This is a genomic window from Nocardiopsis algeriensis (assembly GCF_014203695.1).
GTDB lineage: Bacteria > Actinomycetota > Actinomycetes > Streptosporangiales > Streptosporangiaceae > Nocardiopsis > Nocardiopsis algeriensis.
This window is the reverse complement of sequence record NZ_JACHJO010000008.1, coordinates 225,471-280,704: the sequence shown is the minus strand read 5'-3', so window position 1 is coordinate 280,704 and position 55,234 is coordinate 225,471. Positions and strand designations below refer to the sequence as shown.

Here is a 55,234-nt window from a genome sequence, read left to right as displayed (position 1 = left end):
CTCCCCGGTTCCAACGTCCGCGGGCCCAGTGCCGTGTCCGTGTACGGATCCCCCGCACCAGCGAAGAACAGGGTGTGTCTTGACCCAAGCTCCACCTTCCCGGGAACCGGCCGTCCTCGCCCATGCCGACGGACGGGTCTCCCTGGCCGAGGGCACCGCGATGCCCGAGAGCCCCTTTGTCAACACCGACCTCCAGCCGGTACCGCTCTCCCGGCGCACCTGGGGCACCGGCAGCTTCTCGGCCCTGTGGGTCAGCATGTCGGTGAGCATCCCGGCCTGGACCCTGGCCAGCGGTCTGATCGCCGCCGGGATGGACTGGCGCCAGGCGATGCTCGCCGTCGTCCTGGGCAACCTGATCGTGCTCGTGCCGATGGTGCTCACCGGCCATGCCGGCGCCAAGTACGGCATCCCGTTCCCCGTGTTCGCACGCGCCTCGTTCGGTCTGCGCGGCGCCAACCTGCCTGCCCTGCTGCGCGGCGCGGTCGCCTGCGGCTGGTTCGGCATCCAGACCTGGGTCGGCGGACAGGGCGTGTACGTCCTCCTCGGCCGCCTGGCCGGGGAGAGGTGGCTGGACGCCGCCGAGGTGGGCGGCAACCCGTGGACGCTGTGGCTGTCCTTCGGCCTGTTCTGGGCGGCGCAGGTCCTCCTCATCCTGTGGGGCATGGAGGGTGTGCGCAAGCTCCAGGTGTGGTCGGCCCCGCTGATGGTCGCGGGCGGCCTGGCCCTGCTCGTGTGGATGGCCGCCGAGGCGGGGGGTCTGGGCGTCATGCTCGCCGGGAACCCCGAGGGTATGGACTGGGGGCCGTCCTTCTGGGCCCTGTTCTTCCCGTCGCTGATGGGCGTCATCGGCTACTGGGCCACGCTGACCCTCAACATCAGCGACTTCACGCGGTTCGCCTCCTCCCAGCGCGCACAGATGGTCGGCCAGACCTTGGGCCTGCCCACGACGATGACCCTCTTCTCACTGCTGGCGGTCATGGTCACGGCCGGCACCGCGGCCGTCTACGGCGAGCCGCTGTGGAACCCGGTCGACGTCGTCGCGCAGATGGGCAGCGGTCTCGGCCTGCTGTTCGCGGTCTTCGTCGTGCTGCTGGCCGCGGTCTCCACCAACATCGCCGCGAACCTGGTCGGCCCCGCCTACGACCTGGCGAACCTCAAGCCGAGGTGGATCAGCTTCCGCACCGGGGCGCTCATCACCTGCGTCCTCAGCCTGCTCATCTTCCCGTGGAAGCTGCTGGAGAACGAGAACGTCTACATCTTCACCTGGCTGGGCACCGTGGGCGGTCTTCTCGGCACCGTGGCGGGCATCCTGCTCGCCGACTACTGGCTGGTGCGTCGCACCCGCCTCGACCTGCCCGGCCTGTACCGGCGCGGCGGCGCGTACTGGTACGCGGGCGGCTGGAACTGGCGCGCCCTGACCGCTTTCGCCGTCGGCTCGCTGCTGGCCGTGGGCGGTTCGCACTCCCCCGAGGGCTCGGGGCCGTTCCCGTCCGAGGGCCTCGTCCCGTTCCTGGCCCCGCTGGCCGACTACGGGTGGGTCGTGGGCCTGGTCAGCGCCCTGGTCCTGCACTGGGGCCTGAGCATGCTCTTCCCCGCTCCCGTCCCCGGCGGTGACGCCGAGGACAGCCGGCGGAACGAGAAGGAGACCGCGGCGGCCTGATCCGCGCCCCCGCCCGAGGACCCCGCGCCGTGCCGGTGCGGGGTCTTCGTCCGTGTCCGAGGACCGGGGTTGTCCCGCAGCCTCTTCAGCAGATCGCACGCAGAAACCGAGGAGCGGGGAGTGACGGGCGCCACTGACGTATGGAGGTTGTCAAGAGTTGGTGTTCAGAACTGCATAGCTTGTACACCAGAAGGGCAACAAGATGTCGATCCAGGGCAAAGTACCTGCTCTCTGGGCCCAGAATAGGGAAAGCTCGGGCAGACGACCCGATCTTCCCTTCTCAGTCGCTCTGACCAGGTGTCCCTCTGTGCCCATCTCTGTGTCCGCGCCGCATGTCCCAGGGCGCTCCTCAAATTCTCCTGCCGCAGCACAGCCCTCGGCGAAGAACACCTACCGACCGGAGATCGAGGGCCTGCGCGGAGTCGCTGTCCTCCTCGTGGCCGTGTACCACATCTGGTTCGGCACCGTCTCGGGTGGCGTGGACGTGTTCCTCGTCCTGACCGGCTTCTTCATCACCGGTTCGCTCGTACGGACCGTCGAGCGCCAAGGGAAGATCAACCCCCTCAGCTTCCTGACCCGCCTGGCCAAGCGCCTCTTCCCCTCCGCCGCTGTCGTCATGGCGGGCATCCTGGTGGCGGCTCTCCTCTTCTTCCCGAGGTCCCGCTGGCCGGACATCATCGCGGACACCTTCGCCTCAGCCCTGTACGTCCAGAACTGGAACCTGGCACTCAACTCGGTCGACTACCTCGCCCAGAACAACGCGGCCAGCCCTCTCCAGCACTTCTGGTCCTTGGCGATCCAGGGGCAGTTCTACCTTCTGTGGCTCGTGCTGGCCATGGCAGCGGCCGCCTTGGCACGGCGCTTCGGGCTGCGGCTGCACAGCGCGGTACTGGGCTACTGCACCACCGTGCTCGTGCTGTCCTTCTCGTATTCGCTGTACATGACCCACCACAACCCCGAGTGGGCCTACTTCGACACCTGGACCCGCCTGTGGGAACTGGCCCTGGGCGGTCTTCTGGCCATCCTCCTTCCTCGCATGCGGGACCTCCCCCGGCGGCTGCGGATCCTCATGGGCTGGTTGGGACTGGCCGCCCTGTCTCTGTGCGGGCTTCTGGTACCCGTCGACATCCATTTCCCCGGCTTCATCGCCCTGTGGCCCGTCCTGGCTGCCCTCATGGTCATCCTTGCGGGAAACACCGGTAGCCGTGTGGGCGCGGACCGCCTGCTCACCTGGGCCCCGCTGACCCGCCTCGGCGGTATGGGTTACTCGCTGTACCTGTGGCACTGGCCGATCCTCGTGACCTACCTGGAGATGACCGACCGGGTGAGGCCGAGTCTGACCGGAGGCGCCTACATCCTGGCGCTCTCCCTGCTGCTGTCGTGGCTCACCACCCGCTTCGTCGAGGGCGGGGTCACCCGCGTCACCCAGCGCTTCCCCAAGCGGCGGGTCTCCCTCTCTCTGGCTGCCGCATTCCTGGTACCGGTCCTGGCAGCCTCCCTGGGATGGCAGCAGCACATGGAGCGCCAGACCGAACTGATCAGCGTCCACAGCCAGGACACGACCCTCTACCCCGGTGCGGAGATCATCGCCAACCCCGCCCTCGCAGAGGATCTGCCTCAGCTCCCGCTCTTCCCGCAGCCCGAGGACGCTCGTGAGTCCACGGTCGTGGAGACCGACGACTGCAACGTGGGTATCCAGGGAAGTGAGCCGATCGTCTGCGAGTTCGGACCCGACGACGCCGACCACACCATCGCCCTGGTGGGAAGTTCCCATGCCCGGCACTGGTTCCAGGCCCTGGAGCAGATCTCCGAGAAACACGGATGGCGCCTGGTCACCATCCTCAAGAGCGGCTGCCAGTTCAGCACCGACGAGCAGGTGCACAGGGGCGAGCCCTTCACGGACTGCACCGAGTGGAACAACGCCACCTACGAGCGAATCGCAGCCGAGCAGCCAGACACCGTGTTCACCTTGGCCTCCCTTAGTGATGCAGGAGGCGACGGAGCCGAAGAACTGCCCGAGGGCTACCGCGAGCGGTGGCGGCAGATGGAGGAGCTCGGCATCCGTGTGGTCGCGCTGAGGGACACCCCCCGCCTGGCGTTCGATGCGATCGAGTGCGTGGACAGGAACCAGCGCAACGAATGTGCCACCGAGGTCAGCCACTCCCTGGCGGATGTGCCGCCCTACGAAGGCCTCGAAGCCGAGCATCCGAACGTGCGCTTCCTCGACATGACCGAGGCCCTCTGCCCTTCGGGAAGCTGCCCTGCGGTATTCGGCAACGTCCTCGCCTACCACGACGACAACCATCTGACAGCGGCCTTCTCCCGTTCGCTGGCCCCTGTCCTCGAGCCTCTTCTCCTGGAAGCCGTTGAATAGTCGACTCCCGGCGCCCAGGAGGCGGCGAGAGCGCAGGTCGCAGGCCTTTGTGCCGCGCTTGACACGGAGTGCCCGTTAACACACGTTTTTTACATTGCGTCTAACGTAAGGTGTCTTTGCGCCTCCGAGCAAGCACTGGGCGCCCTCGCTCCCGCCCGAACACGGCTCCTCCCCCAGCGGAGCCGTGCGAGTCGATGCCGTAGCGCCCTCTCGCGTCCAGAAAGCCAAGAAAGAGCAGCCAATGGCAGGTCTGAACAGATTTTCCCGGCGAGTCAAGGCTTACACCAAACGACGTCTGCCCACCCCGGTCAAGACGGGGCTCCTGCGTGCCACGGCCGAGAAACACCTGCGGAACCGGGACGGCCTCGAGATCTCGACCTTCCAGCTGAGTTCCGTCATCGCTCGCAGGTGGGAGGGCGCCTTCTCCATCGACGCCGTACCCGCCACCCAGATCGAGGAGTTCACCTCCCTGCTGAAGGCTCAGGGCGTGGACTACTTCATCTCCCGCTCGAACCAGGCCTACCACCGCTCGGTCGGAGTGCACGAGCGTCATCGCGCCACGGTACTGGGCATCCTCCGCGCGTCCTACTGTGACCGCGGTTACTACATCAGGCAGGACACGGGCTACACCCTCTTCACCGAGAACCTCCTGCTGAAGCGCCGCGAGGACGACGTCTTCCGGCTGGGAGAGTACGTGATCGGTGAGACGGGACCGGCAGTCACAGGCCCGGCCCACGGCTTCAGCATCGAGTTCTGGTGTGAGGGCAAGACCCTCCTGGACGGCTCGGAGCGCAGCAGGAAAAAGCTCGAGAACCTTCGGGTGGTCGTTCCTGAGGACATTCTGCGCGAGTCCTTGGTCGGCCCCCAGCTCAATCCGGTGTGCGAGGTCCTGCCCCCTGAGGCCTGCAAGCCGGCGAGCATCACTCTGGGCAACACGGTTCACCCCACGTTGGAAGCCTTCACCTGGGACCTGGCCACGGACATCAGCTTCCCGATCGACGCCGTCTACACCTGGGTCGACGGTGACGACGAGGAATGGGCCGCCAAACGGAACGCGTACCTGGGCGACAGCGGACGTCTGAACCCTGATTCGGCGTCGAAGGCGCGCTACACCAGCCGAGACGAGCTCCGCTACTCGCTGCGTTCCTTGGAGATGTTCGCTCCCTTCATCCGCAACGTCTACATCGTCACAGACGGACAGCGCCCCTCTTGGTTGCGTTCGGACCACCCCCGCGTACGGGTTGTGGACCACAAGGAGATCTTCCGTGACCCCTCAGTGCTGCCCGTTTTCAACTCCCATGCCATCGAGTCCCAGCTGCATCACATCGACGGGCTGGCGGAACACTACCTCTACCTCAACGACGACGTCTTTTTCGGCCGCCCTGTCGCGCCCACGAAGTTCTTCCATCCCAACGGACTCGCCAAGCTCAACCCCTCGACCTACCGCTTCGGTCTGGGAGCCGCCGGGGTGGAGGACCAGCCCGTGGACGCCGCCGCCAAACAGAACAGCGTGCTGATCAAGGAGCGCTTCGGCAAGGTGCCCACCACCAAGTTCAAACACACCCCCATCTCCCAACGCCGCTCGGTCCTGGAGGAAATGGAGAAGGAGTACCCGGACGTCTTCCGCCGGACGGCCGCATCCCGGTTCCGACACCCTGAGGACCACTCGATCCCGTCGTCCCTGCACAACTACTACGCGATGCTGAGCGGGCGAGCCGTGTTCGGGAGCCTGAGGTACACCTACCTCAACCTGGCCAACCTCGAGGCGGTACAGGAGCGCATCCATGAGCTCCTGACCCACCGCAACTACGATTCCTTCTGCGTCAACGACACCACACCGGCGGAGGACGACACCAGCGCCCGCCACATCGACCGTTTCTTGAAGGATTACTTCCCTTTCAAGAGCAGCTTCGAGAAGTAGGACACCGGTTCACCGGCATACTCCGGTATCCGTTCCTGTGACAGCCCGGGGCAGAGGATCGTGCAGAGCGCGCCTCCATCCCCCACCCCGTGGGCAGAGCAGAGATCGCCGGGCCGATCTGCTCCTCTCCGCGTCGATGGCGCTCCTGCCGCCCGGGAACAGCGGCGGCCCCTCCCCGAGGACACCGGCGATGACCCCTGCCTCCCCACCATCGGCTCCGGGGCCGGGACGGTTCCCGAGGAGGCCTCTCCCCGTGGTACGAGCCCGCACACGCTCTCCAGAGCCTGTCTCTGCGGCCTGTACGGGAGCCGGGGTCGGAAACCCGGGAAGAACCGCGGCGCCGAGCAAGCCGTCGGGGAAAGTCCCTGCACCGTCTGCGGGCAGGAGAAGGGCGTCGAGGGGCAGAGTCCGGCCAGCGGCCTTGACGCCCTTCTGACAGCGCCCTCGGCCCGCCCGGACGACGAAGAGGGTTCCCTCGTCCGCAAAATGGACGTCCCCGGCTCACCACGAGGCCCCTGCCCGGGTCGCTGTCGGCGCACGGCTCCGAATCCTCACACAGGCCTCAGAAGAAGCCCTCTTCCGGCTCGTCCGGCGGCTGCTGGGGGACACCGACACCGAACTCGCCGTCCTCGTCGTAGAAGTGCTCTTCGCCTTCTGTGTAGAGATCCTCGCCGTCGCTCTGCACCTGCGCACCTGCCGACCGCTCGTGCGCGCCGTGACGGAAGGCGTCGGCCTTCGCCGTACGCGCGACCGATGAACTCCAAGAAGAGTACGAAACCACACACAAAACAGACAGCACCGAGCAAAGGCAACGGCGGCCGCCCCTCACCTCGGGGAACGGCCGCCGCAGACGGTCGAGGCTACTCGCCCTTCCAGACGGGGGCGCGCTTCTCGGCGAAGGCCGCGGCGCCCTCCATGGCATCCTGGCTGACGAAGACGGGACCCGCCAGCTCGTTCTGCCTGTCCCACATCTCGGCCGTGGACCAGTCGTCCGAGGACGTGATGATCTCCTTGGAGACCCGCACGGCCAGCGGACCGTTGGCCGTGATCCGGGCGGCCAGTTCCCGGGCGCCCTCCAGGGCCCCGCCCGGGGCCGTGACCCGGTTGACCAGCCCCAGGTCGGCCATGCGCGGGGCGTCCACGAAGTCGCCGGTGAGGGCGAACTCCATGGCCAGGTTGCGCGGGATGCGGTGCTGCAGGCGCAGCAGACCGCCCGCGCCGGCCACCAGTCCCCGCTTGACCTCGGGGATGCCGAACCTGGCGTTCTCGGCCGCCACGACCAGGTCGCAGGCCAGCACCGCCTCGAAACCGCCGGCGAGGGCATAGCCCTCGACCGCGGCGATCAGCGGCTTCTTCGGCGGGGCCTCGGCGAAGCCGCCGAAACCGCGGCCCTCCACCATCGGGACCTCGCCCTTCATGAAGGCCTTCAGGTCCATCCCGGCGCAGAAGGTGCCGCCCGCGCCGGTGAGGATGCCCACCGTCAGGTCCTTGCGCGAGTCCAGGTCGTCGAGCGCCTCGGCGATCTTCGCGGCGACCGCGGCGTTGACCGCGTTCTTGGCCTCGGGCCGGTTGATGGTGATGACGGCGACGCCGTCCTCGGCCGTGTAGAGAACCTCGTCGGACACTGTGCCTCCTACTTCGGCGGCATGCGCAGGCCACCGTCGATGCGGACGACCTCGCCGTTGACGTAGCTGATCTCCAGCAGGGCGCGGGCCAGCTTGCCGAACTCGGCAGCGGTGCCCAGGCGCTTGGGGAAGGGCACCGGGGCGGCCAGGCGCTTCTTGAACTCCTCGGAGGCCTCGCCCTCGCCGTAGATCGGCGTCTCGAGGATGCCGGGGGCGATGGTGTTGACCGTGATGCCGACGGCGGCGAGGTCGCGGGCCGCGGGCAGGGTCATCCCGATGACGCCGCCCTTGGAGGAGGCGTAGGCGATCTGGCCGACCTGGCCCTCGATGCCGGCGAGCGACGCGGTGTTGACGATGGAGCCGCGCTCGCCGTCCTCGTTGACCGGCTCGGTCCTGGCGATCTCGGCCGCGGCCAGGCGCAGGACGTTGAAGGTGCCGATGAGGTTGACCTGGATGACCTTCTGGTAGCTGTCCAGGTCGTGCGGGTTGCCGTTGCGGTCGACGGTACGCGTCACCCAGGCGATGCCGGCGCAGGAGACCGCCGCGCGCAGCGGCTTGCCGGTGTCGACAGCGGCCTGGACGGCAGCCTTGACCTGGTCCTCCTGGGAGACGTCGGTGGCGACGAAGACACCGCCGATCTCCTTGGCGACGGCCTCGCCGCGCTCGGCGTTGAGGTCGGCGATGACAACGGTCGCACCGGCGGAGGCGAGTTCCCTGGCGGTGGCCTCACCGAGGCCACTCGCACCGCCCGTCACAAGGGCGGAGATTCCGTTCAGATCCATGGCCCGCACTCTACAGAGGATGTGACCTCCACCCTAGAACCGGGTTCGGTGAAGTTACGGGTCCTTGGTCCCGACCGCTCACGCCTCGGACGGGGGGAAGGCGTGACGGGCCAGATCGGCGGCACCGACGAGCCCGGCCTCGTTGCCCAGGGCCGCGGCGACCACCCGGGCCTCGGGTCGGTAGCCGCGTCCGGTGAGGCTGCGGGCGAAGGCCGCGCGGGCGGGCTCCAGCAGCAGCTCCCCCACCTCCGACACGCCGCCGCCCACGACGAACAGCTCGGGGTCGAACGCGGCCGCCAGATTGGCCAGGCCCAGGCCCAGCCACTCCCCCATGTCGCGGATCAGCTCGGTGCAGGCCCGGTCGCCCTTACCGGCCAGTTCGCTCACCAGCGGGCCCGTGATACGCCGGACGTCGCCGCCCACGGCCTGGTGCAGCGCCTCCGCCACCGGAGACTCCGCCAGCACCAGTTCCCGGGCCTCCCGGGTGAGGGCGTTGCCGCTGGCGTACTGCTCCCAGCACCCGCGGTTTCCGCACTCGCAGCGGTGCCCGCCCGGTACCACGGTCATGTGGCCGAACTCGCCGGCCAGCCCGTGGCGTCCCCGGTACAGACAGCCGCCGAGGACCACCGCCCCGCCGATGCCCGTCCCCAGGTTCACCACCACGACGTCGTCCACGCCCTGCGCTGCACCCGTGCGCACCTCCGCCCAGGCGGCGGCGTTGGCGTCGTTCTCCACCACCACCGGCAGCCCGAGCCGCCGCGACAGCGCCTCGCGCAGCGGCTCCTCCCGCCACGACAGGTGGGGGGCGAACAGCACCGTCGCGCGCCGCTCGTCGACGAACCCCGCGGCGCCCACCCCCACGGCCCGCACCTGGGCCTCCGCCCGCAGCTCCTCCACCACCGAGACGATGGTGTCCTCCACGACCCTCGGGCTCTTGCTCCGCCCGGGCGTCTCCGTGCGCAGGCGGGCCAGCACCCGGCCGTCCGGCGCCACCACTCCCGCGGCCACCTTCGTTCCCCCGATGTCCACGCCGACCGTCGGCGCGTCCCCGTACCGCGTCCCGGCCATGGCTCCCCCGCTCCCCGACAACACCCCACACGACAACGCGCGCCCGACCACAGGAAGTGCCCGGACGCGCGCGGAAAGGAAGATCACCCCAGTGCGGAGCGCACCACACCCGCCAGCCGCTCGGCCACCGCCGCGGCCTGTTCCTGCTCGGGCGCCTCGACCATGACGCGCACCTTGGGCTCGGTGCCGCTGGGACGGAGGAGCACCCGGCCGCTGTCGCCCAGCTCGGCCTCGGCCTCGCGCACCGCCGCCGCGAGTTCCTCGGACTCGGAGACGCGGGACTTGTCCACGTCCGGAACGTTGACGAGTACCTGCGGCAGCCGCGTCATCACCTTGGCCAGCTCCGCCAGGCCCTGGCCGCGGCGGGCCATCGCGGCCAGCAGGTGCAGGCCGGTGAGCACACCGTCCCCCGTGGTGGCGTGGTCCAGCAGGATGACGTGCCCGGACTGCTCGCCGCCCAGGGTGAACCCGCCGCGCCGCATCTCCTCCAGCACGTAGCGGTCGCCCACCGCGGTCTCCACCACGGCGATGCCCTCGCGCTCCATGGCCAGCTTGAGGCCCAGGTTGGACATGACCGTCACCACGAGGGTGTCCTCGGCCAGCCGTCCCTCCTCCTTGGCCTCGGCGGCCAGGATGGCGAGGATCTGGTCGCCGTCCACCACGTTGCCCTCGGCGTCCACAGCCAGGCAGCGGTCGGCGTCGCCGTCGTTGGCGATACCGGCGTCGGCGCCGTGCAGGCGCACCGCCTCCTGGAGTGCCTCCAGGTGGGTGGAACCGCAGCCGTCGTTGATGTTGTAGCCGTCCGGGCCGTCACCGATCGCGACGACCTCGGCGCCCGCCCGGCGCAGCGCCTCGGGGGCGACGCCGCAGGAGGCGCCGTGGGCGCAGTCCACCACGACCTTCAGTCCGTCGAGGCGGTGCGGAACCGACGCCAGCACGTGCGCGATGTAGCGCTCGGCGCCGTCGGACGCGTCGGTGACCCGTCCCACGCCGTTCCCCACGGCAGGGGTGGAGGGCACACCCAGGAGGCCCTCGATCTCGTCCTCCAGGGCGTCCTCGAGCTTGTGTCCGCCCCGGGCGAAGAACTTGATGCCGTTGTCCGGCGCCGGGTTGTGGCTGGCCGAGAGCATCACGCCGAAGTCGGCGTCCAGCTCACCGGTGAGATGGGCCACGGCCGGGGTCGGCAGGACACCCACCCGGACCACGTCCACGCCGGTGCTGGCGAGGCCGGCGACGACGGCGGCCTCCAGGAACTCCCCGGAGGCGCGCGGGTCCCGGCCGACGACGGCCCTGGGGCGGCGGCCTCCGATGCCCGCGGCGAGCACCCGCGCCGCGGCGATGGACAGTTCCAGGGCGAGCGACGCGGTCAGGTCTTTGCCGGCGACGCCGCGTACCCCATCAGTTCCGAACAGCCGTGCCACAGGCGACAGCCCCTTTCGACATGGGCGCCCTACGTGGCGCCGGTGAAGTGCAGAAGCAGCGGTTGGGTCCGCATGAAGAAAAGGCCCGTACGCCGCCCCGAGGGGCGACGTACGGGCCGGGGCTCAGCCGAACAGGGGTCGGCGCATGAGCGTCAGCGCTTGGAGAACTGCGGCGCCTTGCGGGCCTTCTTGAGACCGGCCTTCTTCCGCTCCACCTCACGGGCGTCGCGGGTCAGGAAACCGGCCTTCTTGAGGGTCGGGCGGTTGTTCTCGGGGTCCAGGAACGCCAGCGCACGGGCGATGCCGTGGCGCAGTGCACCGGCCTGGCCGCTGGTGCCGCCGCCGTTGAGGCGGGCGAACACGTCGTAGGCGCCCTCGAAACCGAGGGAGACCAGCGGCTCCTTGATGGTCTGCTGGTGGACCTTGTCCGGGAAGTAGACCTCGAGCGGCTTGCCGTTGATCTTCCACTCGCCCGCACCCGGGGTGATGCGGACCCGGGCGACGGCCTGCTTGCGGCGGCCGGTGCCGGCGCTGGGGCCGGACGCGGTGGGAACGTAGGCGGCGACCGTCTCCTCGGACTCGCTCGTGTACTCGGAGGGGAACTCCTCCGGGTTCTCGGCGTACTCCTGCTCGACGTCTTCGATGCCGGTGGGCTCGACCACGGTTATCCTCGTGCTTCCTCTAAAGTCTCGCGAACGCCTAGGCGGGCTGCTCGATCTTGCTGATTTCGAACGGAACCGGCTGCTGGGCCTGGTGCGGGTGCTCCGGACCTGCGTACACCTTGAGCTTCTTGCCCATCTGGCGGCCGAGGGAGCCCTTGGGGAGCATGCCCTTGACGGCCTTCTCGATGGCCCGCTCGGGGTTCTTCTCCAGCAGTTCGGCGTAGCCGACGGAACGCAGACCGCCGGGGTAGCCGGAGTGCCGGTAGGCGCGCTTCTGCTCCAGCTTCTTGCCGGTCAGGGCGACCTTGTCGGCGTTCACGACGATCACGAAGTCGCCGGTGTCGATGTGGGGGGCGTAGTACGGCTTGTGCTTGCCCCGAAGGAGCGAGGCAACCTGGCTCGCCATACGCCCGAGCACGAGATCGGTAGCGTCGACAACGTGCCACTGACGCTGGACATCGTTTGGTTTGGGGCTGTATGTGCGCACGATCGTTTGCCTTCGCTCTTCAGTCGACTGCCCCACCCCGCTTCTTCGGGATGGCGGACTCGTGTTACGAAACACACCCGCGGGTGCGGGGCGTTTGGCCGGACATCCCGTGCCACTGTGTCAGGAACGTCCGGGGTGAGTGCGCAGACGATGGTGCGTGGATCGGCACCCGACCTCACAGGTTCGGGGCCCACGGCAACTCAACGCACAACAACGGAGTATCCTACCGTCTCACCACAGCGCAGGTCAAAGCCAGCGGCGGGGTAGAACCGGCAGGACCACGCTCGGCGGAGACAGCGCCGGCACGGGGTCACGTCCGTGACCTCTCCGCCTTTTATTATGCCCGTTGCGGAGAGTGCTTCGTCCCCCTCCGGCCCCGGCTTTGGCTACGCTTGCACGGAAAGGCCGGTCTCCGCCCGGAATGTCGGGTGCCGACGAGATGCCCGTCACCCCGGCGAGCCGGCGGCACGCATCACGGCACGGGCTGGTCCAGTCCCATCCCCACAGCCTTCGGAGACTCCCATCAGTACCCATCCGAATCCGCCCCAGTACGGTCCCGACGGGCCGGAGGCCGGTGACGGCCAGGACCTGCTCGGGCCGGCATCCCGCACCGCTCCCCCGGCGGGACCGCAGCCGGGCCGCCCCCTTCCTCCGCAGAGCTTCCCCACCGGGGGACACGCCGCTCCCACGGGGGGGTACCCCACCTCGGGTGTCCCCGGCAGCGGACCCCAGCAGCCCTACGGTGTCCCCGGTGGACCTCAGCAGCCGCCCCAGGCCCCCGGCGCGCCGCCCTACGCCGCCCCCACCGGCGGACACCCCGCCCCCGCAGGGGGGTATTCCGCCCCCGGTGTCCCCGGCAGCGGACCCCAGCAGCCGCCGCTGCCCGGCGGCCCCCACCAGCCCCCCGGCACACCGCCCTACGCCGTCCCGAGTGGACCCCAGCAGCCGCCCCAGGCCAGTGGCGCACCGCCCTACGGTGTCCCCGGTGGACCTCAGCAGCCGCCCCAGGCCCCCGGCGCGCCGCCCTACGGCACCCCCACCGGCGGACACCCCGCCCCCACAGGGGGGTATCCCGCCCCCGGCATCCCGAGTGGACCCCAGCAACCGCCGCTGCCCGGCGGCCCCCACCAGCCCCCCGGCACACCGCCCTACGCCACCCCCACCGGCGGGCACCCCGCCCCCGGCGCCCCCCAGCAGGGCGCTCCCCTCGGGTCGGCCCCGGGCGTCCCGCCCGGCGCGCTCCCCCCGGCATCCCCCGGCCTGCAGGGCCACCAGGCTCCGTCGGCGCCGCAGCCCGCCTTCCCACCGGAGGCCATGGGTTCCACCCAGCGCATCGACGCCGTTCCCTCGGACACGGAGGGCCCCACCCAGTACATCGCCCCCGTCACCACCTACGGCGCGAAGGCGGAACGCCCGCTGTTCCGGGACGAGGTCCCCGAGGACGCGGGTGAGGACACCGCCCAGTTCGACGTCCGGTCGGTGCAGGACTACGACGACTACGACGGCCGCGGGAACCGGGGCCGCTACAACGACGGATCCGCCGAGGGCCGCCGCAAGGCCCTCATGGTCGGCGGCTTCGCCCTGCTGCTCGTCCTCGTGGGCGGCGGCACCTTCTTCGCCGCCACCCAGAGCGGCGGCGGTGCCACCGCGGCCACGGTCGCCGACGAGAAGGAGGACCCCGGCGCCCTGGCCGCCGCGGTCCTGTTCCCCGAGACCCTGGAGATCGAGGGGGCCTCCTACACCCGCGTCGCGGTCGAGGAGACCGAGGACTGCACTGCCGGCGCCCACGGCGACTACGGCCAGGTCCTCGCCGACAACAACTGCCGCCAGCTGGTGCGGGCCTCCTACCTCAGCGAGGACGAGTCCCTCGCCGTCACCGTCGGTGTGGCCGCCATGTCCACCGACACCGACGCCGCCGCGGCGCTGGAGGCCCAGGACCTCGGCGGGTCGCAGTGGTTCGCGGGCCTGGCCGGCGAGGAGGGCAGCCCGGCAGAGCGCCTCGGCCACGCGGGCGGCCACGGCAGCAGCGGCCAGTGGGGCCGCTACCTCGTCTTCTCCCTGGCCACCAACAGCGACGGCAGCCAGGAGGACTCCGGAGACTCGGCCGAGGAGCTGAGCGCCGTCGGCGAGGGCTTCCTCGGTGAGGCCCACACCCGCCTGAGCGAGGACCGCGCCTAGGCCCTCTCGGCCAGGCACCGGGAGCCCCGCACCCGCGGCCCCACGCGATCCCGCGTACCGGGGCCGCGGGTGCGGGGCCCCGGCGCCCGCGGCCGCCCCGTCAGGCGCCGTGTCCGGGGCAGGGCAGTTCACGGACGCGCCGGGTGGCCCGGGCCCGCTCCGCCAGCTCCTCGTCGGCCGGGTAGCGGACCTCCTCCAGGCTCAGCCCCTGGGGGCCCACCACGTGGACCGACGAGTCCCGCACAGCCGCGTTGAGAACACGCGCGGGCCACTCCGTCCCGCGGCGGCCGTCCCCGACCGCCAGAAGCGCCCCCACGAGCGCGCGGACCATGTTGTGGCAGAAGGCGTCCGCCTGGATCGTCCCGTGCAGCAGGTGTTCGTCCACCCGCTCCCACTCCAGGCGCAGCACCTCCCGGATCGTCGTGGCCCCCTCCCGCTTCTTGCAGAAGGCCGCGAAGTCGTGCTCTCCGACCAGGTGGGCGGCGGCCGCGTTCATCCGGTCCGCGTCGAGCGGACTGCGGTGCCACAGCACGTCCCTGCGCAGCAGCGGGTCCACACCGTAGGGGGCATCGCTGACCCGGTACAGGTAGCGGCGGAACAGCGGGGAGAAGCGCGCGTCGAAGCCGGGCGGCGCGAGCCGCGCGTCCGTCACCCGCACGTCCCTGGGCAGCACCCCCGCCAGCCGCCGGAGCACCCGCTCCCCCTCGTTCTCCCACGTGGCCGCGGGGATGTCGGCCTGCACCACCTGGCCCCGCGCGTGCACCCCGGCGTCCGTGCGCCCCGCACAGGTCAGCGACACCGCGGGCAGCCGCAGTACCCGCGCGAGCGCGGCCTCCAGCTCTCCCTGCACGGTGCGCCGCCCCGGCTGGGCGGCCCATCCGGAGAAGTCCGTCCCGTCGTAGGCGACGTCCATCCGGATCCGGACCTGCTCCGCTGTCGTCTCGTCGTTCATCGCGTCCGTCCCAGTCTCAGCCACCGGTGCCTCCGCCTCGGAAAACACGAGTGCCCGACCCCCTCGGGGATCGGGCACTCGCCGGGCGGACGGGCGCGCCGGGCCGTACCCGTGCGCGCCGCGCACCGTCCTACTTGTCGTCGGCCTTGGGCTCGCCCTCGGCCTGGGAGGTCTCCTCCGCCTGAGCGGTCTGCTCGGAGGTGGTGCCCTCCGCCGGCTGCTCGCCGGCCTCGGCGGCCGGGGTCTCCTCGGCCTTGGCCTCCTGCGGCGCGGCGGGGGCGGCCGGGGCGGCCTCGGTGCGGGACGCCGGCAGCGCCTCGACCAGCTCGATGACCGCCATGGGGGCGTTGTCGCCCTTGCGCGGACCCAGCTTGGTGATACGGGTGTAGCCACCGGGGCGGTTCTCGTAGCGCGGGCCGATCTCGGTGAACAGCTCGTGCACGACGGCCTTGTCCGTGATCTTGGTCAGGACCTGGCGGCGAGCGTGCAGGTCACCGCGCTTGCCGAGGGTGATCAGCTTCTCCGCGTAGGGGCGCAGGCGCTTGGCCTTGGCCTCCGTGGTGCGGATGCGGCCGTGCTGGAACAGCGAGGTCGCCAGGTTCGCCAGCATGAGCCGCTCGTGAGCGGGCCCGGAACCCAGACGGGCGCCCTTGGTAGGCGTGGGCATGGTGTCGTTCTCCTAGTGGTGCGGTCCACGGCCGCACTCGGCCGGGGACCATGGGGCGACGAAGGTCAGTACTGCTCCGTCTCGACGAAGGACTCACCCTCGTCGTCATCGGAGCCGAAGGAGTCGGCCGCGGTGCCGGGGTCGAATCCGGGCGGGGAGTCCTTCAGGGACAGGCCCATGTCGACGAGCTTCTGCTTGACCTCGTCGATGGACTTGGCACCGAAGTTGCGGATGTCCAGCAGGTCCTGCTCCGAGCGGGCAACCAGCTCACCGACGCTGTGGATGCCCTCGCGCTTGAGGCAGTTGTAGGACCGGACCGTGAGGTTGAGGTCCTCGATCGGCAGCGCCAGATCGGCCGCCAGGGCGGCGTCCGTCGGCGACGGGCCCATGTCGATGCCCTCGGCGTCGACGTTGAGCTCGCGGGCCAGACCGAACAGCTCCACCAGCGTCTTGCCCGCGCTGGCCACGGCGTCACGGGGACGGATGGCCGGCTTGGTCTCGATGTCGACGATCAGGCGGTCGAAGTCGGTGCGCTGCTCGACACGGGTCGCCTCGACCTTGTAGGTCACCCGCAGGACCGGCGAGTAGATGGAGTCGATCGGGATCCGGCCGATCTCCTGGCCCGCCTGCTTGTTCTGCGTCGCGGAGACGTAGCCCCGGCCGCGCTCGACCGTCAGCTCCATCTCCAGCTTGCCCTTGCCGTTGAGCGTGGCGATGTGCAGGTCGGGGTTGTGCACCTCGACACCGGCCGGCGGAGCGATGTCCGCGGCGGTCACCACACCCGGGCCCTGCTTGCGCAGGTACATCAGCACCGGCTCGTCGTGCTCGGAGCTGACGACCAGGCCCTTGAGGTTGAGGATCATCTCGGTGACGTCCTCCTTCACCCCGGGCACGGTGGTGAACTCGTGCTCGACGCCCTCGATGCGGATGCTGGTGACAGCCGCACCGGGGATGGAGGACAGCAGGGTCCGCCGCAGCGAGTTGCCGATGGTGTAGCCGAAGCCCGGCTCCAGCGGCTCGATGACGAACTTCGAGCGCAGGTCCGAGATGGCTTCCTCGGTCAGCGTGGGACGCTGTGCGATCAGCATGGTCCTGTTTTTCCCTTCCACATGGCCGCCCGCTATTTGACGGCCACCGGACGGGCACCGGCTCGGTCGCGCGGTACCCGTTGAACTCGGATTCCTACCCGGCCCGCGCGGTCCCGACGACGCGGGACCGGCGCGGATTCAAGCGCGGCGGGCGTCCGCGGGGCAGGAGCCGCGGACGCCTCGGCCGGGATCAGACCCGGCGGCGCTTGGGCGGACGGCAGCCGTTGTGCGGCACCGGGGTGACGTCCTGGATGGAGCCGACCTCCAGCCCGGTCGCCTGCAGCGAGCGGATGGCGGTCTCGCGGCCCGAACCCGGACCCTTCACGAAGACGTCCACCTTGCGGACGCCGTGCTCCTGGGCGCGGCGGGCAGCGGCCTCGGCGGCCATCTGCGCGGCGTAGGGGGTCGACTTGCGCGAACCCTTGAAGCCCACCTGACCGGAGCTGGCCCACGAGATCACCGCACCGGTGGGGTCGGTGATGCTCACGATCGTGTTGTTGAACGTGCTCTTGATGTGAGCATGTCCGTGGACAATGTTCTTCTTTTCCTTGCGGCGCACCTTGCGCGCGGCACCCTGACGGCCCTTAGGCGGCATGAGCGAAACTCCCAGAGATCATCGGTCCGTTGTGTTCTCGGACGCGGTCGACAAGTCCGAGCGGACTACTTCTTACCGGCCTTCTTCTTACCGGCCACGGTCTTCTTCTTGCCCTTGCGGGTGCGCGCGTTGGTCTGGGTGCGCTGACCGCGGACCGGGAGGCCCCGGCGGTGGCGGATGCCCTGGTAGCTGCCGATCTCCATCTTGCGACGGATGTCGGCCGCGACCTCGCGGCGCAGGTCGCCCTCGACCTGGTAGTTCGCGCTGATCCACTCGCGCAGCTTGACCAGGTCCTCCTCGGACAGCTGGTACACGCGGGTGTTGCCGTCGACACCGGTGTTCTTCAGGGTCTCGAGCGCACGGGTGCGCCCGACCCCGAAGATGTAGGTCAGAGCGATCTCCACCCGCTTGTCGCGGGGAAGGTCGACGCCTTCGATACGTGCCATGTGGGCGAAACTCCATCCATGCCTGCGGAGGTCTGACCCGTTCCACCCTCCCGTCGCCCCATCAGACGAGGCCCCGGCCTCCGACCGGGGGTTCTCCCCGGGGCGCGCCGCTGTGCGGCGTGCTCTCCGGAGATCGGAACAGGTTTGTCGTTGTGTTGTGCTTCCCGGGCGGCGGGGACATCCCCGGCCGGGCGCTGTGCGGCAGAAGCCGCGGCCGGCGTACCGGGGCTGTCAGCCCTGGCGCTGCTTGTGCCGCGGGTCCGAGCAAATGACCATGATCCGGCCGTTGCGGCGGATCACCTTGCACTTCGCGCAGATCTTCTTGACGCTCGGCTGGACCTTCATGGTTACTCCGAACTCGGATCCGATCCGGACGCTGGGGTCCGGACGGGCTACTTGTAGCGGTAAACGATGCGCCCGCGCGTGAGGTCGTACGGGCTCAGCTCCACGACGACGCGGTCGTCGGGGAGAATGCGGATGTAGTTCATCCGCATCTTGCCGCTGATGTGGGCAAGGACCTGGTGCCCGTTGTCGAGCTCTACCTTGAACATAGCGTTGGGTAGGGACTCGACAACGGAGCCCTCGATCTCGATGGCGCCGTCTTTCTTGGCCATGTCCTCCACGCCTCGCTCATCGATTGGTTGATCAGGACAACCCGACGCGACCCCAGTGCCTCCGCATGGCGCGAGGACCCCGGCGACCCGGGGAGACCCGGTCGCCACGGCCGAGGACACTGGTAGTTCAGGCCAACTGCAGGAGCGTACGTCACTGAAAGGACGTGGCAGAGAAGGCAGACTGACCCAACAGCCCGCGTATGGGCAATGACATTCTATCCCCTTGGCACAACTGGTACTCACCGCGGACCTCGCGTCCTGCGGAAAGAGCCCGGGAACGCTCAGTTCCCCCTGCCGTCCTCGTCGGAGGAACCGCGCTGGGCCGCCATGACCCCGAAGGTCACGACCCCCATCACGATCCCCCAGGGCCCCATGACCCAGAGGAACCACGGGTAGTCGTAGCTGGTGGTGAGGAAGAGGATCAGCCAGATGACGAAGCAGAGGACGTTGACCCCCGCGTAGAGCATCCACGGAACCATCAGCGCGGGGTCGCGCATCGTGAGCGGGGGCGCCCCCGCGTGCTCGTCCCGCCTCTGCGCGGCCCCGCCGACCTCGGCGAGGTCCCGCGCGGGAAGGTCGCGCGTGACCTCCGCCAGGTCACCGACGGTCTTGGCCTTGTAGGCACGGCCGAGGCGCTCGGAGAACTCCTCCTGGTCCAGGCGGCCCTGGGCGAAGTGCTCCTGCAGCAGCTGGGCGACGCGGTCCCGGTCCGCGTCGGAGGTCCGGGTGGACGGTACCGGCTCGGACACTGCACGCACCTCGCATCCCGTGGATGAACGCGGCCCCGGACGGAGCCGGGGCCCGACCGCTACCAGGCCGGCTGGACGAAACCCATCTGTGCAATTCTATCCCGGTCGGACTCCCGTGCGGTGAGCACGAGAGGCCCGTCCGCGGTGATCGCCACGGAGTGCTCGAAGTGCGCGGCCTTCTTGCCGTCCCGTGTGACGACGGTCCAGCCGTCGTCGAGCTGCGCGACGTCGTGGCGGCCCAGCGTGGTCATCGGCTCGATGGCCAGGCACATGCCCTCCACGAGCCTCATGCCCTTGCCCTTGCGGCCGTAGTTGAGCACGTGCGGCTCCATGTGCATCTGGGTGCCGATGCCGTGCCCGCCGTACTCGCGGACGTTGCCGTAACCGCCGTTCCTGGAGATGTGGCCGCCGATCGCGTGACCGACGTCACCCAGGCGTCTGCCCGGGCGGAGCTCCGCGATGCCCTGCCACATGGACTCCTCGCAGACCTCCATCATGCGCAGGTCCTCGGGGCGGGCCTCACCGACGGCGACGGTGATCGCCGAGTCGCCGTGCCAGCCCTCCAGGATCGCGCCGCAGTCGATGGAGATGATGTCGCCCTCGGCCAGCACGCGCTCCGCGCTGGGGATCCCGTGGACGACCTCCTCGTTGACGGAGGCGCAGATGGAACCGGGAAAGCCGTGGTAGCCCTTGAACGAGGGCACCGCGCCCGCGTCCCGGATGACCTTCTCCGCCAACGCGTCGAGCTCGAGGGTGGACACCCCGGGCCGCACCGCGGCCCGGAGGGTGTCCAGGGCGCGGGCCACGACCTGGCCCGCCGCCCTCATCCTGGCGATCTGCTCCGGCGTCTTGATCTCCACACCGGAATCCGACCTGGTCACCATCAGCTGCCCGACCGCTTCCCCGCGATGGCGGCCTCGGCGCGGGCCGTCACCTCGGCGACGGGACCCGTGGCCGAGATGGTGGCCAGCAGACCCTCGCGCTCGTAGAACTCCACCAGCGGAGCGGTCTGCTCCCGGTAGACGTCCAGGCGGTGGCGGACGGTCTCCTCGCGGTCGTCCTCGCGCTGGTACAGCCGGGTGCCGTCCTCGTCGCAGACGCCCTCGGTCTTCGGGGCGTCGTAGTCGACGTGGTAGACCCGACCGCACTCGGGGCACGAGCGGCGGCCCGAGAGCCGCTTGACGACCTCCTCCTCGTCGACCCTCAGCTCGAGGACGACGTCGAGGCCCGTGTCGAGCTCGTCGAGCATCCCTTTGAGGGTCTCGGCCTGGGCGACGTTGCGGGGGAACCCGTCCAGCAGGAAGCCTTTGGCCGCATCGCCCTGGGCGAGGCGGTCCTTGACCATGGCGTTGGTGACCTCGTCGGGGACGAGGTCGCCGCGGTCCATGTACTCCTTTGCCTTCTTGCCGAGTTCCGTACCGCCGCTGACGTTCGCCCGGAAGATGTCACCGGTGGACACCTTGGGGATCGACAGCTCGGACGCGAGGATCTGGGCCTGGGTGCCTTTGCCGGCCCCAGGCGGCCCCACCAATACAGCGCGCATTTATCGCAGAAAACCTTCGTAGTTCCTCTGCTGGAGGTGACTCTCGATCTGCTTCACCGTGTCCAGCCCGACACCGACCATGATCAGGATGCTCGTTCCACCGAACGGGAAGTTCGCGTTGGCGCCGGTGGCACCGAGAGCGACCATCGGCAGGAGAGCGATCACACCCAGGTACAGGGAACCGGGGGTCGTCAGCCGGGTGAGCACGTGGTCCAGGTACTCGGCGGTCGGACGCCCCGGTCGGATACCCGGGATGAAACCACCGTACTTCTTCATGTTGTCGGCGACCTCAGTGGGGTTGAAGGTAATCGCCACGTAGAAGAAGGTGAAACCGACGATCATCACGAAGAAGGTCGCCATGTACACGGGGTGGGTGCCCGTGAGGAAGTACCTGGTGATGAATTCCACCACGGCGTTGTCGGAGTCCTGCCCGAGGAGGCCCACCACGAGGGTGGGGAGGTAGAGCAGGGAGGAGGCGAAGATCACGGGGATGATACCCGCCTGGTTCACCTTGAGGGGGATGTAGGTCGAGCTCCCCCCGTACATCCTCCGGCCCACCATCCGCTTGGCGTACTGCACCGGGATGCGGCGCTGAGCCTGCTCCATGAACACCACGGCGGTGATCAGGGCCAGGCCGGCGATGACGATGATGGTGAAGATCCAGACGGAGCGCTCCTCGTAGAGGCCCATGATCGAGGCGGGGAACATCGCGACGACCTGGGTGAAGATCAGCAGCGACATGCCGTTGCCGACCCCGCGCTCGGTGATGAGCTCACCGAACCACATGATGATGCAGGTGCCGGCGGTCATGACGAAGACCATCGTCACCAGGGTGAGGATGTCCTGGTTGGGCATGTAGGTGCTGACCGGGACGGCCCCTTGGAACAGGGCACCGGTCCGGGCCATGGCGACGATGCTGGTGGCCTGGAGGACCGCGAGCATCAGCGTCAGGTAGCGGGTGTACTGGGTGATCTTGGTCTGCCCGGCCTGGCCCTCCTTCTTGAGGGCCTCCAGACGGGGGATCACCACTGTCAGCAGGTTGATGATGATGCTCGCGGTGATGTAGGGCATCACACCGAGCGCGAACACCGCCAGTTGAAGCAGTGCACCGCCGCTGAACAGGTTGACGAGTGCGTACACACCGGACTGGTCGCTCGCGGTGATGTACTCCATCTGCTCCCGGATGGCAGCGGAGTTGATACCCGGAGCGGGGATCACCGAGCCCAGACGGAACAGCGTCAGGATGAACAGTGTGAACAGCAGCTTGTTACGCAGGTCGGGCGTGCGGAATGCACGAACGAACGCACCTAGCACGTCTCCTCCTGCGCGGCTTCGGCGGCGGAACGGATTCCAGACATCGCGGCCGATCCTGAATCGTCGTAAACGGTCAGCCCCGGGTGGTGGCCCGGTGCTCTGAAGTACTCACATTACGTCAAGTGGCGTACTCAAACAGATGGCACTGTAACAGCCATCACGTTCGTATTGAGTTCGTGAGTCATAACGATCATCACTCACAACGCAGAGGGGCGCCCGCCGACGGGTCCGTTGAGGACCGGCCGGGCGGACGCCCCTGTGCGCACATGCGGGGGAAATCCCCTACAGCTCGGTGACGGTGCCACCGGCGGCGGCGATCTTCTCCTTGGCCGAGGAGGAGAACGCGTTCGCGCTCACCTGCACGGCGACGGAGATCTCACCGGTGCCCAGGACCTTGACGAGCTCGTTCTTGCGAACGGCTCCCTTGGCCACCAGGCTCTCGACGGTGACCTCGCCACCCTCGGGGTAGAGCTCGCTCAGCTTGTCCAGGTTGACGACCTGGTAGGTCTTCTTGAACCTGGCGTTGCTGAAGCCCTTGAGCTTGGGCACCCGGCGGATGAGCGGCATCTGGCCGCCCTCGAAGCCGGGGCGGACGGTGTTACGAGCCTTCGTGCCCTTGGTGCCGCGACCAGCGGTCTTGCCCTTGGACGCCTCGCCGCGGCCCTTGCGGGTCTTGGCCTTGTTGGAGCCCGGGGCGGGACGCAGGTGGTGCAGCTTGAGCAGCTCGTCGGGGTTGTAGTCGCTCATTCTGCGACCTCCTCGACAGTGACGAGGTGCGAGACGACGGTGATCTGCCCGCGCACCTCGGGGCGGTCCTCACGGACGGTGGACTTGCCGATGCGGCCCAGGCCCAGCGACTGCAGAGCAGCGCGCTGCTTGGCCTTGCCACCGATCTTGGATCCGGTCTGCGTGATCTTGAGCTTGGCCATGGTCAGGCTCCTGCCTTCGCCTCGGCGCGGGCGCGGAGCATGGCGGCCGGGGCGACGTCCTCGATCGGCAGGCCACGGCGGGCAGCGATCTCCTCGGGCTGGTTGAGGCCCTTGAGCGCGGCGACGGTGGCGTGCACGATGTTCAGCGGGTTGGACGAGCCGAGCGACTTGCTCAGCACGTCGGCGATGCCGGCGCACTCCAGCACGGCGCGCACGGGACCGCCGGCGATGACACCGGTACCCGGGGCGGCCGGACGGAGCAGGACGACACCGGCAGCGGCCTCGCCCTGGACCCGGTGCGTGATCGTGCCCTGGACGCGGGGAACGCGGAAGAAGTTCTTCTTCGCCTCCTCGACACCCTTGGCGATCGCGGCCGGGACCTCCTTGGCCTTGCCGTAACCGACACCGACCATGCCGTTGCCGTCACCGACGACGACCAGGGCGGTGAAGGAGAAGCGACGGCCGCCCTTGACGACCTTCGCGACCCGGTTGATGGTCACGACCTTCTCGATGTAGGAGACACCCTTGTCTGCGGCGCCGCCGCGGCGATCGTCACGGCGATCACGCCGCTCGCCACCGGCGCCGCGCCGCGGAGCTGCAGCCATCAGTGGTTCCTCTTCTCGTGGTTGATCTTGGCCGTTACAGAGGTCATTGCGCTAGAACTCCAGCCCGCCCTCGCGCGCCGCGTCGGCGAGCTTGGCGATACGGCCGGCGTACTGGTTGCCGCCGCGGTCGAAGACGACAGCGGTGACACCGGCGGCCTTGGCGCGCTCAGCGATGAGCTGGCCCACCTTGACGGACTTGTCGGACTTGGTGCCCTCGAGGGCACGCAGGTCCGCCTCGACGCTGGAGGCGGCAGCCAGGGTGTGGCCCCTGGTGTCGTCGATGACCTGGGCGACGATGTGCTTGGAGGAGCGGAACACGGCCAGGCGCGGACGCTCGGCGGTGCCGACGACCTTCCTGCGGACGCGGAAGTGGCGGCGCGCACGCGCGGTGGCGCTCTTGGCGGTCCGCTTGCGGCTCACGGTGATGCCCATGCCTACTTACCAGCCTTTCCGGCCTTGCGGCGGATGTGCTCTCCCTGGTAGCGCACGCCCTTGGCCTTGTAGGGGTCGGGCTTGCGCAGGCTGCGGATGTTCGCGGCGACCTGGCCCACCAGCTGCTTGTCGATGCCCTCGACGTGGAGCAGCGTCGGCTTCTCCACACGGAAGGTGATGCCCTCCGGGGGCTCCACCACGACGGGGTGGCTGTAGCCCAGCGAGAACTCCAGGTTGGAGCCGCGGGCCTGGACCCGGTAACCCACGCCGTGGATCTCCAGGGTCCTGGTGTAGCCCTTGGCAACGCCCTCGATGAGGTTGGCGATCAGTGCACGGGTCAGGCCGTGCAGCGACCGGTTCTCCGGCTTGTCGTCCGGACGCGCCACCGTGATGACGCCCTCATCGTCCCGAGAGACGGTGATGGGCTCGGCGACGGTGTGCTTGAGCTCGCCCTTCGGCCCCTTGACAGTGACGTCTTGCCCGTTAATCGTGACTTCGACGCCCTTGGGGGCCGAGATCGGCAGTCGACCGATACGCGACATGCTTCAATCTCTCCCTGTTACCAGACGTAGGCGAGGACTTCGCCGCCAACGCCGTGCTTCTTGGCCTGCTTGTCGGTCATCAGGCCGCCGGACGTCGAAATGATGGCCACGCCGAGGCCGCCCAGCACCCGCGGCAGGTTCTCCTTCTTGGCGTACACCCGCAGACCGGGCTTGGAGACCCGGCGGATGCCCGCGATCGAACGCTCCCGGGTGGGGCCGTACTTCAGGTCCAGGACGAGGTTCTTGCCCACGGGGGCGTCCTCGCTGCGCCAGGCCTGAATGAAGCCCTCCTGCTGGAGGACCTCGGCGATGTGCGCCTTGATCTTGGAATACGGCATCGACACACTGTCGTGGTACGCCGAATTCGCGTTGCGCAGACGCGTCAGCATGTCTGCGATCGGGTCGGTCATTGTCATGGCCGACTGGCCCTTCCTCACCGCGGTTTCCGAGTGCAGGCCTTCCCAAAGCCTGTTCCCTGCGGGGCTCCTGCCCTGGGACGCACAACGGACCTTCGGCGTGGTCGTGGGCACCGCGGTCCCTCTCGGGACTGCCGTGCCCTGATGGTTGGATGTAGCGGACCGCGGACCGCTTCCGCGGTCGCGCGGGCACTGCTGTGAGGATGCGAGCGGTCGCACCTCGGTGGGGCCGGCTTCTCGTGCCCCCTGGGGGGAGCGGTCGCGGGCCGGCCCCGCCGCAAGCTACCAGCTCGACTTGGTGATACCGGGCAGCTCGCCCCGGTGGGCCATCTCGCGGAAGCAGATGCGGCACAGGCCGAACTTCCGGAAGACGGCGCGGGGGCGGCCGCACCGCGAGCATCGAGTATACGCGCGAACAGCGAACTTCTGCTTCCGCTGCTGCTTGGCGATCAGCGCCTTCTTAGCCATGTGTGCTTACCCCTCAGGCTTCCTTGAACGGGAAACCGAGCCGCTTGAGCAGGCTGCGGCCCTGGTCGTCGGTGGTCGCGGTGGTGACGACGGTGATGTCCATCCCACGCACACGGTCGACCTTGTCCGGGTCCACCTCGTGGAACATGACCTGCTCGGTCAGCCCGAAGGTGTAGTTGCCGTTCCCGTCGAACTGCTTCGGGGAAAGTCCTCGGAAGTCCCGGATACGGGGCAGGGCCAGCGAGAGCAGGCGGTCGAGGAACTCCCACATCCGGTCGCCGCGCAGCGTGACGCTGGCACCGATCGGCTGTCCCTCGCGCAGCTTGAACTGCGCGATGGAGTTCTTCGCCCGGTTGATCCGCGGCTTCTGGCCGGTGATCGCCGACAGGTCGGCGACCGCGCCCTGGATCAGCTTCGCGTCCCGGGCAGCCTCGCCCACGCCCATGTTGACCACGATCTTGGTCAGGCCGGGGACCTGCATGATGTTGGCGATGCCGAACTCGTCCCGGAGGCCCGAAACGATCTCGTTGCGGTACTTCTCCTTGAGCCGCGGCATCGGAGGGGCGGTGATGTCGTTGGTAACCGTCATCAGATGTCCTTACCGGTGCGGCGGGAGACCCGAACCTTGGTTCCGTCTTCCTCGAAGCGGTAGCCGACCCGGGTGGCCTTGCCGTCTTCCACGAGCGCAACGTTGCTCACGTGGATCGGGGCCTCCTTGGTGACGACCTCGCCCTGCTGGCCGCCCGCCGGGTTGGCCTTCCTGTGCTTCTTGACCAGGTTGACGCCCTCGACGACGACACGGTCTTCCTTCGGCATGGCCTTGACGACCTTGCCGGTGGCTCCCTTGTCCTTGCCGGCGATGACGATGACCTCGTCGCCAGATTTGATCTTCATCGCCTACAGCACCTCCGGCGCAAGCGAAATGATGCGCATGAACTTCTTGTCCCGCAGCTCACGGCCGACCGGGCCGAAGATACGGGTGCCTCGCGGGTCCCCACCGTCCTTGATGAGCACGGCAGCGTTCTCATCGAAGCGGATGTAGGAGCCGTCGGGCCGGCGGCGCTCCTTGACGGTGCGCACGACAACGGCCTTGACGACGTCGCCCTTCTTGACTCCCGCGCCAGGCAGGGCGTCCTTCACCGTGGCGACGATGGTGTCACCGATCCCGGCGTAGCGCCGACCCGAGCCACCGAGAACACGGATGGTAAGGATCTCCTTGGCACCCGTGTTGTCGGCGACCTTGAGTCGCGACTCCTGCTGAATCACGTCTGCTCCTGATATGGATGCGTGCGGTCCACTGCCGCACGGCTAGGTGGTCTGCACCCCTCGCGCCGGTGGCCGACAACGGGTGCCGGCCACCGACAGGCTGGGGTTACTTAGCCTTCTCCAGGATCTCCACGACGCGCCAACGCTTCGTCGCGGAGAGCGGCCGCGTCTCCATCACACGGACGCGGTCACCGACGCCGCAGGAGTTCGCCTCGTCGTGCGCCTTGTACTTGGTCGTCCGACGGATGACCTTGCCGTACAGCGCGTGCTTGACCCGGTCCTCGACCTCGACGACGACGGTCTTGTCCATCTTGTCGCTGACGACGTAGCCCTCACGGGTCTTGCGGTAGTTACGTGTCTGGTTGTCACTCATTCGGCAGCCTCCTTGGACTCCTGCGCCGACTCACCAGACAGCGGGGCGATCCCCAGCTCGTGCTCACGCAGGATCGTGTAGATCCGGGCGATCTCGCGCTTCACGGTGCGCAGACGGCTGTGGTTGTCGAGCTGGCCGGTGGCAGCCTGGAAGCGGAGGTTGAAGAGCTCACTCTTGGCTTCCTTGAGCTGGGCGACCAGGTCCTCGACGGACTTGTCGCGGAGCTCCTGGGCAGTCACGGACTTGGCCATCACTCCCCCTCCCGCTTAACGAACTTGCACTTCATCGGGAGCTTGTGCATCGCACGGCGCATGGCTTCCTTGGCCACGTCCTCGGGCACGCCCGACAGCTCGAACATCACGCGCCCCGGCTTGACCGGAGCGACCCACCACTCGGGCGAGCCCTTGCCGGAGCCCATGCGGACCTCGGCGGGCTTCTTGGTCAGCGGGCGGTCGGGGAAGATGTTGATCCACACCTTTCCGCCGCGCTTGATGTGACGCGTCATGGCGATACGAGCGGACTCGATCTGCCGGTTGGTGACGTACGCCGGCTCCAGGGCCTGGATGCCGTACTCACCGAAGCTGACGGTCGTGCCGCCCTTGGCCTTGCCACGCAGGTCCGGGTGGTGCTGCTTGCGGTACTTGACCTTACGAGGAATAAGCACTGGTCAGTTCCCCTCGGGCTGAGCGGACTCGGCCGGGGCCTTCGCCTCGGCGCTCTGCTGCGGGCCGCCGCCGGCGCCACCGCCACGGCGGCGGCGCTGCGGGCGCTCGCGGCGCTGGCCGCCACCGGCGGTGCGCTGCGCGGCCTGGGCGGCCTCGCGCTCGGCGCGGGTCACCGGGGCGTCGCCCTTGTAGATCCACACCTTGACGCCGATCCGGCCGAACGTCGTACGGGCCTCGAAGAAGCCGTAGTCGATGTCGGCGCGCAGCGTGTGCAGCGGAACCCGGCCCTCGCGGTAGAACTCCGAGCGGGACATCTCGGCCCCGCCCAGACGGCCACCGCACTGGATGCGGATGCCCTTGGCACCGCTCTTCATCGCGCTCTGCATCGCCTTGCGCATCGCGCGGCGGAAGGCCACGCGGCTGCTCAGCTGCTCGGCGACACCCTGGGCGACCAGCTGCGCGTCGATCTCCGGGTTCTTGACCTCGAAGACGTTGAGCTGGACCTGCTTGCCGGTCAGCTTCTCGAGGTCGGTCCGGATGCGGTCGGCCTCCACGCCGCGGCGGCCGATGACGATGCCCGGCCGGGCGGTGTAGACGTCGACGCGGACGCGGTCGCGGGTGCGCTCGATCTCGACCTTGGAGATGCCCGCGCGCTCCATGCCGCGGGTCAGCATCCGGCGGATCGCGACGTCTTCCTTGACGTAGTCCTTGTAGGACTTGTCGGCGTACCAGCGGCTCTTGAAGTCGGTGGTGATGCCGAGACGGAACCCGTGCGGGTTAACCTTCTGTCCCACTATCGGGTCCTTTCCTTCGTCTTGGACGAGGCGTCCGAGCGCTCAGCGACGACCACGGTGATGTGACTCGTGCGCTTCGTGACACGGAAGGCGCGACCGAAGCCCCGGGGACGGATGCGCTTGAGGGTCGGACCCTCGTCCACCCACGCGCCCTCGACGACCAGAGTCTCGCGGTCCAGCTTGTCGTTGTGCTCAGCGTTGGCGATGGCACTGGCCAGCACCTTGCCAACAGGCTCGCTCGCCGCCTGGGGCGCGAACCGGAGCACCGCCTGTGCCTCGTCAGCGGGCAACCCGCGAATAAGGTCCACCACCCGGCGGGCCTTCCGGGGCGTAACACGGACGAACCGTGCCTGTGCCCTCGTTCCCATCGCTTTTCCCTCGCTCACGGAAATTCATCTCCACTCACCGTGGAGAAATGGTTCTTATTCCTGCTGCAACCGCTAACGGCGGCTACGGCGGTCTTCCTTGACGTGGCTACGGAAAGTACGCGTGGGAGCGAACTCGCCGAGCTTGTGGCCGACCATCGACTCGGACACGAACACGGGAACGTGCTTGCGACCGTCGTGGACGGCGATCGTGTGGCCGATCATCTCCGGGACGATCATGGACCGCCGGGACCACGTCTTGATGACGTTCTTGGTGTTCGCCTCGTTCTGCGCTTCCACCTTCTTGAGAAGGTGGTCGTCGACGAACGGGCCCTTCTTAAGGCTACGTGGCATCAGACGTGCTCCTTACCGCTTCTTCTTACCGCTACGCCGACGCCGCACGATCAGCTTGTCGCTGGCCTTGTTCTTGGCCCGGGTCCGGCCTTCCTTCTTGCCCCAGGGGCTGACCGGGTGGCGGCCGCCCGAGGTCTTGCCCTCGCCACCACCGTGCGGGTGGTCGACCGGGTTCATCACGACACCGCGGACGGTCGGGCGCTTGCCCTTCCAGCGGGACCGGCCGGCCTTGCCCCAGTTGATGTTGGACTGCTCGGCGTTGCCGACCTGGCCCACGGTGGCGCGGCAGGTGACCTCGACCATGCGCATCTCACCGGAGGGCATGCGCAGCGTGGCGTACTTGCCCTCCTTGGCCAGGAGCTGGATCTGGCTGCCGGCGGAGCGGCCCAGCTTGGCACCGCCACCCGGCTTCAGCTCGACCGCGTGCACGAACGTACCCGTGGGGATGTTGCGCAGCGGGAGGCAGTTGCCGGGCTTGATGTCGGACTGGGGGCCGTTCTCGACCTTGTCGCCCTGCTTGAGACCGGCGGGTGCCAGGATGTAGCGCTTCTCGCCGTCCACGTAGTGCAGCAGCGCGATACGAGCGGTGCGGTTGGGGTCGTACTCGATGTGAGCGACCTTGGCCGGCACGCCGTCCTTGTCGTGGCGACGGAAGTCGATGACGCGGTAGGCGCGCTTGTGGCCGCCGCCCTGGTGGCGGGCGGTGATACGGCCGTGGCCGTTGCGGCCGCCCTTCGAGTGGAGCGGACGCACCAGGGACTTCTCCGGCTCCGAGCGCGTGATTTCGACGAAGTCGCTCACGCTGGAGCCGCGACGACCCGGCGTCGTCGGCTTGTACTTACGAATGCCCATCTTCTTCGCGCATTCCTTTACGAGTTACTAGAGGTGTGGCGGTCAGGCCCGGAGGACTACCGACCGAAGATGTCGATCCGGTCGCCCTCGGCAAGGCTGACGATCGCGCGCTTGGTGTCGGGACGCTTCCCGTAGCCGAAGCGGGTGCGCTTGCGCTTGCCCTTCCGGTTGATCGTGTTCACGCCGGTGACCTTGACCTCGAAGATCTGCTCGACGGCGATCTTGATCTGGGTCTTGTTGGCGTCGGGGCGGACGATGAACGTGTACTTGTTCTCGTCCATGAGCCCGTAGCTCTTCTCCGAGATCACCGGTTCGATGATGATGTCCCGGGGGTCAGCGATCCTCACTGGTCGTCCTCCTCGGACTCGGCGGCCTTGGAGGCGCCGGACGCGTGAGCCAGGAACTCGGCGTAGCCCGCCTCGGTGAAGACCACGTCGTCCGAGTAGAGGACGTCGTAGGTGTTCACCTGGTCCGCGTCGAGGATGTGCACCTCTTCGAGGTTGCGCAGGGCACGCCGGTTGTGCTCGTCCTCGCGGGCCAGGACGACCAGGACCTTGTCGGACTCGGTCACCTGGCGCAGCGCCTTCAGAGCGGTCTGCGTGAGCTTGGTGTCGGCGTCCTCGGCCACGAAGTGGCTGATGACGTGGATGCGGCCGTGGTTCGCCCGGTCCGAGAGGGCACCGCGCAGGGCGGCGGCCTTCATCTTCTTCGGGGTCCGCTGGCTGTAGTCCCGCGGCTGGGGGCCGTGGACCGTGCCGCCGCCGGTGTACTGCGGGGCGCGGATGGAGCCCTGGCGAGCCCGGCCGGTGCCCTTCTGGCGGTACGGCTTCCGGCCGCCGCCCCGGACCTCACCGCGGGTCTTCGTGGCGTGGGTGCCCTGGCGGCCGGCGGCCATCTGGGCGTTCACGACCTGGTGGATCAGCGGGATGCTGACCTTCTGGGCGAAGACGCTCTCCGGCAGCTCGACGCTGCCCTTGGCGCCGCCCTCGGGGTTCTTGACCTCGATCTGGGCCATGGCTTACTTGTCCCCCTTCACAGCGGTGCGGACGAGCACCAGACCGCCGTTGGGGCCGGGAACTGCACCCTTGACCAGGATGAGGCCCTTCTCCGCGTCCACGGAGTGAACGGTCAGGTTCTGGACGGTCTTGCGCACGTTGCCCATGCGCCCGGCCATCCTCATGCCCTTGAAAACGCGGCCGGGCGTGGCGCAGCCGCCGATGGAGCCGGGAGCGCGGTGCGTACGGTGGGTACCGTGCGAGGCGGAGAGACCACGGAAGCCGTGGCGCTTCATCACACCCGCGAAACCCTTGCCCTTGCTCTTGCCGGTGACGTCGACCTTCTGGCCGCTCTCGAAGACGTCCGCGCTGATCTCCTGGCCGAGCGTGTACTCGCTGGAGTCGGCGGTGCGGACCTCGACGTAGTGGCGGCGCGGGGTCAGCTCGTGCCGGCGCAGGTAGTCGCCCAGGGGCTTGTTGACCTTGCGCGGGTTGATCTGCCCGTAGCCGAGCTGGATGGCGGAGTAGCCATCGGTGTCCGGAGTCCGGATGCGGCTCACGACGCACGGACCGGCCTTCAGAACCGTCACGGGGACAACCTTGCCCGTGTCGTCGAAGACCTGGGTCATGCCGAGCTTTTCGCCCAGAACTCCCTTGATCTGCTTGGTGGCCATGTCTGTGCGTCCTTAAAGCTTGATCTCGATGTCAACGCCCGCCGGGAGGTCGAGACGCATCAGCGAGTCAACCGTCTTCGGCGTGGGGTCGATGATGTCGATCAGCCGCTTGTGCGTGCGCATCTCGAAGTGCTCGCGCGAGTCCTTGTACTTGTGCGGCGATCGGATGACGCAGTAAACGTTCTTCTCCGTCGGCAGCGGCACCGGGCCCGCGACCTGTGCGCCAGTTCGCGTCACGGTCTCGACGATCTTCTTCGCCGAGCTGTCGATGACCTCGTGGTCATAGGCCTTTAGCCGAATGCGGATCTTCTGTCCCGCCATGTGGCCTGTTCGTCCTTCGCTTCAGTGTCCGTAACGGTGGATGTCCGGTCACAGACGCCCAGGCCGGGCGGATGACCGCCACAGTGCCGTGAGCCCCTATTCCCTTGAGAAACCGCAACAGGGCTTGCCCCTGCGGTGCGCCACCGCCACAGAGCCCGATGACGTCTTCTCGTTGTGGTGGGCGGGCCGCCTTTCGGGCGGCCCCCCCACCACCTGGAGGCGGCTCCCGTGGAGGGAACCGCCCCTCGTGCACTACTTGATGATCTTCGTGACGCGACCGGCGCCCACGGTCCGGCCACCCTCGCGGATGGCGAACTTCAGACCCTCTTCCATCGCGACCGGCTGGATCAGCTGGACGGTCATGGCGGTGTTGTCACCGGGCATGACCATCTCGGTGCCCTCCGGCAGCGTCACGACACCGGTGACGTCGGTGGTGCGGAAGTAGAACTGCGGGCGGTAGTTGTTGAAGAACGGCGTGTGGCGGCCACCCTCGTCCTTGGACAGGATGACGACCTGGGCCTCGAACTCGGTGTGCGGGGTGGTCGTACCCGGCTTGATGACGACCTGGCCGCGCTCGACGTCCTCGCGCTTGATGCCGCGCAGGAGCAGACCGACGTTGTCGCCGGCCTGGCCCTGGTCGAGCAGCTTGCGGAACATCTCGACACCGGTGACCGTGGTGGTCTGCTTCTCGTCCTTGATACCGACGATGTCGACGGTCTCGTTGACGTTGACGATGCCGCGCTCGATGCGACCGGTGACGACGGTGCCACGACCGGTGATGGAGAAGACGTCCTCGATCGGCATGAGGAACGGCTTGTCCGTGTCACGCTCGGGCTCGGGGATGTACTCGTCCACGGTGCCCATGAGCTCCAGGACGGTCTTACCCCACTCGGGGTCGCCCTCGAGGGCCTTGAGCGCGGAGACCCGGGTGACGGGGATGTCGTCACCGGGGAACTCGTACTCGCTGAGCAGCTCGCGGACCTCGAGCTCGACGAGCTCGAAGATCTCCTCGTCGTCCACCATGTCGGCCTTGTTCAGGGCCACCACGATGTAGGGCACGCCGACCTGGCGGGCCAGGAGCACGTGCTCCTTGGTCTGCGGCATCGGGCCGTCGGTGGCGGCCACGACCAGGATGGCGCCGTCCATCTGCGCCGCACCCGTGATCATGTTCTTCACGTAGTCGGCGTGACCGGGGCAGTCGACGTGGGCGTAGTGGCGGCTCTCGGTCTGGTACTCGATGTGCGAGACCGAGATGGTGACGCCGCGCTCGCGCTCCTCAGGAGCGTTGTCGATGTCCTCGAACGGCGTGAACGGGTTCAGGTCGGGGAACGCGTCGTGCAGCACCTTGCTGATGGCTGCGGTCAGCGTGGTCTTGCCGTGGTCAATGTGACCGATGGTGCCGATGTTGACGTGCGGCTTAGTCCGCTCGAACTTTTCCTTCGCCACTGGATGTCTCCTAGACGTACAGAGCTATCTGGTGCCCGCCCTCCGCGAGTCGGAAGGGCGGGCCGGTTACGTGTTCGGGGCTACTCGCCGCGAACCTTCGCCACAATTTCTTGGGCGACAGCGGACGGAACCTCCGCGTAGGAGTCGAACACCATCGAGTAGTTGGCTCGACCCTGCGTACGGCTGCGCAGGTCACCCACGTAGCCGAACATTTCGGAGAGGGGCACGAGGGCCTTGATGACCCGGACACCCGAACGCTCGTCCATGGACTGGGTCTGTCCACGGCGGGAGTTCAGGTCACCGATGACATCGCCCATGTACTCCTCGGGAGTGGTGACCTCGACGGCCATGACCGGCTCCAGGAGAGTCGGCTTGGCCAGTCGGACGGCCTCCTTGAAGGCCATGGAACCGGCCGTCTTGAAGGCCATCTCGGAGGAGTCGACCTCGTGGTACTGGCCGTCGACCAGGGTCACCTTGACACCGACGAGCGGGTAGTGCGCGAGCACACCCAGCTCCGCCGCCTCCTGGCAGCCGGCGTCGACCGAGGGGATGTACTCCCGCGGCACACGGCCACCGGTGACGGAGTCCACGAACTCGTAGCCCTTGGCGTCGCCGCCCTCGGCCTCGAGGGGCTCGATGTTGATCTTGACCTTGGCGAACTGGCCCGAACCACCCGTCTGCTTCTTGTGGGTGTAGACGTGGCCCTCGACCTTCTTGCGAATGGTCTCGCGGTAGGCCACCTGGGGCTTACCGATGTTCGCCTCGACCTTGAACTCCTCGCGCATGCGGTTGACGAGGACCTCGAGGTGGAGCTCGCCCATGCCCGAGATGACGGTCTGGCCGGTCTGGTCGTCCGTGGCCACCTGGAAGGAGGGGTCCTCCTCGGCCAGGCGCTGGATCGCCGTGCCCAGCTTCTCCTGGTCGCTCTTGGTCTTCGGCTCGATCGCGACCTCGATGACCGGGTCCGGGAAGGTCATGGACTCCAGGACGATCGGGTTCGAGGGGTCGCAGAGGGTCTCACCGGTGGTGGTGTCCTTCAGACCCATGACCGCGACGATGTCGCCGGCGCCGACGGAGCCGATCTCCTCGCGCTTGTTGGAGTGCATGCGGTAGACCTTGCCCACGCGCTCCTTGCGCCCCTTGATGCTGTTGAGCACCTGGGTACCGGCCTGCAGGACACCCGAGTAGACGCGCACGTAGGACAGCTTGCCCAGGTGCGGGTCGCTCATGATCTTGAAGACCAGCGCGGAGAAGGGCTCGTCCGAGCTCGGCTTGCGCTCGAGCGTGGTGGCCTCGGTCTCGTCCTTGGGGTCGTGGCCCTCGATGGCCTCGACGTCCGCCGGCGAGGGCAGGAACTCCACGATCGCGTCGAGCAGGGGCTGGACGCCCTTGTTCTTGAAGGCGGTGCCGCAGACGACGGGAACGGCCTTGCCGGCGACGGTCGCGCGCCGGATGGCCGGGACGAGCTGCTCCAGGGTGGGCTCCTGCCCCTCCAGGTACATCTCCATGATCTCGTCGTCGGCGTCGGCCAGCGTCTCGAGGAGCTGGTCGCGAGCCTCCTGCGCGGCCTCTGCGTGGGTCTCGGGGATCTCGACCGTGTCGTACATCTCGCCGAGCGCGGCCTCGTCGTTCCAGACGTAGGCCTTCATGCGGATGAGGTCGATGACACCCTTGAAGTCGCTCTCGGCGCCGATGGGCAGCTGGATCGGCATGGCGTTGGCGCCCAGGCGGTCGCGGAACATGTCCACGCAGCGCTGGAACTCGGCACCGATCTTGTCCATCTTGTTGACGAAGCAGATACGCGGCACGCCGTAGCGGTCGGCCTGGCGCCACACCTGCTCGGACTGGGGCTCGACGCCTTCCTTGGCGTCGAAGACCGCGACAGCGCCGTCGAGAACACGCAGCGAACGCTCGACCTCGACCGTGAAGTCGACGTGACCAGGCGTGTCGATGATGTTGATCGTCGTGTCGTTCCACGAGGTGGTGATGGCAGCCGAGGTAATGGTGATACCCCGCTCCTGCTCTTCCTTCATCCAGTCCATCGTCGAGGCGCCGTCGTGCGTCTCGCCGACTTTGTGGTTGACACCCGTGTAGAACAGGATCCGCTCGGTGGTGGTCGTCTTGCCCGCGTCGATGTGGGCCATGATCCCGATGTTGCGGACCTTGGCCAGGTCAAGAACGTTCTTAGCAGCCATGAGGCTCGTCTTCCCTCGGTTTAATGCGATACAACCGCAGGGTTACCAGCGGTAGTGGGCGAAGGCCTTGTTGGACTCGGCCATCTTGTGCGTGTCCTCGCGCTTCTTGACAGCGGCGCCCAGACCGTTGCTGGCGTCGACCAGCTCGTTCATCAGACGCTCGGTCATGGTCTTCTCACGGCGCTGACGCGAGTAGGAGACCAGCCAGCGAAGGGCCAGAGTGGTGGACCGGGAGGCGCGGACCTCGACCGGAACCTGGTAGGTCGCGCCACCGACGCGGCGGCTGCGGACCTCGAGCGCGGGCTTGACGTTGTCCAGGGCTCGCTTGAGAACGACGAGCGGGTCCTGGCCGGTCTTCTCGCGGGCTCCCTCCAGGGCGTCGTAGACGACGCTCTGGGCGAGGGAGCGCTTGCCGTCGAGCAGCACCTTGTTGATCAGTGCGGTGACGAGCGGCGAGCCGTAGACCGGGTCGGTGATGAGCTGGCGCTTCGGCGCCGGGCCCTTGCGCGGCATGCTTACTTCTCCTTCTTGGCGCCGTAACGGCTACGCGCCTGCTTGCGGTTGCGGACACCCTGGGTGTCGAGCGAACCGCGGACGATGCGGTAACGGACGCCCGGCAGGTCCTTCACACGACCACCGCGCACGAGCACGATGCTGTGCTCCTGGAGGTTGTGGCCGATGCCGGGAATGTAGGCCGTGACCTCGATCTGGCTGCTCAGCTTGACGCGAGCGACCTTGCGCAGGGCGGAGTTCGGCTTCTTGGGCGTGGTGGTGTAAACGCGCGTGCACACACCGCGCCGCTGAGGACTCCCCTTCAGCGCCGGGGTCTTGTTCTTTGCGACCTTGTCCTGTCGGCCCTTACGGACCAGCTGCTGGATGGTGGGCACCGCGTCTCCGTCTTCCTCGTGACCTACGCCGGTTCTCGTAGCCGTATCGCTATTGACCTGCTGATTTCCCGAATCTCCCCCGACCCCCGAGGTCGGGCGTGTCGCGCTTGCTCTCGCACACGGCAAAGAGGAAAGGACACCCGTCTGGGGCCGATTCACGGGAGAGGGTTCACGTGCGCCTCACGCCGCAGGTCTCTCCGACCGGGCGCCGCACACACACGTGCGACCCGTTGACTCACGGGCACAATCACACAGGCTACCGCGTCACCCCTCTGCGGAGCAAAACGGCGTGCGACATCGCAAGAACCGTGGAACCGGTCCCAGCATAGCCGTGGGTCACCACCAGTCTACGCCGTTCCGGAGTGTTTTCGCTTCCGCTTTCCACCGGGGCGGACCCTCGCAAGTCCTGCCCGGCGGGTTCTTCCGGCTGTGCGCCCGCTCCCCCGCAGACCATTGTCACAGGGGAGCGGGCCCATGTGCTACAGGATCAGCCAGAGCGCGACGGAGATCACGGTGACGGCGATGCCGAGTCCCGAGAGGCCGGTGCCGATCGCGATCAGCCCGTGGCCGTCCAGCTCGCCGCGCGACTCCCGGATCGCCTTCTTGGCCTTGGGCCCCGTGACCAGGAGCGCGACCAGGGCGGTGACCGCACCGATCACCGGGATCAGGGAGGCGACGCCCAGCCACATGGTGACCAGGGCACCCCGCTCGGTGTCGGCGAGGCCCTCGATGCTGTCGTATCCGGGGTAGGCGTCACCGAGCTCGCCGCCCGGCGGCCGGTCCTCGAAGCCGGGGAAGTCCTCGGTGATCCGGTCCCGCCTGCGCTTCCTCGGCTGGACCGGCATGCCGTAGTCGGCCGGGGTGAAGCCGTCGTCGTACTCGGACTCCTCCGCCCCCTGTGCCTCTCCGGGGTCCTCGTCGTCCCCGTCCGCGAACCCGGGTGCGGTGGACGCCGGGGAGACGCGGCCGGACCCGCCGTCCTCGTTCCCGTGGAGGCCGTTCCCGGTGTAGGCGCCGTAGGGGTCGCGGGGCTCCCCGCCGAGAGGATCGTCCTCCTCGTGGAGGCCGCCGCGGACGCCGGCTCCGTAGGGATCACCGTGGGCGCCCCGGTCGCCGTACCCGTCCTGCTCGCCGTAGGGCTCACCGTAGGTGTCCCGCTCCTCGTAGGAGTCCTGGCCACCGTAGGCGCCCCGGTCGCCGTAGGCGTCCGGCTCCTCGTAGGAGTCCTGGCCACCGTAGGTGTCCCCGTCCCCGTAGGCGCCCCGGTCCCGGTAGGAGTCCTGGCCACCGTAGGGCTCGCCGTAGGCGTTCCCGTGGTCGGCCCTGTGGGAGCCCCGGTGTCCGCCCCGGAAGCCGTCGCCACCCGAGGCGAGGTCCCGGTCGGCATAGGAGCCCTCGTGGCCGAGGGGGTCGTCCTCCTCCATCGCCCGGGCCCGCGACTGCATGTCGGCGATCGCGGCCAGCGGGTCGTCGGAGGTGGGCACCGCGGCCGACAGCTCACCGGTGTCGGGGCCGGACGCCGCCTCCTCGCGCTCCTCGCGCCGACGCCGCTCGGCCTCGCGCACGACCTCCGGAAGACGGGGGTCGTCGCGCTCAAAGGCCCAGGTGTTGCCGCTCGCGGGCGGTGCGGAGAGCTCGTCGCCGTAGCCGTCGCCCCACGGCTCGCGCCCGGCGGGAGCCGCCTCCTCCGCCGGGGCCCAGGTGTCCTGCCGGCCCCCGGTGTCACCGGGGCCGCGGGTGTCGTCCCAAGAGGAGGCGCCCGTGTCCCAGGTGCCGCTTCCGCGGCCCTCGTCGGCCGTTCCGGGCAGGGGCACGTCGTGCCAGCTCGTCTCGCGTTCCTCCGGCGCCGGTCCCTCCGGGGCCGGTGCGGGGTCCGCGCCCACCATGGGGTGGCTTCCGGTGAGGGTTCCGGGCTCGGGGACGTCGACCCAGCGGGGCTCGTCCGCGACGGCCTGCTCCTCCCGCTCCTCCCGCTCCGGTGCGGGCGCCGCCTCCGGCTTCTCCTCCTCGCGGCTCTCGGGCCACCGGGGCTCTTCCTCCAGGTCGTCGAAGCGGCTGAGCGGCTGGTAGGCCGCCGCGCTCGCCCCCGGGTAGGAGAGGGGGTTCGGCGGCGCCGGTGGTGTCGCAGGCGCCGCCGGAGGGCCGCCAAGGGCCTCCGGATAGGGGTCCGCCAGCGCCGGACGCGACGAACTCAGCCCCGCATAGCCGCCGCTGTCCGGGAAGACCGTCTCCTGTTCCTGCTTCCCCTCGAGCGGGTCCTCGTACTCCGCCTGCTTGCGGAAACGGTCCTCGCTGGGTGTGAACCACGAGTCCTCAGCGTCGGAGCCCCGTCCGCTGTTCTCGGTCATGCTTCTCCCGCCGGCGCCCAGGCGCCTTTCTCCCGTCCGCCACAGGCGGACCCTCGACAGCGAACGGCGGCGGCACCGCCCCCTCTCCCAGGGAGCAGCAGGCCGCCGCCGTCACTTCACACCAGCACTATCGGTTGTACGGCCCGAAGTCGTACTCCTCCAGCGGCACGGCCTCACCGGAGCCCTGCCCGAAGGTGTACTCGCTCGGCTCCTCGTAGCCCGAGACCGAGTACATCGAGGCCTTCGCCTCCTCGGTCGGCTCCACCCGAACGTTGCGGTACTGCGGAATGCCGGTACCCGCCGGGATGAGCTTACCGATGATGACGTTCTCCTTGAGGCCCAGCAGCGGGTCGCTCTTGCCGTGGATGGCGTTCTCGGTGAGCACCCGGGTGGTCTCCTGGAAGGAGGCCGCCGACAGCCAGGACTCGGTGGCCAGCGACGCCTTGGTGATACCGAGCAGGACCGGGCGTCCGGCCGCGGGCTGGCCGCCCTCGGACACGACGCGGCGGTTGATCTGCTCAAACTTCGGCCGCTCGACCATCTCGCCCGGCAGCAGCTCGGTGTCGCCGGACTCCAGGATGTTCACCCGCTTGAGCATCTGGCGGACGATGATCTCGATGTGCTTGTCGTGGATGGAGACACCCTGCGACTTGTACACCTCCTGGACCTCCGACACCAGGTGCTGCTGCACCGCGCGCGGACCCTGGATGCGCAGGACCTCGTGCGGGTTGATCGCACCCTGGATCAGCTGCTGGCCGACCGAGACGTGGTCGCCCTCGCTGACGAGGAGCTGCGCACGCATCGGGACCGGGTAGGCGATCTCGTCCGTGCCGTCGTCGGGGATGACGACGATCTTGCGGCTCTTCTCGGTGTCGTCGATCCGGATCCGTCCCTCGACCTCGGAGATCGGGGCCACACCCTTGGGGATGCGGGCCTCGAAGAGCTCCTGGACACGGGGCAGACCGTGGGTGATGTCCTGACCGGCCGAACCACCCATGTGGAAGGTACGCATGGTCAGCTGGGTGCCGGGCTCACCGATGGACTGGGCCGCGATGATACCGATCGCCTCACCGACGTCGACCGGCTTGCCGGTCGCCATGGAGCGGCCGTAGCAGGTGGAGCACACGCCGATCTTCGCCTCGCAGACCAGCGACGAGCGGATGCGCACCCGGGTGATGCCGGCGGCGATCAGCTTGTCGATGTGCTGCTCGGAGGTGTCGGACAGCGCGGGCAGCACCAGGTTGCCGTCGGCGTCGTGGACGTCCTCGGCGAGGGTGCGGCCGAAGCCGGTGTTCTCGACGTTGTGCTTGCGCACGACGACACCGGCGGCGTTCTTCTCACCGATCTCGTGCCACACCGAGCGGTCCGTGCCGCAGTCGATCTCGCGGACGATGACGTCCTGGGCGACGTCCACCAGACGACGGGTCAGGTAACCCGAGTCGGCGGTGCGCAGCGCGGTGTCGGCCAGACCCTTGCGCTGACCGTGCGTGGAGATGAAGTACTCCAGCACGGACAGGCCCTCACGGTAGGAGGACTTGATCGGACGCGGGATCGTCTCGCCCTTGGTGTTGGAGACCAGGCCGCGGATACCCGCGATCTGGCGCACCTGCATCGGGTTTCCTCGGGCGCCCGACTGGACCATCATCCACACCGGGTTGTCGGCGGGGAAGTTGTCCTCCATGTTCTGGGCGACCTCGGCCGTGGCCTGGGTCCAGACCTCGGTGAGCTCCTGGCGGCGTTCGTCGTCGGTGATCAGACCGCGGTCGTACTCGCGCTGGATCTTGTCGGCCTTGCGCTCGTAGCCCTCGAGGATCTCGTGCTTGCGCGGAGGCGCGACGACGTCCTCGATACCGATGGTCAGGCCCGAGCGGGTGGCCCAGCGGTACCCGGCGTCCTTCAGGGCGTCCAGGGTCGTGGCGACCTGCACCTTGGGGTAGTTCTCGGCGAGGTCGTTGACCAGCGCCGAGACCTGCTTCTTGCCCACCTGGTAGTTGACGTACGGGTAGTCGACCGGGGTGGTCTCGTTGAAGAGGTACCGGCCCAGGGTGGTCTCCAGCAGGTACGGGTCACCCGGCTGCCAGCCCTCCGGCGGCGTCCAGTCCTTGGGAGTCGGAGCGCCGTCGGAGATGCGCAGCTTGATGCGCGCCTGCAGGTGGAGGTCGCCGAGGTCGAAGGCCATGAGGGCCTCGGCCGGCGAGGCGAAGGAGCGGCCCTCGCCCACGGCGCCCGCCCTCTCCGTCGTCAGGTAGTACAGGCCGATGATCATGTCCTGGGTGGGCATGGTCACGGGCTTGCCGTCGGACGGCTTGAGGATGTTGTTGGTGGCCAGCATCAGCAGCCGCGCCTCGGCCTGGGCCTCGGCGGACAGCGGCAGGTGCACGGCCATCTGGTCACCGTCGAAGTCCGCGTTGAACGCGGTGCACACGAGCGGGTGGATCTGGATGGCCTTGCCCTCGACCAGCTGCGGCTCGAAGGCCTGGATGCCCAGGCGGTGCAGCGTCGGGGCGCGGTTGAGCAGAACCGGGTGCTCGGTGATGACCTCTTCGAGGACGTCCCACACCACGGGGCGGGACCGCTCCACCATCCGCTTGGCGCTCTTGATGTTCTGCGCGTGGTTCAGGTCGACCAGGCGCTTCATCACGAACGGCTTGAAGAGCTCCAGGGCCATCTGCTTGGGCAGACCGCACTGGTGCAGCTTCAGCTGGGGGCCGACGACGATGACCGAACGGCCGGAGTAGTCGACGCGCTTGCCGAGCAGGTTCTGGCGGAAGCGGCCCTGCTTGCCCTTGAGCATGTCGGACAGCGACTTGAGCGGACGGTTGCCCGGCCCCGTGACGGGGCGGCCGCGGCGGCCGTTGTCGAACAGCGCGTCGACGGCCTCCTGCAGCATCCGCTTCTCGTTGTTGACGATGATCTCGGGCGCACCGAGGTCGAGCAGCCGCTTGAGGCGGTTGTTGCGGTTGATGACACGGCGGTACAGGTCGTTGAGGTCGGAGGTCGCGAAGCGGCCACCGTCCAGCTGCACCATCGGACGCAGGTCCGGCGGGATGACCGGGATGCAGTCCAGCACCATGCCCATCGGGCTGTTGCGGGTGTTGAGGAACGCCGAGACGACCTTGAGCCGCTTGAGGGCGCGGGCCTTCTTCTGGCCCTTGCCGGTGCGGATGATCTCGCGGAGCTTCTCGGCCTCCTCGTCCAGGTCGAAGTTGGCGAGCCGGTCCTGGATGGCCTGGGCGCCCATGCCGCCGCGGAAGTACTTGCCGAAGCGGTCCCGCATCTCGCGGTAGAGCATCTCGTCGCCCTCGAGGTCCTGGACCTTGAGGTTGCGGAAGCGGTTCCAGACCTCGTCGAGGCGGTCGATCTCACGCTGGGCGCGGTCGCGCAGCTGGCGCATCTCGCGCTCCGCGCCCTCGCGCACCTTGCGCCGGGCGTCGCCCTTGGCGCCCTGCTCCTCGAGCTCGGCCAGGTCGGCCTCGAGCTTGCGGTGCCGGTCCTCGATGGTGGAGTCGCGGCGCTGCTCCATGTGCTGCTTCTCGACCGAGATCCGCGCCTCCAGGGACTGGAGGTCGCGCTCACGGGCGTCGGTGTCCACCCACGTGACCATGTAGGCGGCGAAGTAGATGATCTTCTCGAGATCCTTCGGCGCCAGGTCCAGCAGGTAGCCCAGACGGGAGGGCACGCCCTTGAAGTACCAGATGTGCGTGACCGGAGCGGCCAGCTCGATGTGGCCCATCCGCTCACGGCGCACCTTGGCACGGGTCACCTCGACGCCGCAGCGCTCACAGATGATGCCCTTGAAGCGGACACGCTTGTATTTGCCGCAGTAGCACTCCCAGTCCCGGGTCGGACCGAAGATCTTCTCGCAGAAGAGGCCGTCCTTCTCGGGCTTGAGGGTCCGGTAGTTGATGGTTTCGGGCTTCTTGACCTCGCCGTGCGACCACTGGCGGATGTCGTCGGCCGTGGCCAGACCGATGCGCAGCTCGTCGAAGAAGTTGACGTCGAGCACTTAATTCGTCCCCTGCTCTCGAAGGATGCGGAAGTTAGACCTCTTCGACACTGCTCGGCTCACGCCTGCCCAGGTCGATTCCCAGTTCCTCCGCCGCGCGGAAGACGTCCTCGTCACTGTCCCGCATCTCGATGGACATACCGTCACTGGACAGCACCTCCACGTTCAGACAGAGCGACTGCATCTCCTTGATGAGCACCTTGAAGGACTCAGGGATGCCCGGCTCGGGGATGTTCTCGCCCTTGACGATGGCCTCGTAGACCTTGACCCGGCCCACCACGTCGTCGGACTTGATGGTGAGCAGCTCCTGGAGGGCGTAGGCCGCGCCGTAGGCCTCCAGGGCCCAGACCTCCATCTCACCGAAGCGCTGACCGCCGAACTGCGCCTTACCGCCCAGCGGCTGCTGGGTGATCATGGAGTACGGGCCGGTCGAGCGCGCGTGGATCTTGTCGTCCACGAGGTGGTGGAGCTTGAGGATGTACTTGTAGCCGACGGAGATCGGCTCGGCGAAGGGCTCACCGGTGCGGCCGTCGTACAGCTTGGCCTTGCCGTCCTCGTTGACGAGGCGGTTGCCGTCCTGGTTGGGGCGGACCGACCTGATCAGGCCGCTGAGCTCGTCGCCGTGCAGGCCGTCGAAGACCGGCGTGGCGACCTTGGAGCCCGGCTCGGCCTCGGCCGCGCCGATCTCGTGGAGCGACTTCTGCCACTCCTCCTCCATCCCCTCGACCACCCAGCCGTTCTTGGCCAGCCAGCCGAGGTGGACCTCGAGGACCTGGCCGACGTTCATGCGGCCGGGCACGCCCAGCGGGTTGAGGATGATGTCGACCGGGGTGCCGTCCTCCAGGAAGGGCATGTCCTCCTGGGGGAGGATCTTGGCGATGACACCCTTGTTGCCGTGGCGGCCGGCGAGCTTGTCGCCGTCGGTGATCTTGCGCTTCTGGGCCACGTAGACGCGGACCATCTCGTTCACACCGGGAGCGAGCTCGTCGCCCTCCTCGCGGCTGAACACCTTGACGCCGATGACCTTGCCGCTCTCGCCGTGCGGCACCTTCAGGGAGGTGTCGCGGACCTCGCGGGCCTTCTCGCCGAAGATGGCGCGCAGCAGGCGCTCCTCGGGGGTCAGCTCGGTCTCGCCCTTGGGCGTGACCTTGCCGACGAGGATGTCGCCGTCCACGACCTCGGCGCCGATCCGGATGATGCCCCGGTCGTCGAGGTCGGCCAGGACCTCCTCGCTGACGTTGGGGATCTCGCGGGTGATCTCCTCCGGGCCCAGCTTGGTGTCGCGGGCGTCGACCTCGTGCTCCTCGATGTGGATCGAGGACAGGACGTCGTCCTGCACCAGGCGCTGGGAGAGGATGATCGCGTCCTCGTAGTTGTGGCCCTCCCAGGACATGTACGCCACGAGGAGGTTCTTGCCCAGCGACATCTCGCCCTGGTCGGTGGACGGACCGTCGGCCAGGACCTGGCGCTCCTCGACCCGCTGTCCCTCGACCACGATCGGGCGCTGGTTGAAGCAGGTGCCCTGGTTGGAGCGCTCGAACTTGTGCAGGCGGTAGGTCTTGCGCGTGCCGTCGTCGGCCATCACGGTGACGTAGTCGGCGGTGACGTCCTCGACGACACCCGCCTTCTCCGCGAGGATGACGTCGCCGGCGTCGGTGGCGGCGCGGTACTCCATGCCGGTGCCGACGAACGGCGCCTCGGCGCGCAGCAGCGGCACGGCCTGGCGCTGCATGTTGGAGCCCATGAGCGCGCGGTTGGCGTCGTCGTGCTCCAGGAAGGGGATCATGGCGGTGGCGACCGACACCATCTGGCGCGGCGACACGTCCATGTAGTCGACCTCGTCGATGCCGACCTGCTCGAACTCCCCGCCCTTGCGGCGGACCAGGACGCGCGACTCGGCGAAGGTGCCGTCCGGGTTCAGCGGCGTGTTGGCCTGCGCGATGACCTGGCGGTCCTCCTCGTCCGCGGTGAGGTAGTCGACCTGGTCGGTGATGCGGCCGTCGACGACCTTGCGGTACGGGGTCTCCACGAAGCCGAACGCGTTGACCCGTCCGTAGGCGGCGAGGGAGCCGATGAGACCGATGTTGGGACCCTCGGGGGTCTCGATCGGGCACATGCGGCCGTAGTGCGAGGGGTGCACGTCGCGGACCTCGAAGCCCGCGCGCTCACGGGACAGACCGCCCGGCCCCAGCGCCGAGAGGCGGCGCTTGTGGGTCAGACCCGCCAGGGGGTTGGTCTGGTCCATGAACTGCGACAGCTGCGAGGTGCCGAAGAACTCCTTGATGGAGGCCACGACGGGGCGGATGTTGATCAGGGTCTGCGGCGTGATCGCCTCGACGTCCTGGGTGGTCATCCGCTCGCGGACGACGCGCTCCATACGGGCCAGGCCCAGGCGGACCTGGTTCTGGATGAGCTCGCCGACGGTGCGCAGGCGGCGGTTGCCGAAGTGGTCGATGTCGTCGACCTCGACCGGGAGGGTGCCGAGCACGGTCTCGTGCTCGACCTCACCCGCGTGCAGGCGCACGAGGTAGTCGATGGTGGCGACGATGTCCTCTTCGGTCAGCGTGCCCTGCGTGTACTCGGTGTCGAGGCCGAGCTTCTTGTTGATCTTGTAGCGGCCGACCTTGGCGAGGTCGTAGCGCTTGGGGTTGAAGTAGAGGTTCTCCAGCAGCGCCTGGGCCGACTCCTTCGTGGGCGGCTCACCGGGGCGCAGCTTGCGGTAGATGTCGAGGAGGGCGTCGTCGGTGCCCGCCGTCGGGTCCTTCTCCAGCGTGTTGCGGATGGACTCGTACTGGCCGAAGCGCTCCAGGATCTGGTCGGTGGTCCAGCCGAGCGCCTTGAGCAGGACGGTGACGCCCTGCTTGCGCTTGCGGTCGATGCGGACACCGACGAAGTCGCGCTTGTCGACCTCGAACTCCAGCCAGGCACCGCGGGACGGGATGACCTTGCAGCCGTACAGGTCCTTGTCGGAGGTCTTGTCGACGGACTTGTCGAAGTAGACACCCGGGGAGCGCACGAGCTGGGAGACGACGACACGCTCGGTGCCGTTGATGATGAAGGTGCCCTTGTCGGTCATGAGCGGGAAGTCGCCCATGAACACCGTCTGGCTCTTGATCTCGCCCGTGTCGTTGTTGATGAACTCGGCCGTGACGAACATCGGCGCGGAGTAGGTGGCGTCCCGCTCCTTGCAGTCGTCGACGGAGTTCTTGGGCGGCTCGAAACGGTGGTCGCGGAAAGACAGGGACATCGTGCCCGAGAAGTCCTCGATCGGGCTGATCTCCTCGAAGATCTCTTCGAGACCGGACTGCTCCGTAACGTCCTTACGGCCGGCGTTCCGGGCCTCCTCGACCCGGGCCTTCCACTTCTCGTTGCCGAGCAGCCAGTCGAACGACTCGGTCTGCAGGGCGAGCAGGTTGGGAACCTCAAGCGGTTCCTTGATACGGGCGAAGGAAACGCGGTTCGGACCAAGGGCGTTAGCGGAGGCGTTGCGCGAGGCTGCCAACAGGGGTCCTTCCGAAGGCTTGTGGCGGTTGAAGCGCGCACGCCAGACGATCCGTCACGAGAAGGACCGCCGCAACGCGGTTGAGACGGTCACATCGGGCGGGGCGAGCTACCGTGTCCAGACCACGCGGGCATGGTCGGCAGTCGCACACCGGGACAGGGATCACCAAAGGGCAGCGCAAAAGAGCAGTGTAGCCGAAGACTACACCGCTGTCCACTCATGGTCCACAGCAGCACTCACGACACCGGCAGGATCACCCGTGCGGAGCGATCCGTCAAGCCCTCACCCGGTCCCACCTTCCCGCGGGGACGGCCGACCCGGATCGGCTGCGGCGGCTCGCGCGAACTGCCGTGGCCGGTGCGGACCTCGCCGGGAGGGGGACTGCGTGCCCTGGCCCCTGGGGAACTGTGACCGGGCGGACATTCGAAGGATTCCCCCGCACCAGACGGGTAAACCCTTCCGCAGAAGCCGGTCAAGCTTCCCGGGAGGGGAGATTACCGTGTCCGGGGGACAGTTCGCACGCGCGGTCCGGTCTCGATTTCCTTCCGGACGGGGACCAGCTTCGCACAGATCCGGGAGGGGAACCACTGCGGACACGACGGAGCGGCCGTCCCTCCCGGAGGTGGAACGGCCGCTCGGCGCAGTCAGCGGGCTTCTGCGGCCCGTGCGGGACTACTTGAGGGTGACGGTGGCGCCGGCGCCCTCGAGGGCGGCCTTGGCCTTCTCCGCGGTCTCCTTGTTGACGCCCTCGAGCAGCGCCTTCGGAGCGTTGTCGACCAGGTCCTTGGCCTCCTTGAGGCCCAGGCTCGTGAGGCCGCGGACCTCCTTGATGACCTGGATCTTCTTGTCGCCGGCGGCCTCGAGGACGACGTCGAACTCGCTCTGCTCCTCGGCCTCGGCGGCGGCACCGCCGCCACCCGGGGCGGCGGCGACGACAGCGGCCGGAGCAGCGGCGGTGACGTCGAACTTGTCCTCGAAGAGCTTGACGAACTCGGAGAGCTCGAGGAGGGTCATCTCCTCGAACGCGGCAAGCAGGTCCTCGTTGCTGAGCTTCGCCATGGTGCGATCTCTCTTTCTCTACAGGACACGCGCGCCTGTCGGCCTCGCGTGCGAGCCAGGGGACGGGCGCCGACACGGCGCCCGGCGTGGTTCAAATGGTTCAGGCAGCTTCTTCGGAGCGCTTGTCCGCCAGGGCCTGCGCGAGGCGCACGGCCTTGGAGGGAAGCGCCTGGAAGAGGGCGGCGGCCTGGCCCTGCTTGGCCTTGAGCGCGCCTGCCAGCTTCGAGAGAAGAACCTCTCGGGACTCCAGGTCGGCCAGCTTGGTGACGTCCTCGGCACTCATCGACTTGCCGTCGATGATGCCGCCCTTGATCACCAGGGGCGAGTTCGCCTTCGAGAAGTCACGCAGACCCTTGGCTGCCTCGACCACGTCTCCGTGGACGAAGGCGATGGCGGACGAGCCGACGAGAAGATCGTCGATCTGCGCCTCGACACCGGCCTCCTTGAGGGCCAGCTTGGTCAGCGTGTTCTTGACGACGCGAAAACGCGCGGTCTGGCCGAGGCTACGGCGCAGCTCGGTGAGCTGAGCCACAGTGAGCCCCCGGTATTCGGTCAGCACGGCGCCGCTGGACCCGCGGAACTCCTCCGCGAGCTCGGCGACCGCGGCTGCCTTGTCCGGCCTCGCCATGGGACTCCTTCCAACAGTGAACGCTGGTTGGCTCCCAAGGACCCTCGCGATCGGCGTCAGCACGAGAAAAAGCCCCGAGCGCGAGGCGCACGGGGCACGACCGCGTCCTGGGTGCGCACCCGGAGGCGCGCGGAGGACGGGAAAGCTCTTGTGACACCTGCGCGGGCGCCCATCGCGGATGGGTCCTTAGGTCACCCGAGCGGGTGACGACCAGCGGTCTTCGGCAAGAACCCATCGTACCCGACCCCGGGAGGTGTCCGCTCCTCCCCTGGAAAGGGCGGGGTGGGTTCGGTCACCTCGGAATCGCAGAACCGCATCAAAAGGCACGATGCTCCACCCGAAAAGCGAAAAATCATCCCGTATGTCGGAGGTACGTGGCACCATGTTCCTCCTACGGGCACCTGCCTGTCCTCGTGCCCTCCCCCTACAGAAGAAAGAAATTCCCCCTTGAAGACCTCTCTGCCGGCCATGATCGCTGCCGGTGCCCTCGCCCTCTCCCTCACCGCCTGTGGGAGCGACGCCCCCGACGAGACCACCGAGGCCCCGGTCGAGGCCACCGAGGCCGCCGGTGACAGCCTCTCCGACCTCCTGGGCAGCCTGACCGAGAACACCCAGGAAGTCACCAGCTACACCTTCGAACTCGAGGGCACCGCCCAGGACGCCACGGAGGGCGAGACCTCCATCTCCATGACCTACGCGGTCATGGACGACCCCGCGGCCGTCCAGGTCAGCGTGTACATGCCGGAGATCGGCGAGGCGATGGCCGGCCTCTTCGCCCTGGGCGGCGGGCTTCCCGAGGGCGTCACCGAGGAGGAACTCGCCACCACCACCGTCCTCATCCCCGAGGGCCAGGAGGCCCTCATCGCCAACCCGTACGGCGTCTACGGGGAATCCCCGTGGGTGCGCGACGGCGACAGCGGCACGGCCTCCGACATCACCGGTGCCTTCGACGTCAACCAGCTCCCCCTGATCACCGACGTCTTCGCCGGCCTCGAGCAGGTGGAGGAGTCGGGTGAGGAGCAGATCGACGGGGTCGACACCACCATCGTCGCGGGCATCCTCACCTCCGCCGAGTTCGAGGCCCTGAGCGCGGAGGAGCGCAGCGCGGTCAGTGCGGTCTTCCTCCCGACCCCCGGCGAGGACGTGCCCTGCCGCCTGTGGGTGAGCGAGGACGGCTTCCCGATGCGCATCGAGTTCGCCGACTCCGCGTCCCAGGCATGGATCGAGTTCTCCTCCGTCGGCAGCACCTCCTTCGAGGTTCCGGCCGACGACCAGATCGGCGACCTGGCCGCCTGAGGCGCCACTCCTCCCGTACACGCGAAGCGGCCCCCGGTTCCGACGGAACCGGGGGCCGCTCTCGTTCTCAACCGCGACCCGCCGGGGCGGGAGGCCGGAGGACTCAGGCGTCGAGCGGGATGCTCGGGCCCATGCTCGTGGTGATCACGGCCTTCTTGATGTAGCGGCCCTTGGCGGCGGACGGCTTGAGGCGCAGGACCTCGTCGATCGCGGCCTGGTAGTTCTCCAGCAGCTTCTCCTCCGAGAAGGAGGCCTTGCCGATGATGAAGTGCAGGTTCCCGTGGCGGTCCACGCGGAACTCGATCTTGCCGCCCTTGATGTCGGTCACGGCCTTGGCCACGTCCGGGGTGACCGTGCCGGTCTTCGGGTTGGGCATGAGGCCGCGCGGGCCGAGGACGCGGCCCAGACGGCCGACCTTGCCCATGAGGTCCGGGGTCGCGACGACGGCGTCGAAGTCGGTGAAGCCCTTGGAGACCTTCTCGATCATCTCGTCGTCGCCGATGAGGTCGGCGCCCGCGGCCTTGGCCTGCTCGGCACGCTCACCGGTCGCGAAGACCAGGACCCGAGCGGTCTTGCCGGTGCCGTTCGGCAGGTTCACGGTGCCGCGGACCATCTGGTCGGCCTTGCGCGGGTCGACGCCCAGGCGCAGGGCGACCTCGACGGTCGCGTCGAACTTGACGGTGGAGGTCTCCTTGGCCAGCTTCACGGCCTCGGAGGGGCTGTAGAGCTTCTCGCGGTCGACCAGCTCACTGGCCTTGCGGTGGTTCTTGCTGCGCTTCACGCTGTTCTCCCGTGGAACATGTGGTCGGTGGGCCAGCGCCTGGCCCTGCCACTTCGGTGTCGTGGATGCCGGCCGCCCCGCCCCGTGCCGGGGCCGTGCGACCGCACGAGGCTACTTGACCTCGATGCCCATCGAGCGGGCGGTGCCGGCGACGATCTTGGCGGCAGCCTCGACGTCGTCGGTGTTGAGGTCGGGCAGCTTGGTCTGCGCGATCTCGCGGACCTGGTCGGCCGTGATGGAGCCGGCCGCGCTGCGGCCCGGCTCACCGGCGGCCTTGTCCAGGCCGGCGGCCTTGAGGATCAGCTTCGGCGCCGGAGGCGTCTTGGTGACGAAGCTGAAGGAACGGTCCTCGTAGATGGAGATCTCGACGGGGATGACGTTGCCGCGCTGGGACTCCGTGGCAGCGTTGTACTGCTTGCAGAAGTCCATGATGTTGACGCCGTGCGGACCGAGAGCGGTACCGACGGGCGGCGCCGGGGTGGCCTGGCCGGCCGGGAGCTGCACCTTGACGAGTGCGGCAAGCTTCTTCTTCGGAGGCATATCGGGTCCTTTGCCTGATCTGCGTTGTGTACCGGCCCCTGACCTCCCGCCGCGCCGCACGGCCTGACCGGCCGGGCGACCACCGCGGGAAGGGTGACGGCCCCGCGCGGACAGGCCGCGGGGCCCTCGGCCCGCCGGGACCGGGCGGGCCGGGAGGTGTCCCTGTCCGGGACACGGAAAGCGGGTCCGCGCACAGGCGGACCCACCAAGTCTACGCCGCCCGGGCAGGTGCCCGGACTGCCTCGGGAAACGGTCAGATCTTGGCGACCTGGTTGAAGGACAGCTCCACCGGGGTCTCGCGTCCGAAGATCGACACCAACACCTTGAGCTTCTGGGTGTCGGGGTTGATCTCGCTCACGGTGGCGGGCAGCGTCGCGAACGGGCCCTCCATCACCGTGACGGACTCGCCGATCTCGTAGGCGACGTCGGAGCGGACCTCGGCACCGCCGCCGGACCTGGCCTGCTGCGCCTTCTCCGGCTCCTCCTCCGGCTCAGGGGCCAGGAGCTTGGCCACCTCGGTGAGACTGAGCGGGGCGGGCTTGTTGGACAGGCCCACGAAGCCGGTGACGCCGGGGGTGTTGCGGATGGCCGACCACGACTCGTCGGTCAGGTCCATGCGCACGAGCACGTAGCCGGGCAGGACCTTCTCGGTCACCTGCTGGCGCTTGCCGCTCTTGACCTCGGTGACCTCGTGCTCGGGCACCTCGACCTGGAAGATGTACTCCTCCATGTTGAGCGACTGGGTACGGCTCTCGACGTTGGCCTTGACCCGCTTCTCGTACCCGGCGTAGGTGTGCACGACGTACCACTCACCGGGGAGCAGCAGCAGCTCGTTCTTGAACTCCTCGACGGGGTCCGGGCGCGGGGCCTCCTCGGCCTCGTCGGTCGCCTCGGGGCTGTCGGTGGCGGCCTCCTCCGGCAGCTCCCCCGCCGGACCGGCCTCTTCCGCCGACAGCTGCCCCGGCACCTCTTCGGGGAAGTCGTCAGGGGTCAGTGGGGACTCGGACACGGCTGCTCTTTCTCTCGTCGGATTCGCTCTGCGGGGCGACGCACGGCAGAGCCCGGCGTCGGGCCCGGTCCTGCCAGCTTACGGTCTTCCCGGCCGGCACGGGACCAGGCGCGGCCCTGCGGGCACGGAACCCGTCGGGGCCGCGGGCGCGGCCCCGCGCGGCTCATTCCTTGCTGCGGAACAGGGCCGCGAGGCCGCCGCCGACGACGATGACGGCGAGGGCGCCGATCGCCCAGGGCGACATGCTCGGGAACTCCACGCCCTCGGGGGACGCGAAGGCGCCGTACAGCCAGGTGACGGCCTCGGCGAAGGCGAAGTCGAGAAGGGAGACGTAGGCCACCACAGCGAGCACGAACACCATGACGACGATGGTGTAGGTGACCAGTTCCCGGCGCGTGGGCCAGCGAACCTTGCGGAGCTCACCCACGACCTGCTTGGTGAACGTCACGGGACCGGTACGGCGCTTCGGCCCCTTGTCGGGCTTGGCGTCGGCGTCAGTCTGAGTCACCTGGGGTCCTTAGGGTCGCGGGCTGTCCCCGAGTATCCGGATGCCGATCGTGCGGCGCGCCGACCTCTGAGTCGCCGCGCCGCACGAGCGATTCGTGCAGGGCAGGAGGGACTCGAACCCCCAACCGCCGGTTTTGGAGACCGGTGCTCTGCCAATTGAGCCACTGCCCTATGCGGAATCTTCAGTTCCCCACCATAGCCGGTCCGTGTCACGCGTGCACACCGTGTTGTCGGTAACACCTGGGACACGACCGGCCGACGTCTCGAAGTGTATCCTCCGGCCGGCCTCTCGGCCAAACCGGTATGCGCCCCGACGTGGCGCGAGGGGTATTTCGTCCCCGGGCACCGCTCCTTCCCGCCCGTCCCCGACGGGACCGCACATGACACCATGGGGACATGACTGACCGACCCCGTGTCTCTGCACGCATCAGCGCCATCTCCGAGTCCGCAACCCTCGCCGTGGACGCCAAGGCCAAGGCCATGAAGGCGGAGGGCCGTCCCGTCATCGGCTTCGGCGCGGGAGAACCGGACTTCCCGACGCCCGACTACATCGTCGAGGCCGCCGCGGAGGCGGTCCGCGAGCCCCGGTTCCACCGCTACACCCCGGCCACCGGCCTGCCCGAGCTGAAGAAGGCGATCGCGGAGAAGACCGCGCGCGACTCCGGCTACCGGGTGGACCCGTCGCAGATCCTGGTGACCAACGGCGGCAAGCAGGCCATCTACGAGGCCTTCGCCGCCATGCTGGACCCGGGCGACGAGGTCATCGTCATCGCCCCGTACTGGACCACCTACCCCGAGTCGATCAAGCTCGCGGGCGGTGTCCCCGTCTTCGTCGTCACCGACGAGAGCACCGGTTACATGGCCGGTGTCGAGCAGCTGGAGCAGGCGCGCACCGAGCGCACCAAGGTCCTGGTGTTCGTCTCCCCGTCCAACCCGACCGGCGCCGTCTACCCGCGCGAGCAGGTCCGCGCGATCGGGCAGTGGGCGAACGAGCACGGCCTGTGGGTCCTCACCGACGAGATCTACGAGCACCTCGTCTACGGCGACGCCGAGTTCTCCTCGCTTCCCGTCGAGGTCCCCGAGATCGCCGACCGCACGGTCGTCGTCAACGGCGTGGCCAAGACCTACGCGATGACCGGCTGGCGCGTGGGATGGATCATCGGCCCGAAGGACGTCGTCAAGGCCGCGGGCAACCTGCAGTCGCACGCCACCTCCAACGTCGCCAACGTCTCCCAGGCCGCCGCGCTCGCCGCTGTCTCCGGCGACCTGGCCGCCGTCGAGGAGATGAAGAAGGCCTTCGACCGCCGCCGCAGGACCATCGTGCGCATGCTCAACGAGATCGACGGGGTGCTCTGCCCCGAGCCGGAGGGCGCCTTCTACGCCTACCCGTCGGTCAAGGGCGTGCTGGGCAAGCAGATCCGCGGCCGCCGCCCGCAGACCTCCGCCGAGCTGGCCGAGCTCATCCTGGAGGAGGCCGAGGTCGCCGTGGTCCCGGGTGAGGCCTTCGGCACCCCCGGCTACCTGCGCCTGTCCTACGCCCTGGGCGACGAGGACCTCGCCGAGGGGGTCAGCCGCATCCAGAAGCTGCTGGCCGAGGCGGTGTAGGCCTCCCGCAATCCTCGCGCGGGGGCGCGTCCCGTCGGGGCGCGCCCCCCGTGCGTCCCCGGGGGCTCCTTCCCGCGGATCGGTCCGTTCCCGGTGTCGGAAGGGGCCTGTATGGGGCAGGCTTGCGTCATGGAGACACCGATCGCCGCCCGCAGCCTGGACCGGCTGCCCAAGGCACACCTTCATCTGCACTTCACCGGCTCGATGCGCCACCCCACCCTGGTGGAGCTCGCCGGGGAGCACGGGATCCACCTCCCCCAGGCCCTGGCCACGGACTGGCCGCCCAAGCTGCGCGCCACCGACGAGCGCGGCTGGTTCAGGTTCCAGCGCCTGTACGACATCGCCCGCTCCGTGCTGCGCCGGCCGGAGGACATCCGCCGCCTGCTGCGCGAGGCCGCTGAGGACGAGCGCGAGGCCGGGACCGGCTGGCTGGAGATCCAGGTGGACCCGAGCGGCTACGCGGCGCTGTTCGACGGCCTCACCGCCACCCTGGAGCTGATCCTGGACGCCGCCCGCGCCGCCGAGCGCGACACCGGCGTGGGTATCGGTGTCATGGTGGCGGCCAACCGCACCCGGCATCCGCTGGACGCCAGAGCCCTGGCCCGGCTGGCCCGGCAGTACGCGGGCAGAGGCGTGGTGTCGTTCGGCCTCAACAACGACGAGCGGAGGGGGCGCGCCCGCGAGTTCGAGGCCGCGTTCCGCATCGCCCGCCGGGCGGGCCTGATCTCGGCGCCGCACGGGGGCGAGCTCCAGGGGCCGCGCAGCATCCGCGAGTGCCTGGACGAGCTGGAGGCCGACCGCGTGGGGCACGGGGTTCGGGTCGTGGAGGACCCCCACCTGGTCGAGCGGGTCGCCACGCAGGGGGTGACGCTGGAGATCTGCCCGACCTCGAACGTGGCGCTCGGGGTGTTCGAGCAGATGGAGCACGTGCCGCTGCGCCGGCTGTTCGACTCGGGGGTGCCGATCGCCCTGGGCACGGACGACCCGCTGCTGTTCGGGCCCCGCCTGGTGGAGCAGTACCGGATCGCCCGGGAGGTGTTCGGGTTCTCCGACCCGGAACTGGCGGAGCTGGCCCGGATGTCGATCCGGGCCTCGGGGGCGCCCGAATCGCTGAAGAAGGAGATGCTGGCGGGGGTGGACTCCTGGCTGGCGGAGGAGCCGGGGGCGGCTCCGGCCGGGTGAGCTCCTGTCAGGAGAGGAGCATCCACACACCCTGCGCGGCCATGGC

The 55,234-nt window shown here is 68.6% G+C and carries 59 protein-coding genes, 1 tRNA gene and 1 pseudogene (1 of these 61 running past the window's edge); 7 read left to right on the top strand and 54 right to left on the bottom strand.

Annotated elements, in window-relative coordinates; translation table 11 throughout:
* The first annotated feature begins 79 nt into the window (after positions 1-79).
* From FHS13_RS14895 to FHS13_RS14885, 3 genes are all read left to right on the top strand, one after another.
* The gene (locus FHS13_RS14895; RefSeq protein ID WP_246405296.1) at positions 80-1,660 is read left to right on the top strand and encodes an NCS1 family nucleobase:cation symporter-1; all 1,581 of its coding nucleotides are present in this window, start codon (positions 80-82) and stop codon (positions 1,658-1,660) included.
* A 307-nt stretch (positions 1,661-1,967) separates the two neighbouring features.
* Entirely contained in the window at positions 1,968-4,034 is a 2,067-nt protein-coding gene (locus FHS13_RS14890; protein WP_343065036.1) for an acyltransferase family protein, read from the top strand.
* 241 nt (positions 4,035-4,275) lie between these two features.
* Positions 4,276-5,955: a stealth family protein gene (locus FHS13_RS14885; protein WP_184292483.1), complete on the top strand. Its 1,680-nt coding sequence runs from the start codon at positions 4,276-4,278 to the stop codon at positions 5,953-5,955.
* Between the two features lie 562 nt (positions 5,956-6,517).
* Here the strand turns inward: FHS13_RS14885 and FHS13_RS14880 are convergent.
* From FHS13_RS14880 to rplM, 7 genes are all read right to left on the bottom strand, one after another.
* Complete coding sequence (locus tag FHS13_RS14880) at positions 6,518-6,754, bottom strand: hypothetical protein (protein WP_184292554.1); 237 nt, start codon at positions 6,752-6,754, stop codon at positions 6,518-6,520.
* Between the two features lie 61 nt (positions 6,755-6,815).
* Positions 6,816-7,580, bottom strand: a complete 765-nt coding sequence (locus FHS13_RS14875) for a crotonase/enoyl-CoA hydratase family protein (RefSeq protein ID WP_184292482.1) — start codon at positions 7,578-7,580, stop codon at positions 6,816-6,818.
* Between the two features lie 8 nt (positions 7,581-7,588).
* Entirely contained in the window at positions 7,589-8,362 is a 774-nt protein-coding gene (locus FHS13_RS14870; protein ID WP_184292481.1) for an SDR family NAD(P)-dependent oxidoreductase, read from the bottom strand.
* A gap of 78 nt (positions 8,363-8,440) precedes the next feature.
* Positions 8,441-9,430 (bottom strand): ROK family glucokinase, encoded by a 990-nt coding sequence (locus tag FHS13_RS14865; RefSeq protein WP_184292480.1) that lies wholly within the window; start codon positions 9,428-9,430, stop codon positions 8,441-8,443.
* Between the two features lie 83 nt (positions 9,431-9,513).
* Positions 9,514-10,851 carry a phosphoglucosamine mutase gene (gene glmM, locus FHS13_RS14860; protein WP_184292479.1) on the bottom strand — a complete coding sequence of 446 codons (1,338 nt, stop codon included), beginning with the start codon at positions 10,849-10,851 and terminating at the stop codon, positions 9,514-9,516.
* A 152-nt stretch (positions 10,852-11,003) separates the two neighbouring features.
* Entirely contained in the window at positions 11,004-11,513 is a 510-nt protein-coding gene (rpsI, locus tag FHS13_RS14855; RefSeq protein ID WP_184292478.1) for a 30S ribosomal protein S9, read from the bottom strand.
* Positions 11,514-11,550: 37 nt separating this feature from the next.
* Positions 11,551-12,000: a 50S ribosomal protein L13 gene (gene rplM / locus FHS13_RS14850; RefSeq protein ID WP_184292477.1), complete on the bottom strand. Its 450-nt coding sequence runs from the start codon at positions 11,998-12,000 to the stop codon at positions 11,551-11,553.
* A gap of 1,314 nt (positions 12,001-13,314) precedes the next feature.
* On the opposite strand from rplM, the gene FHS13_RS14845 reads away from it, so the two are divergent.
* On the top strand, positions 13,315-14,178 hold the full coding sequence (locus FHS13_RS14845) for a hypothetical protein (protein ID WP_184292476.1): 864 nt from the start codon (positions 13,315-13,317) through the stop codon (positions 14,176-14,178).
* 100 nt (positions 14,179-14,278) lie between these two features.
* On the opposite strand, the gene truA is transcribed toward FHS13_RS14845, so the two are convergent.
* From truA to rplJ, 41 genes are all read right to left on the bottom strand, one after another.
* The gene (gene truA, locus FHS13_RS14840; RefSeq protein WP_184292547.1) at positions 14,279-15,130 is read right to left on the bottom strand and encodes a tRNA pseudouridine(38-40) synthase TruA; all 852 of its coding nucleotides are present in this window, start codon (positions 15,128-15,130) and stop codon (positions 14,279-14,281) included.
* A gap of 130 nt (positions 15,131-15,260) precedes the next feature.
* Entirely contained in the window at positions 15,261-15,797 is a 537-nt protein-coding gene (gene rplQ, locus FHS13_RS14835; RefSeq protein ID WP_184292475.1) for a 50S ribosomal protein L17, read from the bottom strand.
* Positions 15,798-15,862: 65 nt separating this feature from the next.
* On the bottom strand, positions 15,863-16,885 hold the full coding sequence (locus FHS13_RS14830) for a DNA-directed RNA polymerase subunit alpha (protein WP_184292474.1): 1,023 nt from the start codon (positions 16,883-16,885) through the stop codon (positions 15,863-15,865).
* 190 nt (positions 16,886-17,075) lie between these two features.
* Positions 17,076-17,480 (bottom strand): 30S ribosomal protein S11, encoded by a 405-nt coding sequence (gene rpsK / locus FHS13_RS14825; protein WP_013156138.1) that lies wholly within the window; start codon positions 17,478-17,480, stop codon positions 17,076-17,078.
* Positions 17,481-17,545: 65 nt separating this feature from the next.
* On the bottom strand, positions 17,546-17,926 hold the full coding sequence (gene rpsM, locus FHS13_RS14820) for a 30S ribosomal protein S13 (RefSeq protein WP_184292473.1): 381 nt from the start codon (positions 17,924-17,926) through the stop codon (positions 17,546-17,548).
* Positions 17,927-18,157: 231 nt separating this feature from the next.
* On the bottom strand, positions 18,158-18,271 hold the full coding sequence (rpmJ, locus tag FHS13_RS14815; protein WP_184292472.1) for a 50S ribosomal protein L36: 114 nt from the start codon (positions 18,269-18,271) through the stop codon (positions 18,158-18,160).
* 47 nt (positions 18,272-18,318) lie between these two features.
* A complete protein-coding gene (gene infA / locus FHS13_RS14810; protein ID WP_013156135.1) occupies positions 18,319-18,540 on the bottom strand; it encodes a translation initiation factor IF-1 in 222 nt (73 codons plus the stop codon).
* Positions 18,541-18,821: 281 nt separating this feature from the next.
* Positions 18,822-19,289, bottom strand: coding sequence for a DUF1707 domain-containing protein (locus FHS13_RS14805; RefSeq protein WP_184292471.1), 468 nt, complete (start codon positions 19,287-19,289; stop codon positions 18,822-18,824).
* Between the two features lie 59 nt (positions 19,290-19,348).
* On the bottom strand, positions 19,349-20,173 hold the full coding sequence (gene map / locus FHS13_RS14800) for a type I methionyl aminopeptidase (RefSeq protein WP_184292470.1): 825 nt from the start codon (positions 20,171-20,173) through the stop codon (positions 19,349-19,351).
* Positions 20,173-20,832, bottom strand: coding sequence for an adenylate kinase (locus FHS13_RS14795; RefSeq protein WP_184292469.1), 660 nt, complete (start codon positions 20,830-20,832; stop codon positions 20,173-20,175). Before FHS13_RS14795 ends, map begins: the two co-directional genes overlap by 1 nt.
* A complete protein-coding gene (gene secY, locus FHS13_RS14790) occupies positions 20,833-22,146 on the bottom strand; it encodes a preprotein translocase subunit SecY (protein ID WP_184292468.1) in 1,314 nt (437 codons plus the stop codon).
* Between the two features lie 282 nt (positions 22,147-22,428).
* Positions 22,429-22,893: a 50S ribosomal protein L15 gene (gene rplO, locus FHS13_RS14785; RefSeq protein ID WP_184292467.1), complete on the bottom strand. Its 465-nt coding sequence runs from the start codon at positions 22,891-22,893 to the stop codon at positions 22,429-22,431.
* Positions 22,890-23,075, bottom strand: a complete 186-nt coding sequence (gene rpmD, locus FHS13_RS14780) for a 50S ribosomal protein L30 (protein ID WP_184292466.1) — start codon at positions 23,073-23,075, stop codon at positions 22,890-22,892. Before rpmD ends, rplO begins: the two co-directional genes overlap by 4 nt.
* Before the next feature lie 2 nt (positions 23,076-23,077).
* A complete protein-coding gene (gene rpsE, locus FHS13_RS14775; RefSeq protein ID WP_184292465.1) occupies positions 23,078-23,680 on the bottom strand; it encodes a 30S ribosomal protein S5 in 603 nt (200 codons plus the stop codon).
* A 51-nt stretch (positions 23,681-23,731) separates the two neighbouring features.
* Positions 23,732-24,112, bottom strand: coding sequence for a 50S ribosomal protein L18 (gene rplR / locus FHS13_RS14770; RefSeq protein WP_184292464.1), 381 nt, complete (start codon positions 24,110-24,112; stop codon positions 23,732-23,734).
* Positions 24,113-24,114: 2 nt separating this feature from the next.
* A complete protein-coding gene (gene rplF / locus FHS13_RS14765) occupies positions 24,115-24,654 on the bottom strand; it encodes a 50S ribosomal protein L6 (protein WP_184292463.1) in 540 nt (179 codons plus the stop codon).
* Positions 24,655-24,671: 17 nt separating this feature from the next.
* Entirely contained in the window at positions 24,672-25,070 is a 399-nt protein-coding gene (gene rpsH, locus FHS13_RS14760; RefSeq protein ID WP_184292462.1) for a 30S ribosomal protein S8, read from the bottom strand.
* 282 nt (positions 25,071-25,352) lie between these two features.
* Positions 25,353-25,538, bottom strand: coding sequence for a type Z 30S ribosomal protein S14 (locus FHS13_RS14755; RefSeq protein ID WP_184292461.1), 186 nt, complete (start codon positions 25,536-25,538; stop codon positions 25,353-25,355).
* Between the two features lie 13 nt (positions 25,539-25,551).
* The gene (rplE, locus tag FHS13_RS14750; protein WP_184292460.1) at positions 25,552-26,127 is read right to left on the bottom strand and encodes a 50S ribosomal protein L5; all 576 of its coding nucleotides are present in this window, start codon (positions 26,125-26,127) and stop codon (positions 25,552-25,554) included.
* On the bottom strand, positions 26,127-26,432 hold the full coding sequence (gene rplX / locus FHS13_RS14745; protein ID WP_184292459.1) for a 50S ribosomal protein L24: 306 nt from the start codon (positions 26,430-26,432) through the stop codon (positions 26,127-26,129). Before rplX ends, rplE begins: the two co-directional genes overlap by 1 nt.
* 3 nt (positions 26,433-26,435) lie before the next feature.
* Positions 26,436-26,804, bottom strand: a complete 369-nt coding sequence (gene rplN / locus FHS13_RS14740) for a 50S ribosomal protein L14 (protein WP_075928301.1) — start codon at positions 26,802-26,804, stop codon at positions 26,436-26,438.
* 106 nt (positions 26,805-26,910) lie between these two features.
* Positions 26,911-27,177 (bottom strand): 30S ribosomal protein S17, encoded by a 267-nt coding sequence (gene rpsQ, locus FHS13_RS14735; protein WP_184292458.1) that lies wholly within the window; start codon positions 27,175-27,177, stop codon positions 26,911-26,913.
* The gene (rpmC, locus tag FHS13_RS14730) at positions 27,174-27,428 is read right to left on the bottom strand and encodes a 50S ribosomal protein L29 (protein WP_184292457.1); all 255 of its coding nucleotides are present in this window, start codon (positions 27,426-27,428) and stop codon (positions 27,174-27,176) included. The genes rpsQ and rpmC overlap by 4 nt, the downstream gene beginning before the upstream one ends.
* On the bottom strand, positions 27,428-27,841 hold the full coding sequence (gene rplP / locus FHS13_RS14725; protein ID WP_184292456.1) for a 50S ribosomal protein L16: 414 nt from the start codon (positions 27,839-27,841) through the stop codon (positions 27,428-27,430). Before rplP ends, rpmC begins: the two co-directional genes overlap by 1 nt.
* 3 nt (positions 27,842-27,844) lie before the next feature.
* Complete coding sequence (gene rpsC, locus FHS13_RS14720; protein WP_184292455.1) at positions 27,845-28,636, bottom strand: 30S ribosomal protein S3; 792 nt, start codon at positions 28,634-28,636, stop codon at positions 27,845-27,847.
* Positions 28,636-29,004, bottom strand: coding sequence for a 50S ribosomal protein L22 (rplV, locus tag FHS13_RS14715; protein WP_184292546.1), 369 nt, complete (start codon positions 29,002-29,004; stop codon positions 28,636-28,638). The genes rpsC and rplV overlap by 1 nt, the downstream gene beginning before the upstream one ends.
* Positions 29,005-29,076: 72 nt before the next feature.
* Positions 29,077-29,355, bottom strand: coding sequence for a 30S ribosomal protein S19 (rpsS, locus tag FHS13_RS14710; RefSeq protein WP_184292454.1), 279 nt, complete (start codon positions 29,353-29,355; stop codon positions 29,077-29,079).
* Between the two features lie 12 nt (positions 29,356-29,367).
* Positions 29,368-30,207, bottom strand: coding sequence for a 50S ribosomal protein L2 (gene rplB / locus FHS13_RS14705; protein WP_184292453.1), 840 nt, complete (start codon positions 30,205-30,207; stop codon positions 29,368-29,370).
* A 56-nt stretch (positions 30,208-30,263) separates the two neighbouring features.
* Positions 30,264-30,554, bottom strand: a complete 291-nt coding sequence (rplW, locus tag FHS13_RS14700; RefSeq protein ID WP_184292452.1) for a 50S ribosomal protein L23 — start codon at positions 30,552-30,554, stop codon at positions 30,264-30,266.
* Positions 30,551-31,222 carry a 50S ribosomal protein L4 gene (gene rplD, locus FHS13_RS14695; RefSeq protein ID WP_184292451.1) on the bottom strand — a complete coding sequence of 224 codons (672 nt, stop codon included), beginning with the start codon at positions 31,220-31,222 and terminating at the stop codon, positions 30,551-30,553. Before rplD ends, rplW begins: the two co-directional genes overlap by 4 nt.
* 3 nt (positions 31,223-31,225) lie before the next feature.
* Positions 31,226-31,876: a 50S ribosomal protein L3 gene (gene rplC, locus FHS13_RS14690; protein WP_184292450.1), complete on the bottom strand. Its 651-nt coding sequence runs from the start codon at positions 31,874-31,876 to the stop codon at positions 31,226-31,228.
* Positions 31,877-31,888: 12 nt separating this feature from the next.
* Positions 31,889-32,197 carry a 30S ribosomal protein S10 gene (rpsJ, locus tag FHS13_RS14685; RefSeq protein ID WP_014908366.1) on the bottom strand — a complete coding sequence of 103 codons (309 nt, stop codon included), beginning with the start codon at positions 32,195-32,197 and terminating at the stop codon, positions 31,889-31,891.
* A gap of 252 nt (positions 32,198-32,449) precedes the next feature.
* Positions 32,450-33,643, bottom strand: coding sequence for an elongation factor Tu (gene tuf, locus FHS13_RS14680; RefSeq protein WP_184292449.1), 1,194 nt, complete (start codon positions 33,641-33,643; stop codon positions 32,450-32,452).
* Positions 33,644-33,723: 80 nt separating this feature from the next.
* Positions 33,724-35,838, bottom strand: a complete 2,115-nt coding sequence (gene fusA, locus FHS13_RS14675) for an elongation factor G (protein WP_184292448.1) — start codon at positions 35,836-35,838, stop codon at positions 33,724-33,726.
* Between the two features lie 42 nt (positions 35,839-35,880).
* A complete protein-coding gene (gene rpsG / locus FHS13_RS14670; protein ID WP_184292447.1) occupies positions 35,881-36,351 on the bottom strand; it encodes a 30S ribosomal protein S7 in 471 nt (156 codons plus the stop codon).
* 2 nt (positions 36,352-36,353) lie between these two features.
* Positions 36,354-36,725, bottom strand: coding sequence for a 30S ribosomal protein S12 (rpsL, locus tag FHS13_RS14665; protein WP_013156106.1), 372 nt, complete (start codon positions 36,723-36,725; stop codon positions 36,354-36,356).
* A 479-nt stretch (positions 36,726-37,204) separates the two neighbouring features.
* Positions 37,205-39,073 carry a DUF4190 domain-containing protein gene (locus FHS13_RS14660; RefSeq protein WP_184292446.1) on the bottom strand — a complete coding sequence of 623 codons (1,869 nt, stop codon included), beginning with the start codon at positions 39,071-39,073 and terminating at the stop codon, positions 37,205-37,207.
* 127 nt (positions 39,074-39,200) lie between these two features.
* Positions 39,201-43,079 (bottom strand): DNA-directed RNA polymerase subunit beta', encoded by a 3,879-nt coding sequence (locus FHS13_RS14655; RefSeq protein WP_184292445.1) that lies wholly within the window; start codon positions 43,077-43,079, stop codon positions 39,201-39,203.
* A gap of 34 nt (positions 43,080-43,113) precedes the next feature.
* On the bottom strand, positions 43,114-46,581 hold the full coding sequence (gene rpoB / locus FHS13_RS14650; RefSeq protein ID WP_184292444.1) for a DNA-directed RNA polymerase subunit beta: 3,468 nt from the start codon (positions 46,579-46,581) through the stop codon (positions 43,114-43,116).
* A gap of 672 nt (positions 46,582-47,253) precedes the next feature.
* Entirely contained in the window at positions 47,254-47,640 is a 387-nt protein-coding gene (gene rplL / locus FHS13_RS14645) for a 50S ribosomal protein L7/L12 (RefSeq protein WP_184292443.1), read from the bottom strand.
* Between the two features lie 100 nt (positions 47,641-47,740).
* A complete protein-coding gene (gene rplJ, locus FHS13_RS14640) occupies positions 47,741-48,268 on the bottom strand; it encodes a 50S ribosomal protein L10 (protein WP_184292442.1) in 528 nt (175 codons plus the stop codon).
* Between the two features lie 447 nt (positions 48,269-48,715).
* Here rplJ and FHS13_RS14635 point away from each other — a divergent pair, with 447 nt between their 5' ends.
* The gene (locus FHS13_RS14635; RefSeq protein ID WP_184292441.1) at positions 48,716-49,564 is read left to right on the top strand and encodes an SCO4651 family lipoprotein; all 849 of its coding nucleotides are present in this window, start codon (positions 48,716-48,718) and stop codon (positions 49,562-49,564) included.
* 103 nt (positions 49,565-49,667) lie between these two features.
* On the opposite strand, the gene rplA is transcribed toward FHS13_RS14635, so the two are convergent.
* The 5 genes and pseudogenes from rplA to FHS13_RS14610 form a co-directional block, all read right to left on the bottom strand.
* Positions 49,668-50,345, bottom strand: a complete 678-nt coding sequence (gene rplA / locus FHS13_RS14630) for a 50S ribosomal protein L1 (protein ID WP_184292440.1) — start codon at positions 50,343-50,345, stop codon at positions 49,668-49,670.
* 111 nt (positions 50,346-50,456) lie between these two features.
* Entirely contained in the window at positions 50,457-50,885 is a 429-nt protein-coding gene (gene rplK / locus FHS13_RS14625; protein ID WP_184292439.1) for a 50S ribosomal protein L11, read from the bottom strand.
* Positions 50,886-51,138: 253 nt separating this feature from the next.
* Positions 51,139-51,894 carry a transcription termination/antitermination protein NusG gene (gene nusG, locus FHS13_RS14620; RefSeq protein ID WP_184292438.1) on the bottom strand — a complete coding sequence of 252 codons (756 nt, stop codon included), beginning with the start codon at positions 51,892-51,894 and terminating at the stop codon, positions 51,139-51,141.
* Positions 51,895-52,150: 256 nt separating this feature from the next.
* Positions 52,151-52,402, bottom strand: a pseudogene (gene secE / locus FHS13_RS14615) (preprotein translocase subunit SecE); the annotation flags it as partial.
* Between the two features lie 97 nt (positions 52,403-52,499).
* Positions 52,500-52,572: transfer RNA gene (locus FHS13_RS14610), tRNA-Trp, on the bottom strand.
* A gap of 225 nt (positions 52,573-52,797) precedes the next feature.
* Here FHS13_RS14610 and FHS13_RS14605 point away from each other — a divergent pair.
* Complete coding sequence (locus tag FHS13_RS14605) at positions 52,798-54,006, top strand: pyridoxal phosphate-dependent aminotransferase (RefSeq protein ID WP_184292437.1); 1,209 nt, start codon at positions 52,798-52,800, stop codon at positions 54,004-54,006.
* 129 nt (positions 54,007-54,135) lie between these two features.
* On the top strand, positions 54,136-55,188 hold the full coding sequence (locus FHS13_RS14600) for an adenosine deaminase (RefSeq protein ID WP_184292436.1): 1,053 nt from the start codon (positions 54,136-54,138) through the stop codon (positions 55,186-55,188).
* A gap of 7 nt (positions 55,189-55,195) precedes the next feature.
* Here the strand turns inward: FHS13_RS14600 and FHS13_RS14595 are convergent, their stop codons facing one another.
* A protein-coding gene (locus FHS13_RS14595; RefSeq protein ID WP_184292435.1) for a TMEM165/GDT1 family protein crosses the window boundary here: on the bottom strand, positions 55,196-55,234 show its final stretch. It continues 555 nt past the right edge of the window; only the last 39 of its 594 coding nucleotides appear in the window; the start codon falls outside the window, past its right edge — the gene reads right to left on this strand; it ends in the stop codon at positions 55,196-55,198.

What these genes read in the sequence shown, in the direction of transcription:
- rpsE (WP_184292465.1), bottom strand. Translation starts at nt 23,680, where the DNA reads ATGGCTGCAGCTCCGCGGCGCGGCGCCGGTGGCGAGCGGCGTGATCGC.
- rplQ (WP_184292475.1), bottom strand. Translation starts at nt 15,797, where the DNA reads ATGCCCACGCCTACCAAGGGCGCCCGTCTGGGTTCCGGGCCCGCTCAC.
- FHS13_RS14830 (WP_184292474.1), bottom strand. Translation starts at nt 16,885, where the DNA reads ATGCTGATCGCACAGCGTCCCACGCTGACCGAGGAAGCCATCTCGGAC.
- rplR (WP_184292464.1), bottom strand. Translation starts at nt 24,112, where the DNA reads ATGGGCATCACCGTGAGCCGCAAGCGGACCGCCAAGAGCGCCACCGCG.
- rpmJ (WP_184292472.1), bottom strand. Translation starts at nt 18,271, where the DNA reads ATGAAGGTCCAGCCGAGCGTCAAGAAGATCTGCGCGAAGTGCAAGGTG.
- FHS13_RS14605 (WP_184292437.1), top strand. Translation starts at nt 52,798, where the DNA reads ATGACTGACCGACCCCGTGTCTCTGCACGCATCAGCGCCATCTCCGAG.
- FHS13_RS14660 (WP_184292446.1), bottom strand. Translation starts at nt 39,073, where the DNA reads ATGACCGAGAACAGCGGACGGGGCTCCGACGCTGAGGACTCGTGGTTC.
- FHS13_RS14865 (WP_184292480.1), bottom strand. Translation starts at nt 9,430, where the DNA reads ATGGCCGGGACGCGGTACGGGGACGCGCCGACGGTCGGCGTGGACATC.
- rplK (WP_184292439.1), bottom strand. Translation starts at nt 50,885, where the DNA reads ATGCCTCCGAAGAAGAAGCTTGCCGCACTCGTCAAGGTGCAGCTCCCG.
- rplV (WP_184292546.1), bottom strand. Translation starts at nt 29,004, where the DNA reads ATGGGAACGAGGGCACAGGCACGGTTCGTCCGTGTTACGCCCCGGAAG.
- rplF (WP_184292463.1), bottom strand. Translation starts at nt 24,654, where the DNA reads ATGTCGCGTATCGGTCGACTGCCGATCTCGGCCCCCAAGGGCGTCGAA.
- rpmD (WP_184292466.1), bottom strand. Translation starts at nt 23,075, where the DNA reads ATGGCCAAGCTCAAGATCACGCAGACCGGATCCAAGATCGGTGGCAAG.
- rplL (WP_184292443.1), bottom strand. Translation starts at nt 47,640, where the DNA reads ATGGCGAAGCTCAGCAACGAGGACCTGCTTGCCGCGTTCGAGGAGATG.
- rpsK (WP_013156138.1), bottom strand. Translation starts at nt 17,480, where the DNA reads ATGCCGCCTAAGGGCCGTCAGGGTGCCGCGCGCAAGGTGCGCCGCAAG.
- rplB (WP_184292453.1), bottom strand. Translation starts at nt 30,207, where the DNA reads ATGGGCATTCGTAAGTACAAGCCGACGACGCCGGGTCGTCGCGGCTCC.
- rplE (WP_184292460.1), bottom strand. Translation starts at nt 26,127, where the DNA reads ATGACGGTTACCAACGACATCACCGCCCCTCCGATGCCGCGGCTCAAG.
- rpsJ (WP_014908366.1), bottom strand. Translation starts at nt 32,197, where the DNA reads ATGGCGGGACAGAAGATCCGCATTCGGCTAAAGGCCTATGACCACGAG.
- FHS13_RS14600 (WP_184292436.1), top strand. Translation starts at nt 54,136, where the DNA reads ATGGAGACACCGATCGCCGCCCGCAGCCTGGACCGGCTGCCCAAGGCA.
- rpsQ (WP_184292458.1), bottom strand. Translation starts at nt 27,177, where the DNA reads ATGAGTGACAACCAGACACGTAACTACCGCAAGACCCGTGAGGGCTAC.
- FHS13_RS14845 (WP_184292476.1), top strand. Translation starts at nt 13,315, where the DNA reads ATGGGTTCCACCCAGCGCATCGACGCCGTTCCCTCGGACACGGAGGGC.
- rpsG (WP_184292447.1), bottom strand. Translation starts at nt 36,351, where the DNA reads ATGCCGCGCAAGGGCCCGGCGCCGAAGCGCCAGCTCATCACCGACCCG.
- FHS13_RS14795 (WP_184292469.1), bottom strand. Translation starts at nt 20,832, where the DNA reads ATGCGCGCTGTATTGGTGGGGCCGCCTGGGGCCGGCAAAGGCACCCAG.
- rplX (WP_184292459.1), bottom strand. Translation starts at nt 26,432, where the DNA reads ATGAAGATCAAATCTGGCGACGAGGTCATCGTCATCGCCGGCAAGGAC.
- map (WP_184292470.1), bottom strand. Translation starts at nt 20,173, where the DNA reads ATGGTGACCAGGTCGGATTCCGGTGTGGAGATCAAGACGCCGGAGCAG.
- FHS13_RS14885 (WP_184292483.1), top strand. Translation starts at nt 4,276, where the DNA reads ATGGCAGGTCTGAACAGATTTTCCCGGCGAGTCAAGGCTTACACCAAA.
- rpsM (WP_184292473.1), bottom strand. Translation starts at nt 17,926, where the DNA reads ATGGCACGTATCGAAGGCGTCGACCTTCCCCGCGACAAGCGGGTGGAG.
- rpsS (WP_184292454.1), bottom strand. Translation starts at nt 29,355, where the DNA reads ATGCCACGTAGCCTTAAGAAGGGCCCGTTCGTCGACGACCACCTTCTC.
- FHS13_RS14870 (WP_184292481.1), bottom strand. Translation starts at nt 8,362, where the DNA reads ATGGATCTGAACGGAATCTCCGCCCTTGTGACGGGCGGTGCGAGTGGC.
- rplJ (WP_184292442.1), bottom strand. Translation starts at nt 48,268, where the DNA reads ATGGCGAGGCCGGACAAGGCAGCCGCGGTCGCCGAGCTCGCGGAGGAG.
- rpmC (WP_184292457.1), bottom strand. Translation starts at nt 27,428, where the DNA reads ATGGCCAAGTCCGTGACTGCCCAGGAGCTCCGCGACAAGTCCGTCGAG.
- infA (WP_013156135.1), bottom strand. Translation starts at nt 18,540, where the DNA reads ATGGCCAAGAAAGACGGCGCCATCGAGATCGAGGGCTCCGTTGTCGAG.
- truA (WP_184292547.1), bottom strand. Translation starts at nt 15,130, where the DNA reads ATGAACGACGAGACGACAGCGGAGCAGGTCCGGATCCGGATGGACGTC.
- fusA (WP_184292448.1), bottom strand. Translation starts at nt 35,838, where the DNA reads ATGGCTGCTAAGAACGTTCTTGACCTGGCCAAGGTCCGCAACATCGGG.
- rplD (WP_184292451.1), bottom strand. Translation starts at nt 31,222, where the DNA reads ATGGCCCAGATCGAGGTCAAGAACCCCGAGGGCGGCGCCAAGGGCAGC.
- rplC (WP_184292450.1), bottom strand. Translation starts at nt 31,876, where the DNA reads ATGGCCACCAAGCAGATCAAGGGAGTTCTGGGCGAAAAGCTCGGCATG.
- rplO (WP_184292467.1), bottom strand. Translation starts at nt 22,893, where the DNA reads ATGAGCGACTACAACCCCGACGAGCTGCTCAAGCTGCACCACCTGCGT.
- rpsH (WP_184292462.1), bottom strand. Translation starts at nt 25,070, where the DNA reads ATGACAATGACCGACCCGATCGCAGACATGCTGACGCGTCTGCGCAAC.
- FHS13_RS14755 (WP_184292461.1), bottom strand. Translation starts at nt 25,538, where the DNA reads ATGGCTAAGAAGGCGCTGATCGCCAAGCAGCAGCGGAAGCAGAAGTTC.